52 protein-coding genes (2 of these 52 running past the window's edge) are annotated in these 56,114 nt (G+C 72.8%); 36 read left to right on the forward strand and 16 right to left on the reverse strand.

The annotated features are described in order from the left end of the window. Positions 1-734, reverse strand: the beginning of a protein-coding gene (locus ACIRBX_RS31715) for a helicase C-terminal domain-containing protein (RefSeq protein WP_402302310.1). 1,789 nt of this gene lie to the left of the window's left edge; 734 of the gene's 2,523 nt are visible here — the first part of the coding sequence; the start codon lies at positions 732-734; its stop codon lies off the left edge, out of view. A gap of 395 nt (positions 735-1,129) precedes the next feature. Here ACIRBX_RS31715 and ACIRBX_RS31720 point away from each other — a divergent pair, with 395 nt between their 5' ends. After that, a complete protein-coding gene (locus ACIRBX_RS31720; protein ID WP_402302312.1) occupies positions 1,130-1,771 on the forward strand; it encodes a hypothetical protein in 642 nt (213 codons plus the stop codon). On the opposite strand, the gene ACIRBX_RS31725 is transcribed toward ACIRBX_RS31720, so the two are convergent. Further along, the gene (locus ACIRBX_RS31725; RefSeq protein WP_402302314.1) at positions 1,768-2,724 is read right to left on the reverse strand and encodes an ABC transporter substrate-binding protein; all 957 of its coding nucleotides are present in this window, start codon (positions 2,722-2,724) and stop codon (positions 1,768-1,770) included. The two genes, ACIRBX_RS31720 and ACIRBX_RS31725, sit on opposite strands and share 4 nt — an antisense overlap. Positions 2,725-2,856: 132 nt before the next feature. On the opposite strand from ACIRBX_RS31725, the gene ACIRBX_RS31730 reads away from it, so the two are divergent. After that, positions 2,857-3,462, forward strand: coding sequence for an HAD family hydrolase (locus ACIRBX_RS31730; RefSeq protein WP_402302316.1), 606 nt, complete (start codon positions 2,857-2,859; stop codon positions 3,460-3,462). 40 nt (positions 3,463-3,502) lie between these two features. Here ACIRBX_RS31730 and ACIRBX_RS31735 read toward each other — a convergent pair whose 3' ends face one another. After that, on the reverse strand, positions 3,503-3,736 hold the full coding sequence (locus ACIRBX_RS31735) for a hypothetical protein (RefSeq protein WP_402302318.1): 234 nt from the start codon (positions 3,734-3,736) through the stop codon (positions 3,503-3,505). Positions 3,737-4,180: 444 nt separating this feature from the next. On the opposite strand from ACIRBX_RS31735, the gene ACIRBX_RS31740 reads away from it, so the two are divergent. Beyond that, positions 4,181-4,564, forward strand: coding sequence for a cold-shock protein (locus tag ACIRBX_RS31740; RefSeq protein ID WP_402302321.1), 384 nt, complete (start codon positions 4,181-4,183; stop codon positions 4,562-4,564). Between the two features lie 7 nt (positions 4,565-4,571). On the opposite strand, the gene ACIRBX_RS31745 is transcribed toward ACIRBX_RS31740, so the two are convergent. The 4 genes from ACIRBX_RS31745 to ACIRBX_RS31760 form a co-directional block, all read right to left on the reverse strand. Next, a complete protein-coding gene (locus ACIRBX_RS31745; protein ID WP_402302322.1) occupies positions 4,572-5,414 on the reverse strand; it encodes a menaquinone biosynthesis family protein in 843 nt (280 codons plus the stop codon). After that, complete coding sequence (locus ACIRBX_RS31750) at positions 5,411-6,166, reverse strand: futalosine hydrolase (protein ID WP_402302325.1); 756 nt, start codon at positions 6,164-6,166, stop codon at positions 5,411-5,413. Before ACIRBX_RS31750 ends, ACIRBX_RS31745 begins: the two co-directional genes overlap by 4 nt. After that, positions 6,163-6,732, reverse strand: coding sequence for a hypothetical protein (locus ACIRBX_RS31755; RefSeq protein WP_402302327.1), 570 nt, complete (start codon positions 6,730-6,732; stop codon positions 6,163-6,165). Before ACIRBX_RS31755 ends, ACIRBX_RS31750 begins: the two co-directional genes overlap by 4 nt. Positions 6,733-6,849: 117 nt before the next feature. Beyond that, the gene (locus ACIRBX_RS31760) at positions 6,850-8,280 is read right to left on the reverse strand and encodes an MFS transporter (protein WP_402302330.1); all 1,431 of its coding nucleotides are present in this window, start codon (positions 8,278-8,280) and stop codon (positions 6,850-6,852) included. A gap of 309 nt (positions 8,281-8,589) precedes the next feature. Here ACIRBX_RS31760 and ACIRBX_RS31765 point away from each other — a divergent pair, with 309 nt between their 5' ends. The 3 genes from ACIRBX_RS31765 (at position 8,590) to ACIRBX_RS31775 (ending at position 13,948) form a co-directional block, all read left to right on the forward strand. Continuing rightward, entirely contained in the window at positions 8,590-9,468 is an 879-nt protein-coding gene (locus tag ACIRBX_RS31765; RefSeq protein ID WP_402302332.1) for a DUF3027 domain-containing protein, read from the forward strand. 494 nt (positions 9,469-9,962) lie between these two features. Beyond that, positions 9,963-13,256, forward strand: coding sequence for a sacsin N-terminal ATP-binding-like domain-containing protein (locus tag ACIRBX_RS31770; protein ID WP_402302335.1), 3,294 nt, complete (start codon positions 9,963-9,965; stop codon positions 13,254-13,256). Positions 13,257-13,318: 62 nt separating this feature from the next. Beyond that, entirely contained in the window at positions 13,319-13,948 is a 630-nt protein-coding gene (locus ACIRBX_RS31775) for a glyoxalase (protein WP_402302338.1), read from the forward strand. Here ACIRBX_RS31775 and ACIRBX_RS31780 read toward each other — a convergent pair. Next, positions 13,945-16,422: an HAD-IC family P-type ATPase gene (locus ACIRBX_RS31780; protein WP_402302339.1), complete on the reverse strand. Its 2,478-nt coding sequence runs from the start codon at positions 16,420-16,422 to the stop codon at positions 13,945-13,947. The genes ACIRBX_RS31775 and ACIRBX_RS31780 overlap by 4 nt on opposite strands. A gap of 52 nt (positions 16,423-16,474) precedes the next feature. Continuing rightward, complete coding sequence (locus ACIRBX_RS31785) at positions 16,475-16,768, reverse strand: DUF2530 domain-containing protein (RefSeq protein WP_402302340.1); 294 nt, start codon at positions 16,766-16,768, stop codon at positions 16,475-16,477. Between the two features lie 179 nt (positions 16,769-16,947). Here ACIRBX_RS31785 and ACIRBX_RS31790 point away from each other — a divergent pair, with 179 nt between their 5' ends. Continuing rightward, on the forward strand, positions 16,948-18,405 hold the full coding sequence (locus tag ACIRBX_RS31790) for an NCS2 family permease (RefSeq protein WP_402302342.1): 1,458 nt from the start codon (positions 16,948-16,950) through the stop codon (positions 18,403-18,405). Between the two features lie 54 nt (positions 18,406-18,459). Here the strand turns inward: ACIRBX_RS31790 and ACIRBX_RS31795 are convergent, their stop codons facing one another. Further along, positions 18,460-19,398: a LuxR C-terminal-related transcriptional regulator gene (locus tag ACIRBX_RS31795; protein WP_402302343.1), complete on the reverse strand. Its 939-nt coding sequence runs from the start codon at positions 19,396-19,398 to the stop codon at positions 18,460-18,462. Positions 19,399-19,645: 247 nt separating this feature from the next. After that, the gene (locus ACIRBX_RS31800; protein WP_402302344.1) at positions 19,646-20,578 is read right to left on the reverse strand and encodes a UTP--glucose-1-phosphate uridylyltransferase; all 933 of its coding nucleotides are present in this window, start codon (positions 20,576-20,578) and stop codon (positions 19,646-19,648) included. A 514-nt stretch (positions 20,579-21,092) separates the two neighbouring features. Between ACIRBX_RS31800 and ACIRBX_RS31805 the strand changes: the two genes are divergently transcribed. From ACIRBX_RS31805 to ACIRBX_RS31835, 7 genes are all read left to right on the forward strand, one after another. Beyond that, entirely contained in the window at positions 21,093-22,331 is a 1,239-nt protein-coding gene (locus tag ACIRBX_RS31805; RefSeq protein ID WP_402302347.1) for an IS701 family transposase, read from the forward strand. A 128-nt stretch (positions 22,332-22,459) separates the two neighbouring features. Next, complete coding sequence (locus ACIRBX_RS31810; protein ID WP_402302349.1) at positions 22,460-23,389, forward strand: NAD(P)/FAD-dependent oxidoreductase; 930 nt, start codon at positions 22,460-22,462, stop codon at positions 23,387-23,389. Between the two features lie 102 nt (positions 23,390-23,491). Further along, entirely contained in the window at positions 23,492-23,812 is a 321-nt protein-coding gene (locus ACIRBX_RS31815; RefSeq protein WP_402302351.1) for a UBP-type zinc finger domain-containing protein, read from the forward strand. Further along, positions 23,809-25,176, forward strand: a complete 1,368-nt coding sequence (locus ACIRBX_RS31820) for a peroxidase family protein (protein WP_402302353.1) — start codon at positions 23,809-23,811, stop codon at positions 25,174-25,176. The genes ACIRBX_RS31815 and ACIRBX_RS31820 overlap by 4 nt, the downstream gene beginning before the upstream one ends. A gap of 148 nt (positions 25,177-25,324) precedes the next feature. Continuing rightward, positions 25,325-27,127, forward strand: coding sequence for an AGE family epimerase/isomerase (locus ACIRBX_RS31825; RefSeq protein WP_402302355.1), 1,803 nt, complete (start codon positions 25,325-25,327; stop codon positions 27,125-27,127). Between the two features lie 201 nt (positions 27,128-27,328). Beyond that, positions 27,329-29,458, forward strand: a complete 2,130-nt coding sequence (gene glgX / locus ACIRBX_RS31830) for a glycogen debranching protein GlgX (RefSeq protein WP_402302357.1) — start codon at positions 27,329-27,331, stop codon at positions 29,456-29,458. Between the two features lie 29 nt (positions 29,459-29,487). Beyond that, positions 29,488-29,862 carry an STAS domain-containing protein gene (locus ACIRBX_RS31835; RefSeq protein WP_402302359.1) on the forward strand — a complete coding sequence of 125 codons (375 nt, stop codon included), beginning with the start codon at positions 29,488-29,490 and terminating at the stop codon, positions 29,860-29,862. Between the two features lie 154 nt (positions 29,863-30,016). Here ACIRBX_RS31835 and ACIRBX_RS31840 read toward each other — a convergent pair whose 3' ends face one another. Together ACIRBX_RS31840 and glgB are read right to left on the reverse strand one after the other, a co-directional pair. Continuing rightward, the gene (locus ACIRBX_RS31840) at positions 30,017-30,790 is read right to left on the reverse strand and encodes an SDR family NAD(P)-dependent oxidoreductase (protein WP_402302361.1); all 774 of its coding nucleotides are present in this window, start codon (positions 30,788-30,790) and stop codon (positions 30,017-30,019) included. A gap of 105 nt (positions 30,791-30,895) precedes the next feature. Beyond that, the gene (glgB, locus tag ACIRBX_RS31845; RefSeq protein ID WP_402302364.1) at positions 30,896-32,815 is read right to left on the reverse strand and encodes a 1,4-alpha-glucan branching protein GlgB; all 1,920 of its coding nucleotides are present in this window, start codon (positions 32,813-32,815) and stop codon (positions 30,896-30,898) included. Between the two features lie 230 nt (positions 32,816-33,045). Here glgB and ACIRBX_RS31850 point away from each other — a divergent pair, with 230 nt between their 5' ends. The 18 genes from ACIRBX_RS31850 to ACIRBX_RS31935 all read left to right on the forward strand — a co-directional run bounded on the left by ACIRBX_RS31850 (position 33,046) and on the right by ACIRBX_RS31935 (position 49,563). After that, positions 33,046-33,873: a type 1 glutamine amidotransferase domain-containing protein gene (locus ACIRBX_RS31850; RefSeq protein WP_402302366.1), complete on the forward strand. Its 828-nt coding sequence runs from the start codon at positions 33,046-33,048 to the stop codon at positions 33,871-33,873. A gap of 10 nt (positions 33,874-33,883) precedes the next feature. Next, entirely contained in the window at positions 33,884-35,524 is a 1,641-nt protein-coding gene (locus ACIRBX_RS31855; RefSeq protein ID WP_402302368.1) for a thiamine pyrophosphate-binding protein, read from the forward strand. A gap of 43 nt (positions 35,525-35,567) precedes the next feature. Then, positions 35,568-35,999, forward strand: a complete 432-nt coding sequence (locus ACIRBX_RS31860) for a nuclear transport factor 2 family protein (RefSeq protein ID WP_402302371.1) — start codon at positions 35,568-35,570, stop codon at positions 35,997-35,999. A gap of 55 nt (positions 36,000-36,054) precedes the next feature. After that, positions 36,055-36,477 carry a nuclear transport factor 2 family protein gene (locus ACIRBX_RS31865; RefSeq protein ID WP_402302373.1) on the forward strand — a complete coding sequence of 141 codons (423 nt, stop codon included), beginning with the start codon at positions 36,055-36,057 and terminating at the stop codon, positions 36,475-36,477. A 3-nt stretch (positions 36,478-36,480) separates the two neighbouring features. Further along, a complete protein-coding gene (locus ACIRBX_RS31870) occupies positions 36,481-36,933 on the forward strand; it encodes a nuclear transport factor 2 family protein (protein ID WP_402302374.1) in 453 nt (150 codons plus the stop codon). A 37-nt stretch (positions 36,934-36,970) separates the two neighbouring features. Then, positions 36,971-37,375 (forward strand): nuclear transport factor 2 family protein, encoded by a 405-nt coding sequence (locus tag ACIRBX_RS31875; RefSeq protein ID WP_402302376.1) that lies wholly within the window; start codon positions 36,971-36,973, stop codon positions 37,373-37,375. Further along, on the forward strand, positions 37,372-38,925 hold the full coding sequence (locus ACIRBX_RS31880; RefSeq protein ID WP_402302378.1) for a GMC family oxidoreductase: 1,554 nt from the start codon (positions 37,372-37,374) through the stop codon (positions 38,923-38,925). The genes ACIRBX_RS31875 and ACIRBX_RS31880 overlap by 4 nt, the downstream gene beginning before the upstream one ends. Next, positions 38,918-39,526 (forward strand): DJ-1/PfpI family protein, encoded by a 609-nt coding sequence (locus ACIRBX_RS31885; protein ID WP_402302379.1) that lies wholly within the window; start codon positions 38,918-38,920, stop codon positions 39,524-39,526. Before ACIRBX_RS31880 ends, ACIRBX_RS31885 begins: the two co-directional genes overlap by 8 nt. Then, entirely contained in the window at positions 39,523-39,963 is a 441-nt protein-coding gene (locus ACIRBX_RS31890) for a VOC family protein (protein WP_402302381.1), read from the forward strand. Before ACIRBX_RS31885 ends, ACIRBX_RS31890 begins: the two co-directional genes overlap by 4 nt. Before the next feature lie 40 nt (positions 39,964-40,003). Continuing rightward, entirely contained in the window at positions 40,004-41,059 is a 1,056-nt protein-coding gene (locus ACIRBX_RS31895; RefSeq protein WP_402302384.1) for an aldo/keto reductase, read from the forward strand. Continuing rightward, positions 41,056-42,246 (forward strand): low temperature requirement protein A, encoded by a 1,191-nt coding sequence (locus tag ACIRBX_RS31900; protein ID WP_402302387.1) that lies wholly within the window; start codon positions 41,056-41,058, stop codon positions 42,244-42,246. The genes ACIRBX_RS31895 and ACIRBX_RS31900 overlap by 4 nt, the downstream gene beginning before the upstream one ends. A gap of 222 nt (positions 42,247-42,468) precedes the next feature. Continuing rightward, positions 42,469-42,843 carry an STAS domain-containing protein gene (locus tag ACIRBX_RS31905; protein ID WP_402302389.1) on the forward strand — a complete coding sequence of 125 codons (375 nt, stop codon included), beginning with the start codon at positions 42,469-42,471 and terminating at the stop codon, positions 42,841-42,843. Then, positions 42,840-43,160: an STAS domain-containing protein gene (locus tag ACIRBX_RS31910; RefSeq protein WP_402302390.1), complete on the forward strand. Its 321-nt coding sequence runs from the start codon at positions 42,840-42,842 to the stop codon at positions 43,158-43,160. The genes ACIRBX_RS31905 and ACIRBX_RS31910 overlap by 4 nt, the downstream gene beginning before the upstream one ends. A gap of 7 nt (positions 43,161-43,167) precedes the next feature. Beyond that, a complete protein-coding gene (locus ACIRBX_RS31915) occupies positions 43,168-43,755 on the forward strand; it encodes an ATP-binding protein (RefSeq protein ID WP_402302393.1) in 588 nt (195 codons plus the stop codon). Continuing rightward, the gene (locus ACIRBX_RS31920; protein WP_402302394.1) at positions 43,655-44,869 is read left to right on the forward strand and encodes a PP2C family protein-serine/threonine phosphatase; all 1,215 of its coding nucleotides are present in this window, start codon (positions 43,655-43,657) and stop codon (positions 44,867-44,869) included. The genes ACIRBX_RS31915 and ACIRBX_RS31920 overlap by 101 nt, the downstream gene beginning before the upstream one ends. Then, positions 44,866-46,128 (forward strand): glycosyltransferase family 4 protein, encoded by a 1,263-nt coding sequence (locus ACIRBX_RS31925; protein ID WP_402302397.1) that lies wholly within the window; start codon positions 44,866-44,868, stop codon positions 46,126-46,128. Before ACIRBX_RS31920 ends, ACIRBX_RS31925 begins: the two co-directional genes overlap by 4 nt. 250 nt (positions 46,129-46,378) lie before the next feature. Beyond that, positions 46,379-47,743 carry a cation:proton antiporter gene (locus ACIRBX_RS31930; protein WP_402302399.1) on the forward strand — a complete coding sequence of 455 codons (1,365 nt, stop codon included), beginning with the start codon at positions 46,379-46,381 and terminating at the stop codon, positions 47,741-47,743. 134 nt (positions 47,744-47,877) lie between these two features. After that, positions 47,878-49,563, forward strand: a complete 1,686-nt coding sequence (locus ACIRBX_RS31935) for a hydrogenase maturation protein (RefSeq protein WP_402302400.1) — start codon at positions 47,878-47,880, stop codon at positions 49,561-49,563. Positions 49,564-49,703: 140 nt separating this feature from the next. On the opposite strand, the gene ACIRBX_RS31940 is transcribed toward ACIRBX_RS31935, so the two are convergent. Continuing rightward, positions 49,704-50,444 carry an MHYT domain-containing protein gene (locus ACIRBX_RS31940; RefSeq protein ID WP_402302401.1) on the reverse strand — a complete coding sequence of 247 codons (741 nt, stop codon included), beginning with the start codon at positions 50,442-50,444 and terminating at the stop codon, positions 49,704-49,706. Between the two features lie 389 nt (positions 50,445-50,833). Here ACIRBX_RS31940 and ACIRBX_RS31945 point away from each other — a divergent pair, with 389 nt between their 5' ends. Both ACIRBX_RS31945 and ACIRBX_RS31950 read left to right on the forward strand, forming a co-directional pair. Beyond that, positions 50,834-51,268 (forward strand): MarR family winged helix-turn-helix transcriptional regulator, encoded by a 435-nt coding sequence (locus tag ACIRBX_RS31945; protein WP_402302403.1) that lies wholly within the window; start codon positions 50,834-50,836, stop codon positions 51,266-51,268. Positions 51,269-51,401: 133 nt separating this feature from the next. Further along, positions 51,402-52,910, forward strand: a complete 1,509-nt coding sequence (locus tag ACIRBX_RS31950) for an MFS transporter (protein ID WP_402302405.1) — start codon at positions 51,402-51,404, stop codon at positions 52,908-52,910. 126 nt (positions 52,911-53,036) lie between these two features. On the opposite strand, the gene ACIRBX_RS31955 is transcribed toward ACIRBX_RS31950, so the two are convergent. Beyond that, a complete protein-coding gene (locus ACIRBX_RS31955) occupies positions 53,037-53,555 on the reverse strand; it encodes a GNAT family N-acetyltransferase (protein ID WP_402302408.1) in 519 nt (172 codons plus the stop codon). A 47-nt stretch (positions 53,556-53,602) separates the two neighbouring features. Here ACIRBX_RS31955 and thpR point away from each other — a divergent pair, with 47 nt between their 5' ends. Further along, the gene (thpR, locus tag ACIRBX_RS31960) at positions 53,603-54,193 is read left to right on the forward strand and encodes an RNA 2',3'-cyclic phosphodiesterase (protein ID WP_402302411.1); all 591 of its coding nucleotides are present in this window, start codon (positions 53,603-53,605) and stop codon (positions 54,191-54,193) included. A gap of 44 nt (positions 54,194-54,237) precedes the next feature. Next, positions 54,238-55,260 carry a LysR family transcriptional regulator gene (locus ACIRBX_RS31965; protein ID WP_402302412.1) on the forward strand — a complete coding sequence of 341 codons (1,023 nt, stop codon included), beginning with the start codon at positions 54,238-54,240 and terminating at the stop codon, positions 55,258-55,260. A 168-nt stretch (positions 55,261-55,428) separates the two neighbouring features. On the opposite strand, the gene ACIRBX_RS31970 is transcribed toward ACIRBX_RS31965, so the two are convergent. Next, a protein-coding gene (locus ACIRBX_RS31970) for a beta-galactosidase family protein (protein WP_402302414.1) crosses the window boundary here: on the reverse strand, positions 55,429-56,114 show its 3' end. 1,066 nt of this gene lie beyond the right edge of the window; 686 of the gene's 1,752 nt are visible here — the last part of the coding sequence; its start codon lies off the right edge, out of view; its stop codon occupies positions 55,429-55,431.

Raw genomic sequence — 56,114 nt, forward strand, 5'->3', positions numbered from 1 at the left:
GGGCTGCGGGCCTCCTCGGCGGTGACCTGCCGGGCGGCGTCCGGCACGGTGCCGGTGGGCGGGCCCCAGAGCAGCTTCTCCAGCAGGGCGAGGGCGGGCGGCGGGGCCTGCTCCAGCAGGGCGGCGCAGCGCTTGCGGTCCTGGAGCAGCGCGGTCAGCGCGGCCACGGCGGTGACCGGGTCCGGGGTGGCCGGCAGGCCCGCGCCGTGCAGCAGCTGCTGGAGCCGGGCCGGGGACATCCCGGTGGTGGCCTCGGCCAGGGTCGGCCCGAGGCCGGTCCGGCCCGGATTGGCGGCGGACGGGGCGAGCGCCTCGCGGACCGCCATCACCAGGCGGAGCCCCGAGTCGGGGCCCCAGAGCAGGGCCTGGGCGCGGAGCGTGGCGAGGGCGCCGGGCAGCGCGGCGGTGATCGCGGGGCGGTCGGCCGGGGCGGCGGCCGGATGCGGTTTCACCCGGGCCGGGCCGGCCAGCAGTTGACGGAGGGTCGCCTCCGGGCAGCCGTCGGGGGCGGCGGCCAGTGCCTCGGCGGTCTGCAGGGTGAAGCGGTCCAGGCGCTCCAGCGCGCGCAGTGCGGAGGCCCGGGAGGAGAGCCGGGCGGAGAGCTGGGTGAGGTCGGTGGGCACCGGGTTGAGCAGGTCCGGGCGGGCGTGCAGCAGCGTGGCGAGGTCCTCGTCGCTGCGGGCGCGCAGTTCCTCGGCGAGGGTGCGGGGCGCCTTGCTCTGCTGTCCGGTCATCCGACCCAGATTAGTCGGCCGGGGGTGAAGAGGACAGAAACGGCGGGGAGACAGAGGCTCGGTCGGTGGCCCGGCGCGCGGGTGCGGACGGCGCTCGCCGCCACCTGAACCGCCGTCAGCCGGATCACCTGCCGCCGCGCCCCCCGGGCGCCCGCCCCGCCGGGTGGTCCGGGTCGGTTGTCCACAGGGTGGGGACAATCCGGCCCGAGGGGCCGACTCGCTGACTGATCGGTGGTGCCGGGGGTACGGTCTGCCCTGTGGCGGATGGTGAGTGGTGGCGGGTGGACGGGCCCTGGCGGGTGCTCGGGAAGCAGCGCCCGGGGAAGTCCGCGGCAGCGGGGTCGGCGGGGTCGGCGGGGCCGGCGGGGGCCGGGTCTGACGGGGAGTCGGATTCGGTGTACGCGCCCGGGACACCGGCCGCGCCCCGAGCCGGTGGGTCCGCGCCGGGACAGGCGGCCTGGCTGATCGCGCCGGCCGCGCACGCCAGGCCCCCGCTCACCCCGGCGGACTTCCCCGGCTGGGACAGCGTGGAGTTCGACTTCCCGGAGCCCGCCCCTGCCCCCGTTCCTGCCCCGGCCCCGGCCCCGCTCCTCCCCGGGCAGCGGGCGGCGGCGGAGCCGGACGCGCCGCCGGTGCCGGCCGGGCAGCCCGCGCCCCGGCGCTCGTTCCTGACGGGCCGTCGGCCCTCGCCGCTGGTGCTGCTGGCCGCCGCGGTGCTGGTCGCGGGGGCGGTGACCGGTCAGCTGCTGGCCCTGCTCGCGGGGTGGGGGCTGGCGTACATCGCGCCCCGGCTCGGGCCGCTGACCAGGAAGTTCGCCGCCCTGGTCATCCCGCTGGGCACCATGACGGCGGCCACCGTCTGGCAGTGGGGCCGCACGCAGGGGCGGTGGGGCACCCCGGCTCCGGCCGAGGAGCTCGGCCGTGCCGTCTGGGCCGACGCCCCGGGGGCGCTGCGGACGGCCGGCGTGCTGACCGCGGTCTTCCTCCTGGTGGTGACCATGCGCCGCCGCAAGGCGGTGGCGGAGCAGGCCGGCTAGCCGGTCAGCACGCGCTGGAGTTCGGCGACGACCAGGTTGGCGCCGGTGTAGCCGATGCCCTGGTACCAGAGCTGGTCGTCGACCGGGAAGGCCCGGTGGGTGCGGACGGCGGTGAGGGCGTGCCAGGCGGGGGAGGCGAGGACGGCTTCGGCGGTGGCCGGGTCGCCGTAGGTCGAGTGGAACAGGAAGTCGCCGTCCGCCTGGCCGATCTGCTCGGGCGTCACCTCCACCTCGGCGGCGTCCACGTCCTGCGGGCCGGGGCGGGCCAGCCGGAGGTCGGTGAGCAGGCTGCCGGGGAAGCTGCGCCGCCCGTACAGGCGGATGGTGGGCGAGCCACCGACGAAGCGGACCAGGCTGATCCGGCTGCCGCCATGGCCGGCCGCTCCGATCGCCTCGGTGGCGGTGCCGAGGTGGCGGCCGTAGGCGGTGGCCACCGCCTCGGCCTGCTGGAGGCGGCCGAGGGCCCGGGCGTGCACCTGGAAGTCGTCCTTCCAGGAGGCGCCGGTGGTGGCGGTGAACACGGTGGGGGCGATGGCCCGGAGCTGCTCGTAGTGGGCGCCGTCCCGGGTCTGGTTGCCGAGCACCAGCTCGGGGCGGAGCGCCCTGATCGCGGGGTAGTCGGGGGCACCGACGGTGCCGGCCGAGCCGACCTGCGCCAGCCAGTCGGCCGGGAAGTAGTCCGGCAGCCCGGGGTCGGCGGGGGCCCGGGAGGCGGCCAGCGGCGGGACACCGAGGGTGAAGGCGGAGTCCAGCACGTCGGTGTCCAGCACCACCACCCGGGTCGGGGCGCCGGGCACCCGGACCGGGCCGTTCGGGGTGTCCACGGTGACCGGTGGGACGGGGGAGGGCGTGACGTCGAGCGGGGCGTCGGGCCGCTCCTCGGTGGTGCAGCCCGTCAGCAGCACCGCGCCCAGTCCGGCGAGGGCGGCGCGGCGGGAGAACTGGCGGGGCATCGGGGCACCTCGGCACGGTCGGCGGCGGGGCTCGTAGCCGATTATGTCGGACATGTCGGGATGTCCGGCGGTGCACGGCCGTCCGTCGGAAACCCCTGCGGCCCGGGGGCCCGGCCCGCCTAGGGTGAGGGCATGGCTCTCACCGTGGGGTTCGACCTCGACATGACGCTGCTGGACACCCGCCCCGGGATCAAGGCGACCTTCGACGCCCTGTCCGCCCTGACCGGGGTGCCGATCGACAGCGAGCTGGCGATCTCCCGGCTCGGCCCGCCGCTGGCGCACGAGATCGCCCACTGGTTCCCCGCCGACGCGGTGGCCGGGACGGCGGACCTCTACCGTGGCCTGTACCTGGAGCACGCGCTGCCCGGCACCCTGGTGCTGCCCGGCGCGGTCGAGTCGCTGGCCGCGGTCCGGGCGGCGGGCGGCCGGGTCGCGGTGGTCACCGGCAAGTACGAGCGCAACGCCCGGGTCCAGCTGGCCCACGTCGGCCTGGCGGTGGACGTGCTGGTGGGCGACACCTGGGCCGAGTCCAAGGGCGACGCGCTGCGCGAGCACGGCGCGAGCGTCTACGTCGGCGACCACCTCGGCGACGTCCGGGGCGCCCGGGCGGGCGGCGCGGTGGCGGTGGCGGTGGCCACCGGCCCGTACACGGCGGCGGAGCTGCGCGGGGCGGGGGCCGACGTGGTGCTGGACGACCTGACGGCCTTCCCGGACTGGCTGGCCGCCCACCTCGGCTAGGAGCCGTCTCCTCGGTGGGGCCGGCTCGCGCGGTCGGCCGTCACGAGTCCCGCGGGGCCTTCTTCGCACGGGCCTCGCGGAACATGCCGGCCAGCGCGGCGGCCAGGCCGAGCGGCATCAGCATGGAGATCCAGTAGGCCGCCGTCGGCAGCGGCGTGAGGTCGAGGAAGAGCGGCACGAAGGTGGCCAGGGTGGCCGCCGCGCCGATCAGGAAGACGATCGCGCCGGCCTTGACCAGGGCGCCGCTCCGGTCGGTGGTGGTGCTGCTGCTCACGGGGGCTCCTCGACGGGTGCGGCCGGTCCTGGTCGGCCGGGGGACCCTCCCAGTGTGGCAGCCGCCGGAGCGGGCGGGACGACGGTCCGTGATCTGACGGCCCGTCACCCAGCGGAGTTCCTCGGGGACGGAGTGTTTCGGGCCGCTGGTCGGCCGGGTATGCAGGAGTCGCACGGGGCCGGTTCGGCGCCCCGACCGTCCCGACCGGGGGTGTTCAGCCAGTGGAGAGCGCACGGTCGCGCCCTGGCCCCGCCAGGCCGGGCGGTGTCCGCACCGTCAGAGCCGCGTACCGGAAACCGGCTGCGCGCCGCTGAACAGCTGACGGATCATTAGCATGCTGACCGGGCACGCCTGACGCGTTCCGCACGGTCGGCCCCGCCATCCACCCCTTGGGAACCCGGCTCGCGCCGGGGCTTCCCCGTACCCACACGAGGACTTTTCGAGATGCCCACCGGCCAGGTGAAGTGGTTCAACGAGACGAAGGGCTTCGGCTTCCTGTCGCGCGACGACGGCGGGGACGTGTTCGTGCACACCAAGGCGCTCCCCGCCGGGGTGACCGCGCTCCGGCCGGGGCAGCGGGTCGAGTTCGGCGTGGTGGCCGGTCACCGGGGTGACCAGGCCATGTCGGTGCAGCTGCTGGAGGCACTGCCCTCGGTGGCCGCCGCCCAGCGCAAGAGCCCGGACGACATGGCCCCGATCGTGCAGGACCTGATCACCACCCTGGACGGGGTGCTGCCCGGCCTCCAGCACGGCCGCTACCCGGCCAAGCCGACCGGCCAGAAGCTGGCGGTGCTGCTGCGTGCGGTGGCCGACCAGTTCGACGTGTAAGGGTCCGTCAGAAGTCGAGCGCACCCGGGCCGATGGCGGGCACCAGCCCCTCGGCGGCGGCCCGGGTGAGCAGGCCGCGCACGGCGGCGTACCCGGCCTCGCCCAGGTCGGCGGTGAACTCGTTGACGTACAGCCCGATGTGCTGGTCCGCCACCGCCGGGTCCATCTCCTGGGCGTGCGCCAGCACGTACTCCCGGGAGGCCCCCGGGTCGTCCCAGGCCATCCGGACCGAGCTGCGGATCTGCTCCGCCAGCTCCGCCAGCCGCTCCCGGCCGAGCGAGCGGCGGGCCACGATGGCGCCCAGCGGGATCGGCAGGCCGGTGGCCAGCTCCCACGCCTCGCCCATGTCGGCCAGCCTGTGCAGCCCGTACCGCTGGTAGGTGAACCGGGCCTCGTGGATCACCAGGCCGGCGTCCACCTTGCCGTCCCGGACGGCCGGCATGATCTCGTGGAACGGCAGCACCACGATCTCGCCGAAGCCGCCCGGCACCGCCTGCGCCGCCCACAGCCGGAACAGCAGGTAGGCGGTCGAGCGCTCGCTCGGCACCGCCACCGTACGGCCCGTCAGCTGCTCCGGCGTCAGCTCGCCGGCGGTCAGCACCAGCGGGCCGCAGCCCCGGCCCAGCGCACCGCCGCAGGGCAGCAGGGCGTACTCGTCCAGTACCCAGGGCAGCTGGCCGTAGCTGATCTTCAGCAGGTCCAGCTCCCCGCGCTCGGCCATCCCGTTGGTCACGTCGATGTCGGCGAAGGTCACCTCGGGCGCCTCGGCGCCCGGCACCAGGCCGTGCGCCCAGGCGTGGAAGACGAAGGTGTCGTTCGGGCAGGGCGAGTACGCGACGCGCAGGGTCACCGGTGGGCCTCCTCGATCAGGGCGCGGTACGGCAGCAGCAGGAAGGCCCGCTCCAGGGCACCGAGCGCCTCGCCGATCCGCCAGGCGTCGCGGTCCCGGGGGCCGACCGTGTTGGAGACGGTGCGCAGCTCCAGCACCGGCACGCCGTACCGGGCAGCCGCCTCGGCCACACCGTGGCCCTCCATCGCCTCGGCCACCGCGTGCGGGTGACGGGCCGTCAGGGCGGCCGCCCGCTCGGCGGTGCCGGTCACGGTGGAGACGGTCAGCACGGTGCCGGTGGCGGCGTCCAGGGCGTCGGCGGCCAGCCGGACGGCGCCCGCCGGGGGCAGGTGCCGGACGGCGCCGAAGCCCAGCTCGGCCACACTGCGGAAGCCCTCCGGCGTCTCGGCGCCCAGATCGCCCGCGACGATCTCCTCGGCCAGCACGACCGAGCCGATCGGGGCCCGGGGCGCGAAGCCGCCGGCGATGCCGGCCGAGACCACCAGGTCGTAGGGGTGCGCGGCGAGCACGGCGGCCACCGAGACGGCCGCCGCGACCGGGCCGACCCCGGCCACCAGCACGTCCACCTCGGTGCCGCTCGCGTGCTCGCTGCGGCGCAGCTCGCCGGCCGCCGCCGGGCCGTCCAGCGGCACCGGCCGGGCCCCGTCGCGCAGCCCGCGCAGCACCGCCTCGGCCTCCGCCGCAACGGCGACGGCGACCAGCAGCCGGGGAGTCCCCGGCCGCGGGCCGCCGTCCTGGTGCGGGTGGGTCACTGCTCGGTGCCGGCCCCGGAGCCCTGCTGCGGCTCGGGCAGGCCGGCCGCGGCCTTGTTCTTCAGCTGGAAGTACCAGACGCCCAGGATGTCGCCGGTCTTCTCGTCCGCCTGGACCACGGTGACGTTGGTCTTCTCGCCGGCGGCCAGCAGGCCGATGGCCGGCAGCGAGCCCGAGTAGGTGGAGTCGGTGCGGGTCGCCGAGATGGTGGCGCGCTGCTGCTGGCCGCCGTCGGTGAAGGCGAACCAGCCCTTCTCGGCCACCTTCGGGTCGACGCCGACGCCGATCTTGTCGGACACCGTCACGTCGGAGGTCGGGAGCTTGCCCTCCAGCTGGGCCTTCCGGGCCTCCTTCTGGCAGCTCGTCTGGGCGGCCTCGTCCAGCGGCTTGCCGTCGTTGTAGCAGAACGGCTCGGCGTCCAGCGAGGAGCGTCCGACCACCAGGGTGGCCTTCGGCCCGGAGGGGTCGTCCTTGCCGGAGGCGACGGCGATCGAACCGCCGACCGTGCCGGCGCCGATCACGACGACGGCGCCGAGGGCGGCGATGACACGGGTGCTGAGGCTCATGCGCCGAAGACTACCGGCCGCACCCGTCCGGCAAACGTCCGGGTCGCCCGAACGGCGAGCACAACATCAGGAACCGGTACGGCCGAACGGGGTGGTTCCCGGCCCGCTGTCGCCCCGTCAGCTCACCGACCGGGGGCGGGCGGCCGGCCCCGGCCGGGAGCCGCCGAGCCGCACCAGCGACCAGAGCGTCCAGAGCAGCGAGACGGTCAGCAGCCCGGCCGCCACCCCCAGCCCGAGCGAGCCGTCCAGCGGAAGGGTGATGCCCAGCCCGCCACCCGCCACCCAGCTGAGCTGGAGCAGGGTCTCCGACCGCGCGAAGGCCGAGGTGCGCACCGCCTCCGGCACGTCCCGCTGGATCAGCGCGTCCAGCGCCAGCTTGCCCAGCGAGGCGGCCGCCCCGGCGGTGGCCGCGACCAGGGCCACCGTGAGCAGCCCGTACCAGAGGGCCGCCGCGACGGCCGCCGCGGTGGCCAGCAGCAGGGCGGTGGCGACGATCGCCTCCGAACGCCGGGTGCGCAGCCAGGAGCCGAGCGCCGAACCGATCGCGTTGCCCGCCCCGGCGCAGGCCGCCACCACCCCGATCGCCACCGTCGGCTGCAGCCCGGCCACCGGATCGCTGCGCAGCAGGAAGGCCAGGAACATCACCAGGAAGCCGACCAGCGCCCGGAGCGAGGCCACCGCGCGCAGCGCCAGCAGCACCGAGGGCCCGACCGAGCGCAGCCGGGCCTTCCGCGGGGTGTGCTCGGTGGTGTGCAGCACGGCCCGTTCCTCGCCCTTGGCCGAGTCCACCTGGTGCGGCAGGTGAAAGGCCATCAGGGTGCCCGCCACGAACACCAGGAAGGCCCCGCGCAGCGGCCAGGCCGGCCCGAGCAGGTGCAGCAGCCCGCCCACCCCGGCGGCCACCATGCCGGCCATCAGCCCGGCCAGGGTGACCCGGGAGTTGGCCTTCACCAGCGACAGGCCCGGTGGCTGGAGCCGGGGCACCACCACGCTGCGCACCACCCCGTACGCCTTGGAGGCGACCAGCACCCCGAGCGCGGCGGGGTAGAGGGTGAGGCTGCCGCTGATCACGGGCCCGGCCATGGTCCAGGCGAGCACCGCCCGGGCCAGCATCGACATCGCCATCGCGGACCGGCGCCCGTGCGGCATCCGGTCCAGCAGCGGGCCGATCACCGGGGCCAGCAGGGCGAACGGGGCCATGGTGACCAGCAGGTAGAGGGCCACCCGGCCGCGGGCCTCGCCGGTCGGCACCGAGAAGAACACGGTGGAGGCCAGCGCGATGGTGATCAGCATGTCGCCGAAGGAGTTCAGCGCGTGCAGCTCGATCAGCTTGGCCAGGCCCGACTCGCCCGCGCCCTCGGCGGAGGTGGCCCGGCGGATCCGCCGCCCGGTGCCGTGCACCACCTTGCCGGTGCGCGCACCGGCGGCCGACGCGCCGCGTACGAGCAGTCCGCGCCTGGGCGGCTTCGACCCGCCCTCCGGTGACGACCCGTGGTCGCTGGCCGGCGGGGCGGGTATCGGTGGGGTCTCGTCCGCCACACAGCCCATCCTGCCCGAGATTCCCGCCGGTGACGCCGGACGCCACGAAGATCCACGGCGTTCCGTCGGGTCCGGTCGGGGAACCGGACTGTCCCGGGTGGCCGACCGACGGGTAGCCTGCACTACGCGCGTGCACTGCCCGCCGGGCGGCGCGGCCGGTCAACGGACGGGCACGGGTCACGCAGAATAAGCGTGACGGTGCCCGGTGGGGCCGGGTGCCCCGGTGGACCGCCCGCCCCGGGGCGGTGCCGACAGACCGTGGGCAAATGGGCCGCAGGCTACAGAACTTGGGAGAGAATCGACGCCGTGAGTGCTGCGATGCGAAGCCGTACCCCCGACCGGCTCTGTGCCGAGGCCGTCGAACTCGCCCGCCAGTCCGCCGTCGAGACGGTCGGCCAGGAGAGCGTCGGTGCCCACCTGGGGGCCCGCGCCGACGGCGAACGGGTCGTCACCCACACCTTCGAGTGCCTGGACGCGGCCTACCGCGGCTGGCACTGGGCCGTGACGGTGGCCCGCGCCCCGCGCGCCAAGAACGTGACGCTGGACGAGACCGTGCTGCTGCCCGGCCCCGGAGCGGTGCTCGCGCCGCAGTGGGTGCCGTGGAGCGAGCGGCTGCGGCCCGGCGACATGGGGCCGGGCGACCTGCTGCCCACCGACGCCGACGACCTCCGACTGGAGCCGGGCTGGACCGGGGAGGACGAGCCGGCCCCCAACTCGGTGGCCGCGCTGGCCGCCGAGGAGCTCGTGATCAGCGCCACCGAGCCGGTGGTCACCCCGGCCCGGGCCACCATCGGCGCGCTCGCCGAGGAGCTCGGCCTCGGCCGGCCCCGGGTGCTCTCCCGGCTCGGCCTGCACCAGGCCGCCGACCGCTGGGAGACCGCCCACGGCCCGCAGTCCCCGATGGCCCAGGCGGCCCCGGCCAACTGCACCAGCTGCGGCTTCCTGGTCCCGATCGGTGGCTCGCTCGGGCAGGCGTTCGGCATCTGCGGCAACGAGTTCGGTCCGGCCGACGGCCAGGTCGTCTCGCTCGCCTACGGCTGCGGCGGCCACTCCGAGGCCGCCGTCATCCCGGCCCCGCCCGCCCCGGCCGAGCTGATCCTCGACGAGCTCCAGGTCGAGCCCCTCCAGCTCCACCCCGACCGCACCAGCGGCTCCGTCGAGCCCGACGCCCCCACCGAGGAGCTCGGCCACTCCTGAGCGGCACCCGCACGGCCGTCCCGGGCACCGTGAGCGATGCATCTGGCTGAGCGGGGGCGCGAGCGATGTACTTGGCTGAGCCGGGGCGCGAGGTTCAGTTGCACCGACCCAGGGGCGCGAGCGATGCATCTGGCTCAGCCGAGGCGCGAGCGATGTACTTGGCTGAGCCGGGGCGCGAGGTTCAGGTGCAGCGACCCAGGGGCGCGAGGAACTGCGCGCGGGGGAACGACAGCACGTGCAACTGGCTGACGGCGGGTCAGTTGCCGGTGGGCCGCCTTCCGTACTCGCGCAGTTCCTCGCGCCCCTGAGCGCTTGCCCTTCCGGGCCTTGCGTGTTCGGTGCGCCCCTGAGCGCTTGCCCTTCCGGGCGTCGCGGGTTCCGGCGCGCCGATGCGCTTGCCCTGCCGGGCGTCGTCCGTGCCCCTGGCGTCGGGAGCCCCGTGCGGAGGGGGAGAATGCGTTCCCTACAGCAGTCCAGGGGAAGGCGGCAGTGCAGTGGAGCCTCGGATCATCGGCAGCGGCAGTGACGGGCAGGCGGCCGATCCCTTCGACACGGCCACCCTGCGGCGCCGGGTGCTGGACGCCTGGACGGACGCCCCGGCCCGGTTCCGGGAGGACGCCAACGCGGAGGAGGAGCTGGCGCTCGGCGGCTACCGGGACCGGCTGATCGTGGAGTTGGCGCAGAACGCGGCCGACGCGGCGGCCCGCTCCGGCCACGGCCCCGGCCGCCTCCGGCTGACGCTGCGGGACGGGGTGCTGGCCGCGGCCAACACCGGGGCGCCGCTGGACGCCGCCGCCGTGGAGTCGCTGTCCACCCTGCGGGCCTCGTCCAAGCGCTCGGACGAGACGCCGACCGTCGGCCGGTTCGGGGTCGGCTTCTCGGCCGTGCTGGCCGTCACCGACGAGCCGGCCGTGCTGGGTTCGCACGGCGGCGTCCGCTGGTCGCTCACCGAGGCGCGGGAGCTCGCCGGGGCCCGGCCGGAGCTGGCGGAGGAGCTGCGCCGCCGCGAGGGGCACGTGCCGCTGCTGCGGCTGCCGTTCCCGGCCGAGGGCGTGGCGCCGGAGGGGTACGACACGGTGGTGGTGCTGCCGCTGCGCGATGCGGCGGCCGAGGACCTGACCCGGCGTCTGCTGGCCGGGATCGACGACGCGTTGCTGCTCACCCTGCCCGGTCTGGCCGAGGTCACGGTGGAGACGCCGGAGGGTGTGCGGCAGCTGACCCGGAGCACGCCCGGGGAGCAGCAGGCGGAGGGGCTGGGCACCGTCACCCTGACCGACGGGAGCCGGGCCACCACCTGGCAGACCGTCACCCTCTCGGGGACGATCGCCCCCGAGCTGCTGACGGACCGTCCGACCGAGGAGCGGGCCCGCCCGTTCTGGACGGTGACCTGGGCGGTGCCGGTGGACGCCGCCGGGGCGCCGCAGACGCCGGCCACCGCGCCGGTGGTGCACGCGCCGACCCCGAGTGACGAGCCGATGGGCGTCCCGGCCCTGCTGATCGCCGGGTACCCGCTGGACTCGACCCGCCGGCACGTGGCGCCCGGCCCGCTCACCGACTTCCTCACCGAGCGGGCTGCCGACGCCTACGCAGACCTGTTGCGGGCGCGCGGCGGCGACCTCGGCTCGCTCGGGCTGGTGCCGGGCCCGCTCGGGCAGGGCGCGCTGGACAACGGGCTGCGCACGGCGATCCTGAGCCGGCTGCCCGGTACGCCGTTCCTGCCGCACCCGGCCCCGGTGGAGGAGGGCACCCCGGCGCTGCGCCCGCGGGACGCGACGGTGCTGGAGGGCGCCGACCGCAGTGTGGTGGAGGCGTTGGCACCGATCTTCCCCGGCCTGCTGCCGGCCGGGCTGGAGCGTCGCTCCGAGCTGCGGGTGCTGGAGGTGCGCCGGGTGCCGCTGGCCGAGGTGGTGGACCAGCTCGGCGGGCTGGACCGGGAGCCGGCCTGGTGGCGCAACCTGTACGCGGCACTCGGCGGGGCCGATCCGGAGGCGCTCGGGGCGCTGCCGGTGCCGCTGGCGGACGGCCGGACGGTGACCGGGCCGCGCCGGGTGCTGCTGCCCTCGGACGCGGCCGACTGGGCGGGCTACGAGGGGTACCCGGAGGCGCTGGCCGAGGCGCTCGGCCTGCTGGACCTGCGGCTCGCCCACCCGGAGGCCGCGCACCCGCTGCTGGCCAAGCTGGGCGCGGGCACGGCCACCCCGGCCGGGGTGTTGGACACCCCGGAGGTGCGGGCCGCCGTGGCCCGTTCGCTGGAGCTGGCCGAGGAGGACTTCGAGGCGGCGGTCGACCTGGCCGACGCGGTGCTGGCCCTGGTGAAGGCGGCCGGGGCCACCCCGGGCGAGCACCCGTGGCTGGCCCGGCTGGCGCTGCCGGACGACGAGGGCGAGCTGACCCGGGCCGGTGAGCTGATCCTGCCGGACTCCCCGCTGGCCGAGCTGGCCCGGGAGGACGACGCCGGGTACGTGGACGAGGACCTGCTGGACCGATGGGGCCCCGAAGTGCTGGCCGCCGCAGGCGCGTTGAGCAGCTTCGTGCTGGTCCGCGCGGAGGACGTGGTGCTCGACCCGGACGACCTGGAGCGGCTGGACCCGACCGCCCCGGCCGACCGGGCGGCGGGCGGCCGGCCGACCGGTCTGCTGGACGAGGCGCCGGACGGCCTGGCCGAGTGGTGCGAGGACGTCCTGGAGACCCTGGACGCCGACGGCACCGGGGAGTTGGGCGTCCCGCCGGTGGCCGCCGAGCTGCTCGCGGTGCGCGATCTGGACCTGGTGGACGACGCGGCCTGGCCGCAGGCGCTGGCCCTGCTGGCCCGGCCCCCGTACCGGGACGCGGTGGTGGCCCCGGTGCGCACCCTGCTGCCGGACGGCCGGTACGTGGACCTGCCGCCGTACACCGCCTGGTGGCTGCGCGACCACCCGGTGCTGGACGGCCGGGAGCCGGCCGGGCTGCGGGCGGCCGGGGCCGATCCGCTGCTGCGCGGCCTCTACGACGAGGCCCGCACCACGCTGGACGAGACCTTCCTGCACGCGCTCGGGGTGCGCACCACGCTGGCCGCGCTGCTGGCCGAGCCGCACGGCCCGGACGAGCTGCTGGACCGGCTGACCGATCCGGCCTCCTCCGTGAGCCACCGCCAACTGCACGGCATCCACAGCGCGTTGGCCGCGGTCCCGGCCGAGCGGATCGAGGCGCTGGACAGCGTCCGGGCCGTCCCGCCGCTCGACCCGGAGACCGGCCGCCGCCCGGACGGGACGGTGCTGGTGGACGCCACCGAGGCGGTGGTGGCGGACGCCCCGGACCTGGTGGAGCTGCTGCACGACCACCCGCTGCTGCCGGTGGAGCCTTCGCTGGCACCGGAGTTGGCCGAGCGGCTGCACGTCTCGCTGGCCAGCGAGGTGGCCGGCGGCCGGGTGCTCTCGGAGGGCGCGCTGCACCGGACCCCGGCGGTGGTGCGGGAGTTGCTGCCCGGCTGCCCGGCGGTCTACGAGGAGCACGAGGAACTCCTGGTGGTCGGCCCGGACGGCGGCGAGGCGGCGGTGGCCTGGCGGTGGGACGGCGCCGGGCAGGCCCCGGAGCTGCCGTACGACCCGGAGGAGGCCGAATCCGGGGACGAGGACGACGAGTTCGAGGTCCCGCCGGTGCCCGGCCTGCTGCACGCCGCCACCCCCGAGGGCCTGGCGGCCGGGCTGGCCTGGTCGGTCGGCCAGTGGCACCGGCGCTTCGAGGTGCTGGCCGCGCTGACCGAGCCGGACCGGGCGTACGAGCTGCTGGCGGCGCGCGACTACGAGTGACGGCGCTGCGCACACGAACCTCCATGTGCGCCGAGGGGGACGGTTCGGCTAGTTTCGCGGGCATGACGAGCGCGAACGAGACGACCGTCCCCCTGCTCCCCTGTGCCGCCGTCGAGGAGACGGTGGAGTTCCTGACCGCCCTGGGCTTCGAGCTGACGTACCGCCAGACCCGCCCCTACCTCTACCTGGCCTTCGGGCGGGGCGGCATCCAGCTGCACTACTCCCGGCCGCCGGAGGGCCACGACCCGGCCGCCGAGGGCGGCGGCTGCCTGGTCTTCGTCGACGAAGTGGCGCCCTACCACGCCGAGTTCAAGGCGGGGCTGAAGGCACACTACGGCCGGGTGCCGTCCTCGGGGCGGCCCCGGATCACCCGCTACCGGGAGGGCGCCAGCCGCTTCACCCTGGTCGACCCGTCCGGCAACTCGCTGATCGTCATCCAGCGGGACGAGCCGATGGAGCTGGAGTACGGCGGCTCCCCGGCGCTCACCGGCCTGGCCAGGGCCCTGGACAACGCCCGGATCCTGGTCGAGTTCAAGAACGACGACCGGGCCGCCTTCCGGGCGCTGTGCTCCGGCTACCGCCGGCACGCGGCCGGGGCCGACGCCGCGGTGCGGGCCGCAGCGGTGGCCGAACTCACCGACCTGGCAGGCCGGTTGGGGGAGCAGGAGAAGCTCGCGGCGCTGCTGGCCTAGGACTCCTCGCCGATCCGGCGGACGATCACCCGCCAGACCACCTCCAGCAGCAGCCCGGCGGCCACCGCGATGGCGACGCCGGTCCACGGGTCACGGGTGCCGGCCAGCGAGAGCTGGAAGAAGTCGGAGAGCCAGGGCACCACCAGCACCAGGGCGAAGGCCCCGCCCATGGTGCCGATCAGGGCGAGGCGCCACCAGGTGTAGGGGCGGGCGACGATCGCCAGCACCCAGATGGCGACCAGGAAGAGGGTCAGGGTGGCCACGCTGGTGTCGGCCTTGAGGTCGGTGGCGTGGTTGGCCCGGGCCAGCATGTAGGCGGTGAAGGTGGCCGTGCCGGCGATCGCCCCGCCCGGGACGGCCAGGCGCAGCACCCGGCGGACGAAGCCGGTCCTGGCCCGCTCGTTGTTGGGGGCCAGCGCCAGGAAGAAGGCCGGGATGCCGATGGTCAGCGAGGAGAGCACGGTGGAGTGCCGGGGCAGGAACGGGTACGGCACGTGGGTGAAGACCACCAGCAGGGCGAGCAGCACCGAGTAGACCGTCTTCACCAGGAAGAGATTGGCGACCCGTTCGATGTTCCCGATCACCCGGCGGCCCTCGGCCACCACCGAGGGCAGGGTGGCGAAGGAGTCGTTCAGCAGCACGATCTGGGCCACCGCCCGGGTCGCCTCGCTGCCGGAGCCCATCGCCACGCCGATGTCGGCGTCCTTGAGCGCCAGCACGTCGTTCACCCCGTCGCCGGTCATCGCCACGGTGCGGCCCCGGGACTGCATGGCGCCGACCAGCTCGCGCTTCTGCTGCGGTGTCACCCGGCCGTACACGGTGGTGCGTTCGGCGACCTCGGCCAGCTCCTCGGGGTCGGTCGGCAGCGTCCGGGCGTCCAGCGGCCGCTCGGCGCCCGGGAGTCCGAGCGAGGCGGCGACGGCGCCGACCGAGACGGCGCTGTCGCCGGAGATGACCTTGGCCTCGACCTTCTGGCTCTCGAAGTACCGCAGGGTGTCGGCGGCGTCGCCGCGCAGCCGCTGTTGGAGCACCACCAGGCCGAGCGGCTCCAGGGTGGCGGCCGGGTCGTCCTCCAGGGCTGCCTCGCTGCGGCCGAGCAGCAGCACCCGAAGGCCGCGCGAGCCCAGCTCGTCCACCTCGGTCAGCGCCGGGTGCCCGGCGGGCAGCAGCACGTCCGGGGCGCCGAGCAGCCAGCTGGCCTCGCTGCCGGCCGGCTCCAGCATCCGGGCGCCGCTCCACTTGCGGGCCGAGGAGAACGGCATCACCTCCAGCACTCGCCAGCGCTCACCCGCGCCGTTGCCGTAGGCGTCGATCACCGCCTGCATGCTGGGGTTGGGCCGGGCGTCCGCGCCGCCCATCGCGCCCAGTGCCTGCTTCAGCAGCGCCGGGTCGTCCAGCAGGTGGTTGGCCAGCGGCGCCTCGGGGCTCAGGTGCGGGGCGGCGTCGTCCAGCACCCGCAGCTCGACCACGTCCATGCCGCCCTCGGTGAGGGTGCCGGTCTTGTCCAGGCAGACGGTGTCGACCCGGGCCAGGCCCTCGATCGCGGGCAGCTCCTGCACCAGGCACTGCTTGCGGCCGAGCCGGATCACCCCGATCGCGAAGGCCACCGAGGTGAGCAGCACCAGGCCCTCGGGCACCATCGGCACGATGCCGGCCACCATCCGGCGGACCGCCTCGCGCCAGTCGTTCTTCTCCACCGCGAGCTGACTGACGATCAGGCCGATCGCGGTCGGCACCAGCAGCCAGGTGATGAACTTGAGGATCGAGTCGATGCCGCTGCGCAGCTCCGACTTGACCAGGGTGAACCGGCTGGCCTCCTCGGCCAGCTGGGCCGCGTACGCCTGGCGGCCGACCTTGGTGGCGGTGAAGGCGCCGGCCCCGGCCACCACGAAGCTCCCGGACATCACCTGGGCGCCGGGCTGCTTGAGCACCGGGTCCGGCTCGCCGGTGAGCAGCGACTCGTCGATCTCCAGACCGTCCGCCTCGGTGACCACGCCGTCCACGATCACCTTGTCGCCGATGCCCAGCAGCACGGTGTCGTCCAGCACGATCTCCGCCACCGCGACCTGCACGGCGGCGCCGTCCCGCCGGACCTGCGGCTTGGCCTCGCCGATCAGCGCCAGTCCGTCCAGGGTCTTCTTGGCGCGCAGCTCCTGGATGATGCCGATCGCCGTGTTCGCCACGATCACCAGGCCGAACAGGCCGTCCTGGAGCGGGCCGACCACCAGGATGATGCCGAACATGATCCCGATGATGGCGTTGAACCGGGTGAAGACGTTGGCCCGGACGATCTCCTTGACGGACCGGCTGGAGCGCACCGGCACGTCGTTGACCTGGCCGAGGGCCACCCGCTCGGCGACCTCGGCGGAGCTCAGGCCGCCCCGGCGGACCGGGCCGGCGCCGATCGCTGACGCACCTTCAGGCCGGGCTTCCCCGTCGGGGGCGGTCGCCGTGTTCTCCGCGGGATGAGTCATGGGACCGACTCTAGGGGGGCGTTATGTCCGGTGCGCCCTACTGAGGTGCTATTCAGTCCGTCCGAGTGGCGGGGTCCTCGGCGGCCGCCCCGGCCGCCGCCTCCGCCGCCCGGGCCCGGCGGATCGCGTCCCGGCGGGCCCGGCAGTACCAGAGGCCGATCAGGCCGAGGCCGGCGCCGGCCAGGCAGATCCACGGCCAGCGGCCGTGACCGCTCTCCTCCAGCGAGGAGTGGAAGGGGATCAGCACCAGGAAGGCGAGGAACCAGAGCGCCGTGCCGCCGCCGACGATCGCGACGTCGTTGGCTTCCAGGGGCGGCGGAGAGGGGCGGACAGCGGTCTTCGGCATGCGGCCCAGGGTAAGGGCTACGCTCCGCCGGGAGCCCGCGGCTGGAGGAAGCTCCAAGCGGAAGCTGTCGCAGCGTGCTCGTAATGGTCGTTTTCTACGCGCGGAGATGGCGCGTGCACGACCGGGAAACACATACTTGTGCCCTCCTCACCTCCCCCACTTCCGACGAGGACCCCCACATGTCTCCGCAGGCCCAGCCGACCTCCGCGTCGCCCGAGCCGTCCACCAAGCCGCAGCCCGGCGGCCCGCTGGACGGCTTCTTCAAGATCTCCGAGCGGGGCTCCACGCTCGCCCGCGAGGTCCGCGGCGGTGTCGCCACCTTCTTCACCATGGCGTACATCCTGGTGCTGAACCCGATCATCCTGGCCAACGCCGTGGACATGAACGGGACCCACCTGAGCAGTGCCCAGCTGGTCACCGCCACCGCGCTCACCGCCGGCCTCACCACCCTGCTGATGGGCGTGATCGGCAACGTGCCGATCGGCCTGGCGGCCGGCCTCGGGGTGAACACCATCGTGGCGCTCCAGCTGGCCCCCCGGATGACCTGGCCGGACGCCATGGGCATGGTGGTGCTGGCGGGCTTCGCGATCATGCTGCTGGTCGCCACCGGGCTGCGCGAGCGGGTGATGAACGCGGTGCCGCTCGGCCTGCGCAAGGCCATCGCGATCGGCATCGGCCTGTTCATCGCGCTGGTCGGCCTGGTCGACGCCGGCTTCGTCAGCCGGATCCCGGACGCCGCGCACACCACCGTCCCGCTCCAGCTGGGCGGCGACGGACACCTCAACGGCTGGCCGGTGCTGGTCTTCATCCTCGGCCTGCTGCTCACCCTGGTGCTGGTGGTCCGCAAGGTGCCGGGTGCCATCCTGATCTCCATCGCGGTGATGACCGGCGTGGCCCTGGTCATCAACGAGGCCGCCACCATCGCCCCGCAGCACTGGGGCCTGACGGTGCCGAGCTGGCCGGGCAATCCGGTGGCCGCTCCGGACTTCGGGCTGGTCGGCGAGGTCAGCCTGTTCGGCGGCTTCTCCAAGGTCGGGGTGCTGACGGGCTGTCTGTTCGTCTTCACCGTGCTGATGTCCTGCTTCTTCGACGCGATGGGCACCATCCTCGGCGTGGCCGACGAGGCCCACCTGCTGGACGAGAAGGGCGACCTGCCCGGCATCAACAAGGTGCTGATGGTGGACGGCATCGCCACCGCGGCCGGCGGCGCGACCTCCTCCTCCGCCAACACCTGCTTCGTCGAGTCCACGGCCGGCGTCGGCGAGGGCGCCCGGACCGGCTTCGCCTCGATCGTCACCGGTGCGCTCTTCCTGGTGGCGCTCTTCCTCACCCCGCTGGCCACCATGGTCCCGGCCCAGGCGGCCACCCCCGCGCTGGTCACGGTCGGCTTCCTGATCCTGGCCAACTCGATCCGGGACATCGACTGGTCGGACTACACCATCGCGATCCCGGCCTTCCTGACCATGGTCATGATGCCGTTCACCTACAGCATCACCAACGGCATCGGCTTCGGGTTCATCACCTTCTGCCTGCTGCGCGCGGCCACCGGCCGGGGCCGCGAGGTGCCGGTCGCGCTCTACGCGGTGGCCGCGGTCTTCGCCTTCTACTACCTGATGCCGGCCCTCGGCCTGAACTGACGCCCGGTCAGGCCCCGCAGCAGGGCCCCGCAGCAGGACGCCGCCCGGCCGGCCTCAGTGGATGAGGCCGAGCCGGGCGGCGATCATTCCGGCCTGGAAGCGGCTGTCCGCGCCGATCGCCTTCATGATCCGGCAGACCACCCGGTTGACGGTGCGCAGCGAGACGGTGAGGTTGCGGGCGATGGTCTCGTCGGTGGCGCCGGTGGCGAGCATCCGGAGCACCGCCTGCTCCTGCGGGCCGAGACTGAGCTCGGCCTCGATGGTGCCGGAGCCCTCGTAGCTGGAGTGCTGCCAGCAGTACTCGAAGACCGAGATCAGCGCCCGGACCAGGGCCTCGCCCTCGATGGCCATGGCGCCGGCCTTGCCGTTGTTGGGGTCGATCGGGATGATCACCCGGCGGCGGTCGAAGATGATCATCCGGAACGGCACGGTCGGCGAGAGCCGGACCTCGTAGCCGCTCAGCCGGACCTCGTCCAGGTGCTTGGCGATCCGCGGCACGCTGGCCAGGCTCTGCTGGTAGATGGTGCGCAGGTCGAGGTTGCGGTCCACCAGGGCCCTGGTCCGGTCCGCCGACTCGGCCGTCTGCGGCGGGGCGGGCGCGGGTGCGGGGTGCATGGTGAGGATCTGTTCGCGGGCCAGCTCGGTGGCTTTGTTGAGATAGACGCCGACGCTGCGCAGATCGGTCAGCATCTCCACCGCGACCGGGCCGGGTGACCAGAAGTTCAGCGGCATGAAGCTGCTGAGAATCTCGGCCAGCCCCGCCCGGGCGGTGGCCATCTGTTCCAGGTTGGCGGCCAGTTCCCGTTCGGCCTCGTTGATCAGCCGCATGGCGGCGACCTGCGAGCCGAGCAGCACGAACTCGGGGGAGTCGGCCACCGGGAATTCCACCAGCCCGAGCGCGGCCAGGTAGTCGATCCCGCGGCTCGCGTCCTCCGGGTCCAGACCGACCGCCTCGGCCGCCTGGCCGATCTGCCAGGAGCCGCGCTGCTCCATGGCGCCGTAAATGCTGGCGGCGATTTCCTTGTCGGTTCTGGCGGTGCGCTGGACCCTGCTGCTCTTCTCCCTGACCGGCTCCGTATTCACTGTTCCCCCAGTCCGTAACGTCCTCCCGCCGGTCAGGATAGCGCGACGTAGAGTGTCCGAGGGATATGCCTAGGTGACCGGAATGGGCCTCCGCGGCCTTATGGCGCCGTGAGGTGCCGCAAAAGCGCCAGGGTGCTCGGAATGCGCTCTTCTGGGGCTAAACCGGGACGGTGTCGTCCGCGTAGAAGGGCAGCGAGGCGGTCACGTACTCCTGCAGCCAGCGGCGGAACGGATCACCCAAGTCATCGCGCTCGCAGGCCAGTTGGACCACCGCCCGGAGGTACTCCAGGCGGTCGCCGGTGTCGTAGCGGCGGCCCCGGAAGACCACCCCGTGCACCGGGCCGCCGATCGAGGGGTCGGCGGCCAGCCGCTGGAGGGCGTCGGTCAGCTGGACCTCGCCGCCCCGGCCCGGCTCGGTCCGGGCCAGCACGTCGAAGACCGCCGGATCGAGCACGTAGCGGCCGATCACCGCGTAGGTGCTGGGGGCCTCGCCGGGGGCCGGCTTCTCCACCAGGCCGTCCACCCGGAGCAGGTCGGCCTCGCCGGTGGCGCGGACCGCGGCGCAGCCGTAGAGGCCGATCTGCGCCTCGTCCACCTCCATCAGGGCCACCACGCTGCCGCCGTGCTCGGCCTGGACCTCGATCATCCGGCTGAGCAGCGGGTCGCGCGGGTCGATCAGGTCGTCGCCGAGCAGCACCGCGAAGGGCTCGTCCCCCACGTGCGGGGCGGCGCAGAGCACCGCGTGGCCGAGGCCGCGCGGGTCGCCCTGGCGGACGTAGTGGATGGCGGCGGGGGAGGTGGCGCGCTGCACCTGGGCGAGCCGGCCGAGGTCGCCCTTGCGGCGGAGCGCCTCCTCCAGCTCCCAGTTGCGGTCGAAGTGGTCCTCCAGCGGACGCTTGTTCCGGCCGGTGATCATCAGGACGTCGTGGATGCCGGCGTCCACCACCTCCTCCACCACGTACTGGATGGCCGGCCGGTCCACGACCGGCAGCATCTCCTTGGGGGTGGCCTTGGTGGCGGGCAGGAAGCGGGTGCCGAGCCCGGCGGCGGGGATGACCGCCTTGCTGATTCCTCTGCGGGGTGTGGTCATGGCCGGGACGCTAGCCGGGCGGAGCCCGGACGTACCCGGCTCGCGGGCTGCGGCGGCGTACTCGTCCATCTGTGGGGGTGGACCCGGTGAAGTGGGAAGAAGCATTGACGAGCCACCGTCATTTTACTATTCCATGGGAATTTCCCGAAACTCTCTTCACTCAATCGATGATCGTATTAAGCTTTGACCGTGCTCCGGCGAGGACCCCGCCGCCCTTCGTGTCGTCTTTGCGACAGGGCGTGATCATGTCCCCGGGTTTCGTTGCCTCCGTGTGACCGGGGGCGGCACCATTGAATCTGACAGAGAACGGACGCTGGTTCGTCACATTCAGGGGGATGGCAATGGCTCGCATAGGTATTCGCATCACTACGCTCATTTGTATGCTGACGATTGTCATCGGGGGAACCGTGAGCATTTCCTCGGACGTTCTCGAAGGTCGCGCCCCGGCATTCCTGGCAGGCCCCGGCGACCCGCAGTGCTGCTGACCTGAAGAACCCGGACGGGGGATGGACCAATGGCACAGGAACGAATCGTCGACCCGGACTGCGCGGGTCTGCCGGACTTCTGCTCGGAGGCTTTCGCCTCGCTCGGCCGCGCGGACCAGCGGAACGCGGCCGAAACCTACGTCCGCGGTCTGCTGAACTGCGACGGACGGAAGACCATCCCGCGTCTCGCGGTGGCTTCGCCGGGCCGGAGCGAGCAGTCGCTCCAGCAGTTCATCAACCAGAGTCCGTGGGAGCACGGACCGGTCCGGAAATGGCTCGCCGAGCGGCTCGTCCGCGAGTACCGGCCGGAGGCCTGGGTGGTCGGCGAGTTGGCCTTCCCCAAGCACGGCCGGTACTCGGCGGCGGTCGAGCGGCAGTACGTCCACTCGCACGGCCGGGTCCGGAACTGCCAGTTGGCCATCATGGTCGGCATGCAGGTGGACGGCGTCACGGTGCCGGTGAACTGGAGCCTGACCATCCCCGAGCAGTGGGGCCAGGACGACGAGCGCCGCTCCCGGGCCAAGGTCCCGGAGTGCGAACTCCCGCGACCCTACTGGCAATACCACGTCGAGCTGCTCGACGACATGGCCCTGGACTGGGGCGTTCCCGAGGCGCCGATCCTGCTGGACGCCCGGCACCGCCCGCTGGAGTGGTACCTGGCCGCCCTGGAGATGCGGGCCCAGACCTACCTCGCCCAGGTGAGCCCGAACGAGCTGGTGCAGCCGGCCGACGCCAACTGGTCGCGCGGCAGCGGACGGATCGTCAACGGGCAGGGCGCCCGGGCCCGGGCCCGCACGGTGGCCGACATCGCGGCCGGGGTCGGCAACGTGACCCCGGAGACGCTGTACTGGCGGGACGCCGCCGGCCACACCCTGCGTTCTCAATTCCTGGTCATTCCGGTCCAGGTACTGGTCAGTAGCGGCCGGCCGGCCGGGAGCAAGGCCCTGCTCGCCAATAGGCTGCTCATCGTGGAATGGCCGCTGGGCAAGCCGAGCCCGCGCGGCTACTGGCTCACCAACATCCGGGGCGCCTCGCTGCGGGAATTGGTGAAGTTGGCCAAGCAGGTGGCCCAGGCGACCCCGCAGGCGGCCGAACTGGCGTCCGGTTACGGCCTCTTCGACTACGAGGGCCGGACGTTCAACGGCTGGCACCACCACGCCACCATGGTGAGCGCCGCGCTGGATTACGACATTCTCAACGGTGCCCACCTGGGGCGGCCCGAATTCGACCCGGGCCAGGCCCAGGAGTTGACCGAACTCGCCCGTTGACCCGACGTAGTACGCCGGGCGGCCGTTCGGCCCCGCACCGGCTCCATGCGGGCTGACTAGCCTCGCTCTGGAAAAGCCGCATTTCGACTGGGACGGCGCGCGGAGCCGTGCCCCACGGGAGGTTTCACATGACAGGTCCCGCGCACAGCGCCGATGCCATCGTGGTCGGCGGAGGTCCGGCCGGGCTCTCGGCCGCGCTCTACCTGGCCCGGTACAACCGCTCGGTGCTGGTCTTCGACAGCGGCCACGGCCGGTCCACCCACCACCAGACCAACCGCAACTACCTCGGCTTCCCGAGCGGCATCGCCACCGTGGAGCTGCGTGAGCTGGCGCGCCGTCAGCTGGAGCCGTACGAGCAGGTGCGGATCGTCCACCACACCATCAACGAGGTGTCCGGCGACGGCGACATCGGCTTCACCGTCAAGGCGCAGGGCGGCAGTTGGCACGGCAAGGTGATCGTGCTGGCGACCGGCGTGCTGGACCACTTCCCGCACTTCGAGGGCTGGCAGGAGTACGTCGGCCGGTCGATGTTCTGGTGCATCACCTGCGACGGCTACGAGAACCGCGGCAAGCGGATCCTGGTGGTCGGGCACACCGACGCGGCGGCCGGCGAGGCGATGCAGCTGCACGGGCTCACCGACCGGGTGCAGCTGCTGCTCAACTCCCACAGCAACGACATCAGTCCGAAGTTCGCGGCCCGGCTGGCGGCGGCCGGCATCCCGGTGGTCGACGACCGGATCGACAAGGTCGAGGGTGCGGACGGGCAGATGACCGCCGTCTACACCAAGGGCGGCCTGCGGCTGCCGCTGGACGCGCTGTTCTCCATCCAGGGCGCCAACCCGGAGACCAAGTTGGCCCACCAGCTCGGCATCGACTTCGCCCCCAGCGGCTACATCGCGGTGGACACCGAGCAGAAGACCTCGGTGGCCGGGGTCTACGCGGCCGGTGACGTCACCGCGCTGCACTCGCACCAGGTGACCGCCGCCGTGCACGAGGGCGCCCAGGCGGCCTCGGCGGCCAACTACTTCCTGTACCCGCCGGAGCTGAAGGCGGACTGACGGTCGGTCAGCGACCGGGGGCCGCCGGCCGGACGGGCCGGGGCCCCGCACCGGCCGTCCGGATCCGGGCGGCCGGCCCGAGTGATCTGGAAGGAAACCGAGATGACCGACTGGACCGTGGTGGGGGACACCAACGGCTACCCCACCACCGCCACCTGCGGGCACCTGGGCGAGGCGGCCGACGTCAAGCCCTCGACCCTGGAGGGCTGTGAGGACTGCCTGCGCGAGGGCACCCGCTGGCTGCACCTGCGCGAGTGCCTGGTCTGCGGGCACGTCGGCTGCTGCGACCAGTCGCCGCGCCGGCACGCCACCGCGCACTGGCACGCCACCAAGCACCCGCTGGTCCGCTCGTTCCAGCCGGACGAGGACTGGGCCTGGTGCTACCCCGACTCGCTCTTCCTGCTCCCCGCCGAGCTGGCATGAGCAGGCACCAGGTGGTCCGGGACCACTGCCTCGCCCCCGGCCGGCCGGTGGACGCGCCGCCCAGCGGCGCCCGGTACAGCCGGATGCTGCCGGACCTGCCGGCCCTGGACTCGCGTCCGGAGGAGCTGTTCAAGGCCGGATCACCGGGCGGCGTCTGCGACGCCGCCCGGTTCCCGCTGCGTGCGGGGGTGGACGACGCGGCGGGCGCGGCCGGCTGGCCGTTCTTCGGCCAGTTCATCGCGCACGACATCACCGCCGACCGCTCGCCGATCGCGGCCCAGGCCGACGTGGCGGCGCTGCGCAACGTCCGCTCGCCCAAGCTCAACCTCGAACTCGTGCACGCGGACGGCCCGGTGGGCTCGCCGTTCCTCTACGACGCCACCGACCCGGCCAAGCTGATCACCTCCCAGGACGGCACCGACGTGCCGCGCAACTGGCAGGGCACCGCGCTGATCGGCGACCCGCGCAACGACGTGCACCGCTTCGCCGCCCAGCTCCACCTGGCCTTCCTGAACGCGCACAACGGACTGGTGGACCGGCTCCGCGAGGACGGGGTGCCGGAGGCCGAGCTGTTCGACGAGGCCCGCCGCGCGCTCACCTGGCACTACCAGTGGATCGTGGTGCACGACTACCTGCCCCGGCTGATCGGCCCGGAGCTGACGGCCCAGATCCTGGACGGCGGGCCGAAGTTCTTCGCGCCCGCGCCCGGCGAGGCGTTCATCCCGCTGGAGTTCGCCGACGCCGCGTTCCGCTACGGGCACGGCCAGATCCGGCACCGCTACCGGATGACCCGGGACGGGCTCCAGTACCCGCTGTTCCCGCACCTGTTCGGCCACGGGCCGATCCCGCCGGAGCACGTGGTGGACTGGGCGATGCTGTTCGACGTCCCCGGCGAGCCGCCGGCCCAGCGGGCCAAGCGGATCGACGGCGGTCTGCCGACCAGCCTGATCTCGCTGCCGGAGGACATCACCGGCGAGGTGGACCAGGCCGAGCTGCGCTCGCTGGCCGTCCGCGACCTGCTGCGCGGCCAGGCCACCGCGCTGCCCTCCGGGGAGTCGGTGGCCGAGCGCTTCGACGCGGCCGTGCTCGCCCCGGACGAGGTCGGGCCGGAGTGGGCCGGCGGCACGCCGCTCTGGCTCTACATCCTCAAGGAGGCCCAGGTCCGGCACCAGGGCGACAGCCTGGGCGAGGTGGGCGGCCGGATCGTCGGCGAGGTGCTGATCGGCCTGCTGCGCGCCGACGGCGAGTCCTACCTGGCGGCCGACCCGGGCTGGCAGCCGACGCTGCCCTCCGTCGGGGACGGCTTCACCCTGGTCGATCTGCTCCGGTTCGCCGGAGCCACCGGAGTCCGCGACGCGACTTGACGGACATTCACGGGCGAGTCCCGGGTGAATTCCCGGGGCTCGCTCCGTGATTGACCGAACAGAATTCCGGTGGCGATGATGAATTCGTCAAGCTGCCCGCCGGAATCCCGGTGCATCGACATGGAGGTCGCACGTGAAGTCCGAGGTCATGCGTTTCACGTTCATGGACGCCATCGCCGGACGAGTGGTGGAATTCCGTCCGGAGGACCGGGTCTTCGGCCTGAAGACCATCGACGGCCGTGATTTCGACGTCAAGCTCAGTGACGGGATGTCGGCGGAGCTCCTGCGGAACCTCGACGAGCCCTACGCGGACGCCGGCGGCCACGTGGACGACCTGCTCCAGCCCGGCCAGCAGGTCTTCGTCTACGGGGTCTTCTACCCGGAGGGCGGCGCCTACTCCTTCGAGGCCAAGAAGCTGACCTTCGTCGGCCGCGGCCCGGAGGACTACAACTACGAGAAGGCCAACTGGTGGATCAACCAGATCGACTCGCTGGCCCGGTTCTACCGGCGCGCGCAGTTCGGTGACGGCGAGATCGACTACAAGGACTACCGGACCAACATCCGGCTCGGCGGCGACAAGGCGGCCAGCCACGTCCAGGAGACCGACACCATCTCCCGGATGGTCTACGGCATGGCCTCGGCCTACATGCTGACCGGCAACGAGGACTACCTCGAGGTGGCCGAGCGCGGCACCAAGTACCTGCGCGACCACATGCGCTTCGTGGACCGCGAGTCCAACGTCGTGTACTGGTACCACGGCATCAAGGTCGAGGGCGACTACGAGAAGAAGCTGCTCACCTCGGAGTTCGACGACGACTACGACGCCATTCCGATGTACGAGCAGATCTACGCGCTGGCCGGCCCGACCCAGACCTTCCGGGTCACCGGTGACCGCCGGATCGCCTCCGACATCGACTCCACCATGCGGCTGTTCGAGCAGTACTACCGCGACTACGAGGGCGGCGGCTACTTCTCGCACATCGACCCGGTGCTGCTCTCCCCCCACCACGACTCGCTGAAGTTCAACAAGTCGCGGAAGAACTGGAACTCGGTCGGCGACCACGCCCCGGCGTACCTGATCAACCTGCTGCTGGCCACCGGTGACGAGCGCCACGCGGAGATGCTGGAGCGCACCTTCGACACCATCGTCGAGCACTTCCCGGACTACCAGGCCAGCCCGTTCGTCAACGAGCGGTTCAACACCGACTGGTCGCAGGACCTCGGCCACACCTGGCAGCAGGACCGCGCGGTGGTCGGGCACAACCTGAAGATCGCCTGGAACCTGATGCGGATGAACTCCTACAAGGAGAAGGACTCCTACAAGGAGCTGGCCGAGAAGATCGGGCAGATCATGCCGGCGGTCGGCAGCGACCAGCAGCGCGGCGGCTGGTACGACGTGGTCGAGCGCAAGCTGGCGGACGGCCAGGAGTTCCACCGCTTCGCCTGGCACGACCGCAAGGCGTGGTGGCAGCAGGAGCAGGCGATCCTGGCCTACCTGATCCTCGGCGGCACGGTCGGCGGTGACGCCTACCGCGAGGAGGCCCGCCAGGCGACCGGCTTCTACAACACCAACTTCCTCGACCACGACGAGGGCGCGGTCTACTTCAACGTGCTGGCCAGCGGCCTGCCCTACCTGCTCGGCACCGAGCGGCTCAAGGGCAGCCACTCGATGAGCATGTACCACTCGGCGGAGCTCTGCTACCTCGCCGCGGTGTACACCAACCTGCTCAACACCGGTCAGCCGCTGAACCTCTGGTTCAAGCCGCGGGCCGACGCCGACCGCACCCTGCGGGTCTCGCCGGACCTGCTGCCGGCCGGCCGGGTCGAGCTGACCCGGGTCGAGATCGAGGGCAAGGAGTGGGACCGGTTCGACGCCAAGAACCTCACCGTCGAACTGCCCGACTCGGCCTACGCGCTCACGGTGAAGGTGGAGCTGACCCCGGTCGGCTGAGTACTCGTCAGGGGCTGTCGTCCCCGGGGCATGCGGGCCCCGGGAACGACAGCCCCTGACGCCTTCCTCGGCACATTTCGGCGAGCACACGACAAACCGGCACACGACAAACCGGCACGCGACGAGCGGGCACGCGACGGGCGGGCACTCGACCGCGGGCACACAACGGCGGGCACACAACGGCTCTGGGAGGAACCGGACGTGGACACGGATCACAGAGGCAAGGCGGCGGCGGAGTTCGCCACCGACCGGATAGCGGGCTACGACGTACGGCCGGGCGCCCCCTACCCGTTCGGGGCGACCTACGTGCCGGGCGGGGTGAACTTCTCGGTCTACTCCAGCCGGGCGGACGACGTCTCGCTGGTGCTCTTCAAGCCGGGCGAGGTCACGCCGGTCGCCGAGATCCCGATCCCGGACGAGTACCGGGTCGGCGGGGTCTGGGCGATCACCGTGCTGGGCATCGGCGAGGGCGACGTGGACTACGGCTACCGGGTCTTCGGGCCGACCCGGCCGGCCCCCGGCGATCGCTTCGACCCGGCGGCGGTGCTGCTCGACCCGTACGCCAAGGCCGTCACCGGCCGGGACGTCTGGGGCGAGGAGCCGGACTGGAACAACCAGAACCAGTACCGGGCCAGGCTGACCGCCGACCACTTCGACTGGCAGGGCGACCACCCGCTCCGGCTGCCCGCCGAGGACCTGGTGGTCTACGAGCTGCACGTGCGCGGCTTCACCCGGCACGAGTCGGCCGGGGTGGCCGAGCCGGGCACCTTCGCCGGGCTGCGCGAGAAGATCCCCTACCTCAGGGAACTCGGGGTCAACTGCGTCGAGTTGATGCCGGTCTTCGAGTTCGACGAGTTCGAGAACAGCCGGACCAGCCCGACCACCGGTGACCTGCTGCTGAACTACTGGGGCTACTCCACGGTGGGCTTCTTCGCCCCCAAGGCCGGCTACGCGGCCGGCGGCGCGGCCGGCCGGCAGCGCGAGGAGTTCAAGGAGCTGGTCCGGGACCTGCACGCCAACGGCATCCAGGTGATCCTGGACGTGGTCTTCAACCACACCGCCGAGGGCAACGAGCACGGCCCGACCATCCACTTCCGGGGCCTGGACAACAGCACCTACTACCAGCTCACCCCGGACGGCTACTACCAGAACTTCAGCGGCACCGGGAACACCTTCAACTGCAACAACCCGGTGGTCCGCGACTACATCCTCTCCTGCCTGCGGTACTGGGCCAGCGAGTACCACGTGGACGGCTTCCGCTTCGACCTGGCCTCCATCCTGGACCGGGGCGAGGACGGCACCCCGCTGGAGAACCCGCCGCTGCTGGAGGCGCTCTCCTACGACCCGCTGCTCAAGGACTGCGTGCTGATCGCCGAGGCCTGGGACGCCGGCGGCCTCTACCAGGTCGGCGCGTTCCCGAACTACGGCCGCTGGGCCGAGTGGAACGGCAAGTACCGGGACGTGCTGCGGCGCTTCCTCAAGGGCGAGCCCGGCACCGTCGGCGAGCTGGCCACCCGGCTGGTCGGCTCGCCCGACCTCTACGGCACCCGGGGCACCACCGCCTCGGTCAACTTCGTCACCTGCCACGACGGCTTCACCCTCACCGACCTGTTCTCGTACAACGAGCGGCACAACGAGGCGAACGGCGAGTACAACCGGGACGGCAACTCCGACAACGACTCGTGGAACTGCGGCGCCGAGGGGCCGACCGAGGACCACGAGGTGCTGGCGCTGCGGCGGCGGCAGGCCAAGAACGCCATGGTGCTGCTGCTCACCAGCCAGGGCATCCCGATGATCCTGGCCGGCGACGAGTTCGGGAACACCCAGGGCGGCAACAACAACGCCTACTGCCAGGACGGCGAGATCTCCTGGCTGACCTGGCCGCAGAGCGACGAGGCGGACGGCCTGCGGCGCTTCACCACCCAGCTGATCCGGCTGCGGCAGGAGCACGCGGTGCTCCGCCGGGCCACCCACCCGACCGGCACCGACGCCATCCCCGGCTACCCGGACGTGAGCTGGCACGGCACCCGCGCCTGGCAGCCGGACTGGTCGGAGGGCGACCGGGTGCTCGCGGTGATGCGCTGCGGTGAGCACGAGGACGGCTCGGCCGACTTCGTCTACGTCGCGGCCAACGCGCACTGGGAGGGCCTGGAGCTCGAACTCCCGGACCTGCCGGGCGACATGCGCTGGCACCGGGCGGCCGACACCTCGGCCGAGGAGCCCGAGGACATCAGCGCACCGGGGGCCGAGCCGGCCCTGGAGGACCAGCTGCGCTACCCGATCGGTCCGCGCTCGGCGGTGGTCCTGGTCGGCCGCCGCAACGACGGCTGACCGGGCCAGGGGGGAGAAGGGGGACGACCATGACGACCACGGACACCACGGGCGGTGCGGCGGAGCCGGGCCCGAGACGGCACGGCGGCAGCACGGTGCGGATCAGGGTCGGCGGCGAGCTGGACGCGCTGGGCACGCCCGGCTTCCGCCGCCAGCTGGACAGCCTGGCCCAACGCCGGGAGATCGGACGGCTGGTGGTCGACCTGTCGACCGTGCGCTACCTCTCCTCGGCCGGGCTGCGCTCGCTGCTCTACCTGCGCCAGCGCTTCCCGGAGCCGGTCTCCATCGCGCTCGCGGGCGTGCAGGAGCCGGTCGGGCGCACGCTCCGGCTGGCCGGCTTCCAGCGCGGTCTGGAGCTGACCGGCGACGGCTACGGCGGGGACGACGGCCGGGCGGCGGCCTGACGGACGGCGGTCCGACGCGGTGACGGTCCGAGGCGGTGACGGTCGGAGGCGGTGACGGTCCGACGCGGTGACGGTCTGACGCGGTGACAGGGAAGGGCCCCGGTACCAGGGTTGGTACCGGGGCCCTTCGCCGTGCCACGGGCACGACAGGGGCTCAGGAGAGCCGGATGCCGCTCAGCTCCGCGCAGGCGGCGAGCAGGGCCTCCTGCACCTCCGGGTCCCGGGTCTGCGGCAGCGCCTCGTCCAGGAACCGCATGTGCCGCAGGTAGCTCCCGCTGACCTGCGCGGCCGGGTCGTCCGAGCCGGCCAGCCAGACCTGGGTGGCCGCTCCGGTGGCCAGGTCGGTGGGCGCCGAGCTGCCGCCCATCCGGGAGCGCACCCAGCCGGGGCAGACCGCGTTGCTCTGCACCTCGGGGTGGCGGCGGGCCACCGCGAAGGCCAGCGCCAGGTCGGCCAGCTTGGAGTCGCAGTAGGCGCCGGTGCCGTCCCAGCGGCGGCGGGTGCGCTGGAGGTCGGTGAGGTCGATGGTGCCGCCCTCGGACATCCCGGAGGAGAGGTAGACCAGCCGCTGCGGCAGCGGGATCAGCGCGGTGAGCACGTACGGCGCCAGCACGTTGACCTGGAAGGTGGTCTCCAGGCCGTCCTCGGAGACCTGGCGCGGGCTGCCGGTGCGGGAGATCCCGGCGTTGTGCACGACGGCGTCGTACGGGCCCACCGCGGTGGCCTGCTTGGCGAGTTCGACGGTCTGGCTGAGCGAGGCGAGGTCGCCGACCACCACGTCCACCGCGTCCGGGACGGCCCGGCGGGCGTCCTCGGCGCGCTGGGCGTTGCGGGCGTGCAGCACCACGGCGTGGCCCTGGGCGGCGAGCATGGTGGCGGTCTGCCGGCCGATGCCGTCGGCGGAGCCGGTGACGAGGATGCGCTTCATGTGCGTTCACTCCTTGAGTGGTCGGTGATGCCGGGGGAGCGGGGAACTGCTGCCGTTCCGCTGCGCGCAGTTCCTCGCGCCGCTGGGTGCCTGCCCGTCCGGGCGTTACCCGGGGACCAGCCAGCAGGTGCTGAGGGCCGGGAGGTGCAGCTCCGCGGACCAGGGTTGGGCGTGGTGCGGGGTGGCGGTGGCGCGGAGGTCGGCGGGGCGGGTGCCGGTGCCGGTGTAGGGGGCGGCGTCGGTGTCCAGCAGGACCTGCCAGCGGCCGGGGCGGGGGAGGCCGGTCCGGTGGGCGGGCCAGGCGGTGCCGGACAGGTTGGCGACGCAGACCAGCGGGGTGCCGTCGGGGGCGCGGCGCAGGAAGGCGTAGACGTTGTGCCCGGCGTCGTCGGCGTCCAGCCAGCGGAAGCCCTCCGGGGCCGGGTCCTGGGCCCAGAGGGCGGGGGAGTCGCGGTAGGCCCGGTTCAGGTCGGCGACCAGCCGCCGGACGCCGAGCCGGCCGGTCTCCTCCGGGCCGGGCCACGGGAGGCCGTAGGGCTCGCTCCACTCGCCCGGGTCGCCGTTCTCCCCGCCCATGAACAGCAGGTTCTTCCCCGGCAGGGCCCACATCAGGCCGAACATCGCCCGTAGGTTGGCGAGTTGGGCGGCCTCGTCGCCGGGCATCCGGCCGCGCAGCGAGCCCTTGCCGTGCACCACCTCGTCGTGGCTGAGTGGCAGGACGAAGTTCTCCGTCCAGGCGTAGGTGGTGGAGAAGGTGATGCCGTGGTGGTGGTGCTCGCGGTACACCGGGTCCTGCCGGAAGTAGTCCAGCGTGTCGTGCATCCAGCCGAGGTTCCACTTGAAGTCGAAGCCCAGGCCGCCGTCCCGCAGCGGGGCGGTGACGCCGGGCCAGGTGGTGGACTCCTCGGCGATGGTGAGCACGCCGGGGAAGCGGCCGTGCACCGTCTCGTTGAGCGCGCGGAGGAAGGCGACCGCCTCCAGGTCCTCCCGGCCGCCCTCCCGGTTGGGCTCCCAGGTGCCGGGCGGGCGGGAGTAGTCCAGGTAGAGCATCGAGGCCACCGCGTCCACCCGCAGGCCGTCGACGTGGAACTCCTCGCACCAGTAGAGGGCGTTGGCGATCAGGAAGTTGGCCACCTCGGGGCGGCCGTAGTCGAAGACCAGGGTGCCCCAGTCGGGGTGCTCGCCCCGGCGCGGGTCGGGGTGCTCGTAGAGCGGGTGGCCGTCGAAGCGGCCGAGCGCGAAGTCGTCCCGGGGGAAGTGGGCGGGCACCCAGTCGAGGATCACGCCGATGCCGGCCCGGTGCAGCGAGTCGACCAGGTACCGGAAGTCGTCGGGGGAGCCGAAGCGGGAGCTCGGGGCGTAGAAGCCGGTGACCTGGTAGCCCCAGGAGCCGCCGTAGGGGTGCTCCATCACCGGCAGCAGCTCGACGTGGGTGAAGCCCTGCTCGCGGACGTAGGAGGTGAGCTGGGCGGCCAGCTGACGGTAGGTCAGGCCGGGGCGCCAGGAGCCGAGGTGGACCTCGTAGACGCTCAGCGGCCGGCGGCGCGGGTCGGCGGCGGCCCGGCGGATCATCCACTCCCGGTCGCTCCAGCGGTACCGCGAGGCGTACACCACGCTGTCCGGGCCGGGCGGCAGCGGGGCGGAGCGGGCGCACGGGTCGGCCTTGGCCCGGTGCACGCCGTCGGCGCCGAGCAGTTCGAAGCGGTAGCGCTGGCCGGCCTCGGCGCCGGGCAGGAAGGCGGTCCAGTAGTCGGTGGTGCCGATCCGGTGCAGCGGCACCGGGGCGCGGCCGCCGGTCACCTGCCCCGTCACCTCGCCCGCCACCGCGACCCGGTGGGCGCGTGGCGCCCAGAGGGTGAAGGAGACGCCGGGGCGGCCGTCCGGGCCGGTGCCGGGATGGGCGCCGAGCACCTCCCAGAGCCGTTGGTGGGTGCCCTCGGCGAGCAGGTGCAGGTCGAGCGGCCCGGGCCCGGTGGCCGACGGTTCGTCAGCTGCCCGGCCGGGCCCGGCGATTGACTGGGCCACGGCAATTCCTTCGGTCGGGGACACCGTGGAATTCTCGCAGCCCAGGGCATTCCATGGGGGATTTCCGGGCGGAAAATGTGCACTCCGACATTGCCCGGCAAGGGACTTGACGTAATGTGCCAGGCCATTTCGCGGTGAGTGCCGACCGGCCCGGATGGCCGTTGACCCGGGTCGGGGGCTGTCCCAGGATTTGAGGGCAGGCAGTGCCAAGCCTCGAAATCGGAGTAGCCATGACGAAGAAAGTTCTCGTACTCCTGTCGGAGTACGGCTATTGGGGCGAGGAACTCGTCGGCCCGCTGTACGCATTCGACAAGCAGGGTTACGAGGTGACCTTCGCGACCCCCACCGGCAAGCGGGCGCACGCCCTGCCGCCGAGCATGGACCCGGGTTTCGTCGACCCGCCGCTCGGCCGCAGCGTGGTCTCCGCCGAGGTGGCCAAGGTGGTCGTGGACCTGGAGGCGTCGGACCGGCTGGACAGCCCGGAGGACCTCTCCTCCTGGATCCCGACCCGCCCGTACACCAGCGACGAGGGCTACCTCCGCAAGCTGGAGGCGTACAACAACGCGGTCAACGACGGTCTGACCGAGCGGCTGGCCGAGTACGACGCCCTGCTGATCGTCGGCGGCAGCGGTCCGATCGTCGACCTGGCCAACAACGGCCGGGTGCACGACGTGATCCTGAACTTCCTGCACGCGGACAAGCCGATCGGCGCCGAGTGCTACGGCGTGGCCTGCCTGGCCTTCGCCCGTGACTGGGAGGACCGGAAGAGCATCATCTCCGGCAAGCACGTCACCGGGCACTGCAAGGAGTACGACTACAAGGACGGCACCGGCTTCCTGGGCACCGACTTCGTGATGGGCCCGCCGCCGTACCCGCTGGAGTACATCCTGCGCGACGCCACCGCCCCCGAGGGCCGCTACCACGGCAACTTCGGCAAGGAGATCTCGGTGATCGTCGACTACCCGTTCATCACGGGCCGTTCGACCCCGGACTCCTACCGCACCGGCGAGAAGATGGTCGAGGTCCTGGAAGACGGCCTGACCCGCTACGGCTGGTAAGGGAGCTTCTGTGACCAGGCTCGGCAAGAACGCCATCATCGAGCAGCTGCTCGCCGACGGCATCACCCACATGTTCGGCAACCCGGGCACGGTGGAGCAGGGCTTCCTGGACGCCCTGGAGGAGTACCCGGACTTCCACTACGTGCTGACCCTGCAGGAGACGGTGGCGGCCGGCATCGCGGACGGCTTCGCCCGGGCCACCGGTGGCCCCGCGCTGCTCCAGCTGCACAGCGGCGTCGGCCTCGGCAACGGCATCGGCATGATGTACCAGTCCAAGCGCGGGCACGCGCCGCTGGTGGTCATCGCCGGCGAGTCCGGCATCGAGTACGACGCGATGGACGCCCAGATGGCCGCCGACCTGGTCGCGATGGCCCGGCCGGTGACCAAGTGGGCCACCCGGGTGGTCGATCCGCGCTCGCTGCTGCGGGTGCTGCGCCGCGCGGTGAAGACCGCGATGACCGAGCCGCGCGGCCCGGTGTTCGTGGCGCTGCCGATGGACATCCTGGACGCGCCCAACGACGAGCCGGTCGTCCCGACGGTCATCCCCGACCGCCGGACGCTGCCGGCCCCGGCCCTGGTGGCCGAGGCGGCGGCGCTGCTGGCGCCGGCCAAGAAGCCGGTGCTGCTGGTCGGCGACGGCATCTCCGTCTCCGGAGCCGAGCCCGAACTGCTGCGCGTGGCCGAGAAGTTGGGCGCCGACGTGTGGTTCGTGGACTCCTCCGAGGCGCACCTGCCGGCTGACCACCCGCTGGCCCGTGGCGCGATCGGCCACATGTTCGGCATGGTCAGCCGGGCGGCGGTGCGCGAGGCGGACGCGGTGCTGATCGTGGGGACCTACGTGTTCCCCGAGGTCTTCCCCGACCTGGTCACCCCGTTCGCCGAGGGCGCCCCGGTGGTGCACGTCGACCTCGACGACTACGAGATCGCCAAGAACCACCCCGTCACGCTGGGCCTGGTCGCCGACCCGAAGCTCACCCTGGACGCCCTGGCCACCGCGCTGGACGGGCTGCGCACGCCCGAACAGGACGCCGCGGCCCGGGAGTTCATCGAGCAGCGGCGCACCGAGCAGGCCGCCAAGGCGCAGGCGCCGGACGACACCCTGATCGGTGCCTTCCTGGCGAAGCTGGGCCAGGAGGCCCCGGAGGACCTGATGGTCTTCGACGAGGCACTCACCGCCTCGCCGTACATCATCCGGTACCTCAACCCCCGGCTGCCCGGGCACTACTTCGCCACCCGGGGCGGCTCGCTGGGCGTCGGCATCCCGGGCGCGGTGGGCATGAAGATCGCCCACCCGGAGAAGACCGTGGTCGGCTTCACCGGCGACGGCGGCTCGATGTACACCTACCAGGCGCTGTGGACCGCCGTCCGGCACGAGGTGCCGGCCGTCTTCGTGGTCTGCAACAACCACCGGTACGAGCTGCTGAACAAGAACATCGACCAGTACTGGGTCGAGCGGGACATCGCCAAGCACGAGTTCCCGCACTCCTTCGACCTCTCCCACCCGGAGATCGACTTCGTCGGCCTGGCCCGCTCGCTGGGCGCCGACGCCGTCCGGCTTGACAAGCCGGACCAGATCGACGACGTGGTGGAGCGGATGCTGACCACCCGTCGGCCGCTGCTGGTCGAGCTGCTCACCGACGACACCCGCTGACCGGCAGCCCCCGGCTGACCGGCAGTCCATCGCAGGAGATCACATGGCACTGACCGAGACGGCGATCAAGACCATGGTCGCCGACTGGTACCGCGCGCTGGACCAGCACGTGCCGCTGGAGACCGCGCTGACCTACCTGGTCGACGAGGGCCTGGAGATGCGCTTCCCGGAGACCACCTCCCGGGGCCACGCCGGCTTCGCCGACTGGTACAAGGCCGTCACCAACCGCTTCTTCGACGAGGTGCACACCGTCACCTCGACCGAGGTGAGCAACCTGACCGAGACCACCGCCGACGTCAAGGTGGTCGTCAACTGGCAGGCGAAGATCTGGGACGCGCCCGGCCCGAAGAGCGCCTGGCTCGGCTTCGACGCCTACCAGACCTGGGTGGTGGCGGCCGGCCCGGACGGCGCCCCGCAGATCCAGATCTACATCGTGGACTCCCTCGACCCGATGCCGGGCTCGGCCTCGCTCTGAGAGTCCTTCCGCACGTCAACTCACCCACCGCAGCAACGAACCGAGAGGCACTCACATGTCCAACACCGACATCATCCTGAAGATGTACGAGTACTTCGGCACCGGCGACATGGACAAGATCAAGAGCGACCTCTTCCACGAGGAGATCGTCTGGAACATGCCGGGCCACCACCCGCTGTCCGGCTCGATGAAGGGCGCGGACGAGGTCATCGCCTTCTTCGCGGACCTCTTCCAGGCCGGCATCTCGGTCGACAACGTGCACTTCGGCGAGCTGGACAACGGCACCGTCGTCGAGAAGCACAGCGGCCACGGCGAGTCCGAGGGCGTCCAGTACCTCTTCCCGACCTGCACCACCTACGGCATCGAGGACGGCAAGATCCGCGAGGTCCAGGTGCACACCGCCGACCAGCACGGCGTGGACCGCTACATGTGGAGCCGCTTCCAGCTCAAGGGCATCGCCGCCCGTCTGGCGGGCTGACCCATGGCCGAGGACGTCACTCCCGAGCTGGTCAACGCCGCCTACGAGGCGCTCGCCACCGGCGACCGGGGCCAGATCGAGAAGTACTGGGACGAGTCCATGCGCTGGCTGGTCCCCGGCAACCACCAGCTGGCCGGCTGGTGGGAGGGCCTGGACGGGTTCTTCGACTTCATGACCCGGGTCGGCGAGCTCTCCGGCGGCAGCTTCGTGATGACCCGCAGCGCGATCTGCACCGCCGACGGCTGGTCGGCCGACGTCTCCTACAACCTGGGCACCCGGGTCACCGCGGAGGAGGGGAGCATCTCCCCGTACGACCGCCTGGAGATCGACGTCGTCCACGTCCTCAAGTGGGAGAACGGCAAGGTCGTCGAGGGTCGCGGCGCGATATTCGGCGACGGCACCACCCAGTTCAACCAGTTCTGGTCGCAGCTCGCGACCAACGCCGTGCGCGTCTGAGCGCCGGGTAGTACCAGCCCGGTTCGGGCTCACACAGATGCGGAAGGGCACCGTGGTGGACACCAGGGAAGTAGTGACCTCGTACTACCAGCTCGCCAACGCCGGGGACTGGGACGCCTGGTGCGACCTGTTCGCGGTCGACCAGGTGATGGACGAGCAGCTCGCCGGGCACGTCGAGGGGCGGGAGACGCTCCGGGGGATGATGAAGGGCTTCCCGGAGATGTACGCGTCGTTCCAGAACGTGCCGGCCCACTTCGTGGTGGACGGCGAGCAGGCGGCCGTGGTCTCGAAGATCACCGCCGAGACGCCGGCCGGCGGCCGGGTCGAGGCGAACGTCGTGAACTACTTCCGGGTGGTGGACGGCCTGATCAGCTACATGGCCAACTTCCACGACACGGTGCCCTTCCGCGCCGTCCTCGGCACGCCGGACGGTGCGTCATGAGCGCTCCGGCCGAGTACGACTACATCGTGGTCGGCGGTGGCACCGCCGGGTCGGTGGTCGCCAACCGGCTGTCCGAGGACCCGGACGTCAAGGTCCTGGTGCTGGAGGCCGGCGGCGCGTTCGTCCCGGCCAACGTGGACGCCGCACCACTGTGGTACACACTGCTCGGGTCCTCGGTGGACTGGGGCTACCAGACCGTGCCACAGGCCGGGTTGAACGGCCGGACGGTCTACGAGCCGCGCGGCAAGCTGCCCGGCGGCTCCAGCAACCTCTACATCATGATGCACATCGAGGGTCACCCCTCGGACTTCGACAACTGGGCCTACCAGGGTGCGGCCGGCTGGTCCTACGCGGACCTGAAGCCCTACTTCGCCAAGCTCCGCGAGCTGCAGACCGTCACCTCGGCGGCCGACGGCGACCCGCACCCGCTGTCCCGCACCTTCATCGACGCCGCCAAGGGACTCGGCCACCGCGAGGTGGACGACTTCAACGGCCCGGAGATGATCGGGGCCGGCTGGCACCACATCGACGTCGAGAACGGCCGCCGCAAGGGCGCCCTGCAGTCCTTCCTGGAGCCGGCCCTGCCCCGGCCCAACCTGACCCTGCGCACCTCGGCCACCGCCACCAAGCTGGTCTTCGAGGGCAACCGCTGCGTCGGCGTGACGTACCGTCAGGAGGCCGAGACCATCCCCGAGGGGGACGGCCGGCTGCTGTCCGCCGCCACCCAGGCGGAGCCCGGCGTGCACACCGTGCGGGCCGCCCGTGAGGTGATCGTCTGCCAGGGCGCGATCGAGTCGCCCAAGCTGCTCCAGCTCTCCGGGCTCGGCCCGGCCAAGCTGCTGGCCGAGCACGGCATCCCGGTGGTCGCCGACCTGCCCGGCGTGGGCGAGAACTTCCACAACCACGTGCTCACCGGCCTGATCGCCGAGACCACGGCCCCGCCCCGGGAGGGGCACCAGAACCTCTCCGAGTCCGCGCTGTTCGCGGTCTCGCAGCCCGGCATGATCGCGCCGGACCTGCAACTCGCCTTCGTGCACGTGTCGTTCGACATCATCGTGGGCGCCGGCCACCCGAACGCGGTCTCCATCCTGCCCGGCGTGGTCCGTCCCACCTCGCGCGGCTCGATCCGGCTCGCCAGCGACGACCCGTTCGCCAAGCCGCTGGTCGACCCGAACTACTTCGGCGACCAGTCGGACGTGGACCGGATGGTCCAGGGCTTCAAGCTGGCCCGCGACATCTTCGCCGCGCCGGAGTTCAAGGGCCACCTCAAGGGCGAGCTGCTGCCCGGCCCGGAGGTGCGCACCGACAAGGAGATCGAGCAGTTCGTCCGGGACCGCGCGGACTGCTACCACCACCAGGCCGGCTCCTGCCGGATGGGCATCGACGACCTGGCCGTGGTCGACCCGCAGCTGCGGGTGCGCGGCGTCGAGGGCGTCCGGGTGGTGGACGCCAGCGTGATGCCGGCCGTCCCGTCCGGCAACTGCCACAGCGCGATCGTCGCCATCGCCGAGCGCGCGTCCGACCTGATCAAGGAGGCGCGCCGTGGGTGACCTGGTGCTGCGCGAGGGCCCGCTGACCGGCACGAAGATCGCCGTGCTGATCGAGAGCGACTACTTCGAGCCGGAGATCCACTACTACCAGCGCCGGTTCGCCGAGGAGGGCGCCGAGGTCCACTTCCTCACCCGGCTCTGGGGCCAGGACGCGATCACCTTCACCGGCCACGAGTGGCGGACGCCGTTCACCGCGACCGAGTCCTTCGAGGGCCTGAGCGACGAGGAGCTGCGCTCCTACGCCGCCGTCATCGTGCCCTCCGGGATGGTCTCGGACCGGCTGCGCTACACCGAGGACGTGGACGTGCTGGCCCCGGCGGCCGAGTTCGTCAAGCGCGCCTTCGACGAGCCCTCGGTGCTCAAGGGCATCATCTGCCACGGCTTCTGGCTGCTCGCCACCGTCCCGGAGACCATCCGGGGCCGCAAGGTGGTCTGCCACAACAACCTGGTCGGCGACGTCCGGAACATGGGCGCCGAGTACGTGGACTCCGACGTGGTGCTGGACGGCGACGACCTGGTGACCGGCCGGACCGGACAGCACGCGCACCTGTTCGCCCGTCAGATCATCGACATCCTGGCCGCCCGCCGGAGTGCGGCATGAGCGCGGAGGGCGGCCTGCGCTGGTCGCACGCCGCGCTCAACTGCACCGACCAGAAGGTGACCGAGGAGTTCTACCACCGCTGGTTCGGCTTCGAGCGGGCCCGCACGGTGGACCTGGGCGACCAGCAGATCGTCTTCCTGAAGCAGGGTCAGGTCTACCTCGAACTGTTCGCGGCGGGAGCCGGCGAGCGGCCCGACGTAACGAAGGACGGCCCTTCTACGGCCGGAACGGTGCGACACCTCGCCTTCCAGACCGCAGACCTGACAGAGTTCTTGTCCGGGCTGGACGAGGACGTGCCGGTCTCCCTGGGCCCGCTCTCCTTCGACGACTTCATCCCCGGGTGGCGCAGCATCTGGCTGACCGACCCGGACGGTGTGGTGGTCGAGGTCAGCGAGGGCTACCGGGACGACCCGTCGGCCCACGCGCACGCGCACTGACCCGGCCGCGACGGGCCATCAGCAGGGGAGGGATTACCAGATGCGTTACCGACTTCTGGGACGCAGTGGTCTGAGGGTGTCCGAGCTGTTCCTCGGCACCATGACCTTCGGCGAGGACTGGGGCTTCGGTGCCTCCGTCGAGGAGAGCCGCAAGCTCTTCGAGGCGTACGCCGAGGCCGGCGGGAACGTGATCGACACCGCCAACCGGTACACCGAGGGCAGCAGCGAGAAGATCCTCGGCGAGCTGCTCGGCGCGGACCGCGACCGCTTCGTGCTGGCCACCAAGTACACCCTGACCGATGACGGCACCGACCCGAACGCCTCGGGCAACCACCGCAAGAACCTGGTCCGTTCGCTGGACCAGAGCCTCAAGCGGCTGAACACCGACCGGATCGACCTGCTCTGGGTGCACATCTGGGACCCGGCCACGCCGATCGAGGAGACCATGCGGGCCCTGGACGACCAGGTCCGGGCCGGCAAGGTGCAGTACATCGGCATCTCGGACTCCCCGGGCTGGGTGGTGGCCCGCGCCAACACCCTGGCCGAATGGCGTGGTTGGACCCCCTTCGTGGGCGTCCAGGTGCCGTTCAGCCTGGTCAAGCGGGACGCCGACCGGGAGATCATGCCGATGGCGGAGGCGATGGGCGTCTCGGTGGCGGCCTGGTCGCCGCTCTCCGGCGGGCTGCTCTCCGGCAAGTTCAGCCGGGGCGAGGTCACCGGCCACACCCGGGTGAACCAGCGGGACATCTCGCCCCGCGACCTCGCGGTGGCCCGGGAGGTGGACGCCGTCGCGGACGAACTCGGCGTCTCCTCCTCCCAGGTGGCGCTGGCCTGGATCCTGCGGCACGGCAGCCACGTCCACCCGGTGGTGGGCGCCCGCAAGCTCTCCCAGCTCCAGGACAACCTGGCCGCCGTCGACGTCCGGCTGCCGGACGAGGCGGTGGACCGGCTGAACCGGGCCAGCGAGGTGCCGCTGGGCTTCCCGGCCGACTTCATCAAGTCGATGAAGGGCTTCGTCTACGGCGAGGTCGGCCACCGCACCGACGGCATCGAGGTCGCCGCCCACCGCCACATCGAGGGCGGGGACGGCGCATGAGCACGGAGACCACGGGGGCCGCTGCGGCCACCGAGGCGGCGGACTCGCAGGAACAGCGGGTCACCTGGGCCGAGTTGTTCTTCGACCTGGTCTGGGTGTTCGCCATCACCCAGATCTCGGTGCTGCTCGCCCACTCGCACTCGCCGGTGGACGCCGCCGCCGCGATCCTGCTCTTCCTGCCGCTCTGGATGGGCTGGGTGGGCGCGGCGCTGCTGGGCAACACCAGCGGTGCCAACCTGGACGGCGTGCACGGCCGGCTGCTGGTCTTCGCGCTGGCCGCCTGCGGCCTGGGCATGGCGGTGGCGGTGCCGGACGCGTTCGGCGACAGCGGTCCGCTGTACGGCGTCTGCTACGTGCTGCTGCGGCTGATCCTGTGGCAGCGGATGCGCCGCTGGCCGAGCTTCGGCGGGCTGCGGATCGAGCCGTTCTCGGTCAGCCTGCTGGCCAGCGGTCCGCTGTTCCTGGTCGGCAGCTTCCTGGACAGCGAGCCGCGCCACCTGCTCTGGGCGGCCGGCGCGGTGATCGAGGTGTTGGGCACCGCCGTGCTCGGCAAGAAGCTGGACCAGGCCCGGTTCGAGACCTCCCACCTGCCCGAGCGCTTCGGCCTGTTCGTCATCATGGCGCTCGGCGAGACGGTGATCGCGGCCGGCAGCCACATCACCGGCCACGTGATGGACGCGCTCACCCTGAGCACGCTCGGCCTGGCCTTCGTGCTGATCGTGCTGCTCTGGTGGGCGTACTTCCACTACGGGGCGCCCGCGGCCCGGCACAGCCTGGGCAGCGATCCGGTGCAGGCCCGGATCGTCCGCGACGTGTTCAGCTACGCCCACCTGCTGTACGCGGTCGCCATCATCCTGATGGCGGTCGGACTGGAGGAGCTGATCGCCCATCCGACCCAGGTGCCGCACGAGCTGCCGCAGTTGATGCTGGCGCCCGGGGCCGCGCTCTACCTGCTCGGGTTCTGCTACGCCCGCTGGCGGATGTTCGGCGCCGCCGCGGTGCCCCGGTTCTCCGGGGCGGTGGCGCTGCTCGTGCTGTCCGGGCTGGCCCCGCTGCTGCCCCAACTGGTCACCGCCGTGGTGGTGGTGCTGGTGCTCGGCGCGGTCAACGGCGCCGAGGCGTTCATCGTGGAGACGCACCGCTCGCTGCCGCTGGTGCGGCTGCGGAAGGCGCGCGCCACCGCATAGCCGTACCCGCTCCGAGCCGACGGCCGGTCCCGCTTCCCCGGGGCCGGCCGTCGGCGTTTCCGCGTCCCGCCGCCGACCTGACATGCGGACTTGACGGATAGCGCTCCGTGACTCGAACGTGGATTCCCCTCGGCGCACAATTGATTGACGCTCCGTCAGTGCCCCCCGGAAAATAACAAGGGAAAGGGAATCTGGAGCATTTCTCGACCGAGGGGCCCGGCAATGGAGGTCGTCACGCGCATGGCCGACGGCGTCACCTGCGTCGAACTGACCGGTGACCTGGACGCCAGATCCGCGCAGGGCGTGTTCAGCGGGATCGTGGACGTCATGCCGCAGGGAACGCCGCTGCTGCTGGACCTCTCCGGGGTCCCGTTCATCTCCAGCGCCGGTCTGCGGGTGCTGCTCATGGTGCACCGGCGGGCCCAGGGGGCCGGGGTCGAAGTGGCCCTGGCCGGGCTCTCCTCGCACCTTCGGAATGCGCTCCGGGTGACCGGATTCCTCCGCCTCTTCCACATTGTCGAGAGGTGTTCCGACGGTGTCGCAATGCTCATTCGGCAACGCGCCGCCGAGGCTACTGACCAGGAGTGGACCAAATGAGTTTTGACGTCTCAGTGGATTTCCGCGGCACCACGGCGGTCGTGACCATCGGCGGTGACCTCGACGCGGCCACCGCACCGTCCTTCCAGAAGGCCGCCGAGGCGGTCATCGAGGGCCGGCCCAAGGAGCTGGTGCTGGAGATGAGCAAGGTGGACTACATCTCCTCGGCGGGCCTGCGCCAGATCGTCTACACCCGCCAGAAGATGGACGACGACGTGCGCGTGGTCCTGGTGGGCGTCAACAGCGCCGTGGAGCAGACCATCCGGCTCGTCGGCTTCGACCAGAGCGTCACCTTCGCAGACTCGATCCCGGCGTAGGCATGCCATGAAGAAGATCGACGTGTCGGCGGACGTCAGCTCCCTGGAGCTGGTCAACTCCCTGGTGGAGGACCTCGCGGCCGAGGCCGGGCTGACCCCGGGCCGGGCCCACCTGCTCCGCTTGGCGACCGAGGAACTGGTCGTCAACATCGTGGTGCACGGGTACGCCGGCTCCGGACGGGGCCGGATCGGACTCGAAGGGGTGGTCACCGACACGGAGGTCTCGATCCGCCTGACGGACACCGCACCACCGTTCAACCCGTTCACGGCCCGGCCACCGCGTGGTCTCGACCTGCCCCTGCACCAGCGCGAGCCCGGCTCGCTGGGGCTGCACCTGGTCAACCACGCGGTGGACAGGTCGTCTCACGAGTACGTGCACGGTGCGAACCACACCACGATCGCCATGCGGCGGATCGCACCGGAATACGATGGGCGGGTCGAGAGTGTCCGAGAAAGCGCTGATCGTCAGTCAACCCAGCCCGAGCGCGGCTGCGTTGGAGCTGTGGCAGACGCTGGCGGAGCTGGGCGTCCCGGCGACGGTGTCGAACCCCTCCTCGGTGCTGGCGGAGCGCTGGCCGGACACCCCCGGCTGTGACCTGCTGCTGGTGGACGCCGCGCTGGAGGTCGAGACGGTCCGCCGGCTGATCGGCGTCCTCAGGCACCGGACCGGCCGCCCCCCGGCCGTGGTGGCGTTCAGCAGCGGCGACGTGAGCCTGATCGAGCCGCACCTGAAGGAGGGGCTGGACTACCTGGCCGAGCCCTTCCTGCCCTACCTGGTCCGCAAGCGCCTGGACATGTGCCGGCAGAACCGCGACCTGGCCTACGTGCTGGACGAGATGCACTCGGCGGTGGACGAGAGCCGCTTCGAGCGGGAGCTCCAGATCGGCCGGGAGATCCAGCGCGGCTTCCTGCCGGAGAACCTGCCGGAGCTGGACGAGTGGGACATCGCGGCCTACTTCGAGCCGGCCCGGGAGGTCAGCGGCGACTTCTACGACGCCTACGACGTGATCAACGGCGACTTCCTGGCGTTCGCCATCGCGGACGTCTGCGACAAGGGCATCGGGGCCGCGCTGTTCATGGCCCTGATCCGCAGCCTGCTCCGGCAGGCGGCGGTGGCCGACGAGGGCCTGCCCACCGTCCCCGAGCCGGTCGGCTCGGCCGGCCGGCCGCTCCCCGGGGCGGCGCTGGCCCTGCGCGCCGTCCGCACCACCAACGACTACCTGACCACCAATCACCTGCACCAGGCGTACTTCGCCACCCTGTTCTTCGGGGTGGTGGACACCCGGACCGGTGAGCTGATCTACATCAACTGCGGCCACAACGCCCCGGTGGTCCAGCGGGCCGGCGGCGACCAGCTCTCCCTGCTGCCCACCGGCCCGGCCCTCGGGCTGATGCGGGACGCCCACTTCGACCTCGGCTTCGCCACCCTCGGACGGGGGGACCTGCTCTACCTCTACACCGACGGCGTGCCGGAGGCGCGCAACCCGGCCGGCGAGTTCCTGGGGGAGGGCCGGATGCTGGCCATGCTGGCCGACCCCGGCCGGGCGGCCACCGTGATCGAGCGGATGCGCAAGGCGGTGGCCGAACACGCCGGTGTGGGTGAGCAGTTCGACGACATCACGATGCTCGGTCTGCTCCGGCACCCCGCCGGTCCCGGCGAGTACCAACGCACCACCGAACCGAGAGACGACGGGGGAGACGGTCCATGAAGATCCTGATGCTGTCCTGGGAGTATCCGCCGGTGCTGGTGGGTGGCTTGGGGCGGCACGTGCACGCCCTGGCCACCTCGCTGGTCCGGGAGGGCCACGAGGTCACCGTGGTCACCAGGTACGCGCCCGGCCACCCGCTGGAGGAGTGGCAGGAGGGCGTCCGGGTGGTGCACGCGATGGAGGACCCGCCGCTCTTCGCCGAGTCCCAGGACAGCTTCCTGGCCTGGACGATGGCCTTCAACCACACCCTCACCCGGGCCGCCCTGCGGGCCTCGGCGGGCCACGAGTTCGACGTGGTGCACGCCCACGACTGGCTGGTCGCGCACGCCGCCGTCACGCTCAAGGAGCAGCTGGACGTCCCGCTGATCGCCACCATCCACGCCACCGAGGCCGGCCGCCACCAGGGCTGGCTGCCGGAGAACATGAACAAGTCGATCCACTCGGTGGAGTGGTGGCTGGCGCACGAGGCGTGCCGGCTGGTGGTCTGCTCCCAGTACATGGCCTGGGAGGTCAACCGCCTGATGAGCGTGCCTTACCGGCGGATGGAGGTGGTGGCCAACGGCGTCGAGCCGCACCGCTGGGAGACCGACCCGGAGCAGGTGCGGAACTTCCGCCGCCGCCACCACGCGGACGGCCCGCTGGTCGGCTTCGCCGGCCGGCTGGTCTACGAGAAGGGCGTGCAGGACCTGATCATGGCGGTGCCGGAGCTCTCCGCCCGGCACCCCGGGATCAGGGTGATGATCGCCGGGGACGGCCCCTACCGGACCGAACTGGAGTCGCTGACCCGGGACTTGGGCGTCACCGACCGGGTGGAGTTCACCGGCTTCCTGGACCGCGAGCTGGCCACCATGATCGCCGCCTGTGACGTGATGGCGCTGCCCTCGCGGTACGAGCCGTTCGGCATGATCGCCCTGGAGGTGGCCGCCGCCGGGACGCCCGTCGCGGTGGCCTCGACCGGCGGCATGATGGAGATCATCCGCCCCGGCCGCACCGGTGCCACCTTCAACGCGGGCGACCCGCGCTCGCTCGCCGAGGCGGTGTCCGGCCTGCTGGCCGACCGGCCGAACGCGCTGGAGATGGCGGAGCGGGCCCGGGAGATGGTGATCCGCGACTACAGCTGGAAGGCGATCGCCCGGCAGACCGCCGAGAACTACCGGATCGCCACCGTGGAGGGCCCGGTGTTCGCTGAGCGGCAGGCCGCCAAGGCGCTCAGCCAGGGCAGGCCCCGGATCGTGGTTCCCGAGGGCAACCTGCTCTGATCGTCGGTGCCGGGGAGGCGCCTCTGGGGGCGGTCTCCCGGGTGGGGCCGGGCGGTCGCCGCCGGAGCCCGTGCCCACCTGGCCCACCCACGGGCCGGAGGATCCCTTCCACGGCGCCCGCCCACGCGGCGGAGCCATGTTGGTGGCACAGCCGTTCCGACCGGGCAGACAGCCCCCGGCCGCCCCGGCGGTGCGTCCCCCTCCCGCGCCCTCCTGCGGTGCGCGGCCCGGCAGTCCGAGGAGTCCGGTGGTGTCCGTCAGCGAGATCGAACGGGAGGCGGCCACCGCCGCTTCCACCGGGACGGCGCGCCGGCGGCCGGTGCTCGGGACGGCGGCGGTCGCCGCCCTCGCGGTGGTCGGCGTGCTGGCCTGGCGTCGGGGCGGGGTGACGGATCCGCTGGCCCGCTTCCTGGTCGCGGCGGCCGTGGTGGTGCTGACGGCCCATCTGCTCGGCGCGCTGTTCCGGCGCTTCGGCCAGCCCCAGGTGGTCGGCGAGGTGGTCGGCGGGCTGCTGCTCGGTCCGTCCGCGCTCGGCCTGCTCTGGCCGGCCGGCCAGCAGTGGCTGTTCACCGCCCCGGTCCGGCAGGGCTTGGGCTCGGCCGCCGATCTGGGGCTGGTGGTCTTCATGTTCCTGGTCGGCTGCCGGATCCGCCCCGAGGAGCTCAGGGTCCGGGGCGGCGCCCTGCTCGGCCTCGGCGTGGGCAGCCTGCTGCTGCCCTTCCTCGGTGGGGTGGGCCTGGCCCTGCTGCTCGGCGATCGGCTGGCCGACGGCACCCGCTCGGCCGCCGAGACGCTCTTCCTGGGCCTGGCCCTCTCCGTCACCGCCCTGCCGGTGCTGGCCCGGATCCTCGCCGAGCTCCGCCTCACCGACCACCCGCACGGTCAACTCGCGCTCGGCGCAGCCGCGTTGGGTGACGCCATCGGCTGGGGCGCGCTCACCGTGCTGCTCGCGGTGCTCGGCGGCGGCCCGGCCCAGGGGGCCGCCCTCACGGTGGCCGCCCTGCTCGCCCTGCTGCCGGCCGTGCACTACGGGCTGCGCCCCGCACTGGCCGCCCTGGTCGACTGGGCCGAGCGCGAACCCTCCTCCCGCACCGGCCAGTTGCTGGCCGGACTGCTGGCCGGCCTGCTCGCGCTGGCGGCGCTCACCCAGTGGTTCGGGCTGCACCCGGTGGTCGGCGCGCTGCTGTTCGGCGCGGCCACCCCGGGTGGGCACCCGGCGGTGCGGCGGATCTGCGGACAGCTGGAGGGCTTCACCTCGGCGGTGCTGCTGCCGCTGTTCTTCGTCGGAGTCGGGCTGCGGACCTCGGCCGGGGCGGTGCTCGGCGACCCGGGCGGCTGGCTGCTGCTGCTCGCGGTGCTCGCGGTGGCGGTCGGCGGCAAGCTGCTCGGGGCGGTGCTCGGCACCTCGGTGGCCGGAGTGCCGGCCGGCGACGGCCTGCGGCTCGGGGTGCTGATGAACTGCCGGGGCGTCACCGAACTGGTGGTGATCACCATCGGCCACCAGGCCGGGCTGGTGAACGACCTCGGGGCGACCGTGCTGGTGCTGATGGCGGTGCTCACCACGGCGGCCACCGCTCCGGCGTACCGGCTGCTGGAGCGCCGGGCGGCGGGCTGATCAGGAGGTTTGGTCGGGGCCCGGCGCAGGGTCGGTGAGGGTCGTGCGGTGGTCCTTCTGGCGTGTGCATGGCGGTGTTTGGATGGCCCCTGTCCACGGGGGGCACCGAACAGAACACGCCGTCGGAGGGCACCTTGCGCGTACTGCTGGTCGCCAGCGCTTTCAACAGTCTGACCCAGCGGGTCCACGTGGAGCTGCGCGAGCGCGGCCACCACGTCGGGGTCGAACTCGCCCTGGGCGACGATGCCCTGAGGGCCGGAGCGGCCCGGTTCCGGCCCGACCTGATCGTCGCGCCGATGCTCACCCGGAAGGTCCCCGAGGACGTCTGGCGGAGCCACCCCGTCCTGATCGTGCACCCCGGCCCGGCCGGCGACCGGGGCCCGTCCTCGCTGGACTGGGCGATCCACGACGGCGCGGCCGAGTGGGGCGTGACGGTGCTCCAGGCGGTGGCCGAGCTGGACGCCGGGCCGGTCTGGGCCAGCGTCCCGTTCCCGGTCCGGGCCGGCGGCAAGAGCGAGACCTACCGCAACGAGGTGGCCGACGCCGCCGTCGAGGCGGTGCTCCAGGCGGTCGAGCGGTTCGCCGGCGGCTGGTACGCGCCCGACCTGGCAGCCGGCCGGCTCGGCCGCGAACGCCCGTACCATGCCCAGGAGTTCCGCCGGATCGACTGGGCGGTGGACTCCACCGCGACGGTGCTGCGCAGGCTCCGGGCGGCGGACAGCCAGCCGGGCGTGCTGGACGAGCTGTACGGCCGCGCGTACTACCTGCACGGCGGCTGCGCCGAGGACCGGCTGCGCGGCCGGCCCGGCGAGCTGATCGCCAGCCGGGACGGCGCGATCTGCCGGGCCACGGTGGACGGGGCGGTCTGGATACCGCAGTTGAGGCCCCGTCGGACACCCGGCGGCCCGGCCACCTACAAGCTGCCCGCCGCCACCGTGCTGGGCCCTCAGCTCACCCTGGCCGGGGTGCCCGAAGTGCCGGTCTCCCCGCAGGAGGCGGCCCACCGGGAGACCTGGTCGGAGATCCGCTACCGCGAGCACGGCGAGGTCGGGTACCTGGAGTTCGCCTTCCCCGGCGGGGCGATGAGCACCGCCCAGTGCCGCCGTCTGCTCCGCGCCTACCGCGCGGCGGCGGCCCGGCCGGTCCCCGTGCTGGTGCTCGGGCCGCCCCGGGACTTCTTCTCCAACGGCATCCACCTCAACGTGATCGAGGCCGCCGCCGACCCGGCCGCCGAGTCCTGGGCCAACATCAACGCGATGGACGACCTGGTCGAGGCGATCCTCACCACCACCGACACCTACGTGGTCTCGGCGCTGGCCGGGAACGCGGCGGCCGGCGGCCTGATGCTGGCCCTCGCGGCGGACGAGGTCTGGTGCCGGGCCTCCTCGGTGCTCAATCCGCACTACCGGCTGATGGGCCTGTACGGCTCCGAGTACTGGACCTACACCCTGCCCAGGCGGGTCGGCGTGGAGCAGGCGGGGCGGCTCACCTCGGCCGCCCTTCCGCTCGGTGCCCGGGAGGCGCTCGGCCTCGGTCTGGTGGACCGGGTGGCCGGGGGCGATGCGGCCGGCTTCCGCCGCTGGGTCGCCGGGGAGGCCGAGGAGCTGGCCCGCTCGGCGGAGATGGGGGCGTGGCTGACGCAGAAGAAGCGGCGCCGCGCCGCCGACGAGTGCGTCAAGCCGCTGGCGGCCTACCGGGCCGAGGAGTTGACCCGGATGCGGCACAACTTCCTCGACCCCGGCGAGCCCTACCACCCCCTCCGCCGCGCCTTCGTGCACAAGACCTGCCCGACCGAGACCCCGGCCCACCTCCGGGGCTGAGCCCCGGGGCCGCGCGGGGGAACGGACGGCACCGGCAACCGACTGATGCGCGGTCGGTTGCCGGTGCTGATGCCGGTGCCGGTTGCCGGTGGACATCGGCGGGGGCCGCACGTCCCGGCGGGGCACCTCCGTGCGCCCGGTCAGGCCGGACGGACCGTGACCTTGTCCGGGGCGACGGCGAAGGCGAGGGCGCTGGAGAAGACGTAGCAGCCGAGGCCGACCGCGAGCGGGAAGACGAACTGGAGGGCCACCACCCCCGGCGGGGTGGTGCGGACGCCGGAGAGCTCGACCTGGACGGCGGCCATGCCGGTGTAGTGCATCGCGCAGACCGCCACCCCCATCACCGGCGCCGCGACCAGCACCGCCCCGGTGGCCCGGACATTGAGCGCCGCCCAGAGCGCGGCGGTGGCCGCGAACACCGCGATGCCGACCGAGACGGCCACCGTCGCGCGGTCGTAGACCAGCGCCCCGTTGATCCGCATCGCGGCCATCCCCAGGTAGTGCATGGCCGCCACCCCGAGCCCGGTGGCCACCCCGCCGGCCAGCAGCGCGGCGCGCGGGCTGCGGCGGCTGTGGCCGACGGTGAAGATGCCGACCCCGACCACCACGATGGCGACCACCAGGCTGACCACGGTGAGCGGCACGTTGTACCTGATCTCGGCGCCCCGGACGGCGAAGCCGAGCATGGCGATGAAGTGCATGCTCCAGATGCCGAGGCCGAGCGAGACCGAGGCGAAGAACAGCCAGTTCCGCCGGGTGCGCCCCTCGGTGAGCAGGGCCCAGCGGGTGGAGCGGAGTGCGAGCAGGGCGCCCAGGCAGGCGGCCAGGTAGGAGATCGCCGGGGTGATCCAGCCGTGGACGGTGTGGTCGATGTGCCCCAAGAAGTGTCTCCTAGGCATGCTGTGTTCCTGACAACAGTGCACCGACCCAACCACCCCCGGCGGAACGTGGGCAACCACGGTGTTTTCTGTGAAGTACCAGGCCAGCGTGGGTCCTTCACGGGTGCGACAAGGAGTGGTCACCAACCCCTGACGGGATGTCCAGGCTTCCTGACGCCCCGTCGGCCGGAGAGGGCTGATCGGGTCGGGCGGTTCGGGGCGGCAGTCCGCGCCGCTCCCGCTCCCCTTCCGCCGCTCCCGTCCTCCGTTCCGGTCCCTCTGGTCCCTCCGGCCCCGCTTCGCACTCCGTCGGCGCCGTCCTCGGGCCCGACAGCGACCCCGGGTGGGGAAAGTGATTTTTGTTAGGGAGAGTAATGAGATAGGCTAAGAACATGCCCGAGATGTCCGAGGACGACCTCGCTGCCGTGAGTCAGCTCAGGTCGGCCGCGATGCGCCTTGCCCGCCGGTTGCGACACCAGCGGGTCGAGGAGTCGCTGAGCCCCACCGAGATCGGGGTGCTCGGCACCCTGGCCCGGTGTGGCAAGGCCACGCCTGGCGAGCTCGCCAGGAAGGAACACGTCCAGCCGCCGTCGATGACCAGGATCATCGCGATGCTGGAGGAGAAGGGGTTGGTACGGCGCGAGCCGCACCCCGAGGACCGCCGGCAGGTGGTGGTCAGCTCCACCGAGGAGGCCGAGGCCATCCTCGACGAGAGCCGCCGCCGCCGGAACGTCTGGCTGGCCGAACTGGCCGAAGGACTGACCGAGGAGGAGTGGACGCAGCTGAAGGAGGCCGCTCCGGTCCTCTACAAGCTGGCCCACCTGTAGGACCCGACCCGACGACCCGTCAGCGCATCCGAGGCATCGACAGAGGGAGCACCACATCACCGCAGGACCGATACGACACACCAGCAGCGCGACCCGGGGAACCACCACGGTCGCGCCAGGAGGGGAGCCCACCTTGACACCGCCGGCCGCCGTCAGCGCCGCCATCCGTACCGACGACTCCACCACCGAGACCGCAGCGCCCGGCGCTGCCGCCGTCGAGAGCCCCGAGCCCGCCCCCGTGGGCCTGCCGGGCACCGGCGACGACGACCCCGACGAACGCACCGCGGCGGAGCTCCCCGCCGCATCCGCCCCGCCCCGCGGGGACGGCCCCACCGGGGCCCGCTTCACCCGGCCCGGCGGGATGTTCTCCTCGCTGCGGATCCGCAACTACCGCTACTACTTCGCCGGACAGGTCGTCAGCAACACCGGCACCTGGATGCAGCGGATCGCCCAGGACTGGCTGGTGCTCAGCCTCACCGGCAGCCCGCTCGCGGTCGGCATCACCACCGCGATGCAGTTCCTCCCGATGCTGCTGCTCGGCCTCTGGGGCGGCGTGCTGGCCGACCGCCTGCCCAAGCGCCGGCTGCTGATCGCCACCCAGGGTGTGATGGGCCTGCTGGCCGCCGGCCTCGCGGTGCTCACGGTCACCGGGGCCGCCACCGCCGGCTTCGTGTACGTCTTCGCGCTGCTGCTCGGCCTGGTGACGGTGGTCGACAACCCGACCCGGCAGGCGTTCGTCAGCGAGATGGTGCCGGCCAAGGACCTGGCCAACGCGGTCAGCCTGAACGCGGCCAACTTCCAGACCGCCCGGCTGGTCGGCCCGGCCGTCGCCGGTCTGCTGATCGCGGCGGTGGGCAGCGGCTGGGCCTTCGCGGTCAACGCGCTCTCCTTCGTGGCGGTGATCGGCGGGCTGCTGGCGATGCGCGCGAGCGAGCTGCGCCCGATCGAGCCGAGGCCCCGGGAGAAGGGGCAGCTCCGCGAGGGGCTCCGGTACGTGAAGGAGCGCCCCGAGCTGCTCTGGCCGATGGTGCTGGCCGGCTTCATCGGCACCTTCGGCTTCAACTTCCCGACCCTGCTGGCCGGATTCGCCCACGACACCTTCCACGTCGGGGCCGGTCAGTACGGTCTGCTGAACACCGCGATGGCCGTCGGCTCACTGGCCGGTGCGCTGATCGCCGCCCGGCGCGGGGCACCGCGCCTGCGGCGGCTGGTCGGCGCGGCGCTGGCCTTCGGCGCGCTCCAGGTGCTGGCCGCCTTCGCGCCCGGCTACTGGAGCTTCGCCGCCCTGCTGACGGTGATCGGGATGTTCGGCCTGACCTTCAACACCTCGGTCAACTCGGCCGTCCAGCTGGCCACCGACCCCGCCCTGCGGGGGCGGGTGTCGGGCCTGCTGGTGCTGGTGATGACCGGCGGCACGCCGCTCGGCGCCCCGGTGGTCGGCTGGGTCACCGCCGCCTACGGTCCCCGGGTGGGGCTGCTGGCCTGTGGCCTGGTCTCCGCCGCGGCGGCCGTGACGGTCGGCCTGGTGCTGGCCCGGGTCGCCGACCTCAAGGTCCGCCTGGACCTGCACCGGGGCAGCCGGGTGGTCGCGCTGGTGCCGCGCACCCCGGTGCGGGTGCGGGAGTTGGCGACCGCCTGCTGATCCCGGGAGTCGGCGGCCGCCTGCTGATCCCGGCGGCCGGCGGTCGTTCGCTGGTCCCGGGAGTCGGCGGCCGCTCGCTGGTCCGTGAGGTCGGCGCCCGCTCGCCGATCCCGGCGGCCGGCCCGGTCAGAGCCTGATCTCCAGGAACTGGCCGGGCCAGGTGCTGCCGTCGGCCCGCTCGACCCCGAAGGTCCCGCACGGGGTGAAGCCGAGCTTGAGGTACTGGCCCACCAGCCGCCGGTCGTCGCCGCCGAAGCAGTCCACCCGCAGGACCGGCAGCCCCCGCCGCCGGGTCTCGGCGACCGCGTCGGCCACCAGGGCCGCGCCGACCCCGCTGCCGCTCGCGGACCGCTCGGTGGCGAGGAACCGCAGGTACAGCTCCGGCCCGGGGGCGGGCCGTGCGTAGTCCGGCCCCTCCTCGTTCAGCACGCAGACGCCCAGCAGCTCCCCGCCCTCGCCGACCGCCACCCGGGCGTGCATGGTGCCCAGGTAGCGGTCGATCCGCTCCACCAGCTCCGGTCGCGCGCTCCACGGCTGGTCGCCCCACTGCCCGGTCCGCCCCTGGGCGGTCAGCCAGGCCATGGTGCGGTCGAGCAGGGCGACGATCGCCGGGGCGTCGGCGGTGGTTCCGGTACGCATCTCCATGGATGACGTTCTATCAAAGCCCCGCCGGGAGCGTGGATCATGGATCCATGAGGCTCTTCGTGGCGGTGAACCCGCCGGTGGCGGCGGTGCAGGAACTGGTGGACGCGGTGGCGCCGTTGCGTGCGGCACCGGAGGCCGAGCGGTTGCGGTGGAGCGAGGTGGCCGGATGGCACCTCACGCTGGCCTTCCTGGGGGAGGTACCCGTCACCGGGCTGCCGGAGCTGGAGGCGGCACTGGGACGGGTGGCGCAGGAGCACGGGGCGCACCGGCTGCGGCTGGCCGGGGGCGGGTGCTTCGGCGACCGGGTGCTGTGGGCGGGGGTGGACGGTGAGGTCTGGGCGCTGCGCCGGCTGGCCGAGGGAGTCCGTGACGCGGTCGGTCAACTCGCCGGAGAGAGTGACCAGTTCGCCTTCCATCCGCATCTGACCCTGGCGCGGGCCGGCTCCTCGCACGGCCGCCGCCGGGCGGCCCGCCGGACCGACGCGGGCGACCTCCGGGGTCTGGCCGCCGGGCTGGAGGGCTTCCGGGGTGCGGACTGGCAGGCCTCCGAACTCTGCCTGATGCGCAGCGAGTTGGACTTCGGTCCGGCCCGGTACACGGTGCTGCACCGATGGGAACTGGCCAACTGGAGCCGGTGACTCTCTCTTGTGGAGAAACCGTCTGCGCCCGTACGTTCGTGGCCATGGAGTTGGAGCTGCGCCACCTGCGGACAGTCCGGGCCATCGCCGAGGCGGGCAGCCTGACCAAGGCGTCGGTCGCCCTGGGGCTGGCGCAGCCCGCGCTGAGCACCCAACTCAAGCGGATAGAGCGCCTGTTGGGCGGGGCACTGTTCGAGCGCGGGCGGACCGGGGTGCTGCCGACCCCGCTCGGTGAGCTGGTGCTGGACCGGGCCCGGGTGCTGCTGCCGGCCGCCCAGGAGCTCCAGGAGGCGGCGGTCCGGTTCGCCCATGCGCACGGTGGACGCCGCCGGTTCCGGCTGGGCGCCACCCACGGGCCGCTGCTCGGGGCACTGGTGGACCGGCTGGTGGCCGAGTACCCGGGGGCGGCGGTGACCACCGCGACCTCCTGGTCGACCCAGGAGCTGACCGGTCGGGTGGCGGGCGGGCGGCTGGACTTCGCACTGGTCGGGGTGTGCGGGCAGAGCCGTCCGGCGGGGGCGGCCCAGCTGGCCTGGCGGGAGGTGGGCACCGACCCGGTGTTCGCCATGCTGGGGGAGCGCCATCCGCTCGCCGGGCGGCCGGAGTTGGGGCTGGCGGAGCTGGCGCCGGAGCAGTGGGCGGTGGTGCCGGGGGAGGGCTGCTTCGCCGACTGCTTCTCGGCCGCCTGCAGCCGGGCCGGCTTCACCCCGGAGGCGATGTACGAGACCGACACCGCCTCCTGCGTCCACCTGGTGCAGGTCGGCCGGGCGGTCGGCCTGGCCCGGGCCACCTTCCCGCCGACCGCCGGGGTGGTGACGGTGCCGCTGGCCGGTGATCCGCTGGTCTGGCGTCACCTGCTGGGCTGGCACCCGGAGTCCCCGGAGGCGGCCACCGCCGCCGAGGTCACCGAGTACGCCCGCCAGGCGCACGCCGAGGCGGCCGGCCGCAGCCCGTCCTACACCGCCTGGCGGGTCCGCCGGGCCGCCGAGCGCGAGCTGCGGCCCCAGCCCTGCCCCGAACCCCGGCCCGGGGTGCCGCCCGGGCCGGGAGCGGTGGCCCGGGGCTGAACGGGCGCTCCGTGCCGGGTGCTGCGCCGTGCCGGGCGCTGCGCCGCCCCTCACTCAGCCCACGGCGTACGGCAGCCGCCGGGCATCGGGCATCGGGCATCGGGCGAGGAGGGGCCGGCGTGGCGGCCGGTGGCGAGCCTCCCCGCCCGGTGGCGGAGGTGGGGGCCGTCAGCCCAGCGCCGGGGCGTCCAGCAGCTCGATCGACTCCGGTGCGCCGTCGCCGAGTTCGAGCAGCACCAGCTCGTTGGCGCCCTCCCGCAGCAGCGGCTGCGGGCAGAACAGCGCCGTCTGCGGGCCGCGCGCGTCGTAGCGGCCGAGCAGGAAGCCGTTCACCCAGAGGTAGCCGTGCCGGCCGCCCGGGACGGCCAGCCAGCCGTCGCCGGTGGCGTCCAGGTCGAACGCGCCCCGGGCGAACGGGCCCTCGCCCGTGAACGCGAGCTCCGGCAGCGGGGCCTGGACGTCGAAGGCGGCCACCGTGCAGCCGTGCAGGTACTGCCGCTCGTGCCGTACCCCGCCCGTGATGCCCTTCGAATCCCCGGTCTGCGGGCCGTAGTTGACCCGGCCGAGCGAGCTCACCAGCAGCTCCAGCGTCACCCCGCCCGGCACCGCGACCGGCTCGGTCTCGGCGCCCCGGTGCAGCTCGGCCACCCGCTTGCCGTCCACCCGCAGCTCCGCCCGGTCGTGCAGGCCCTCGACGGTGAGCGGGAGTTCGGGCCGTCCCTCGGGCATCCGGAAGGCGTAGCTGACCACCCCGTGCTCCAGCCCGAGCTCCTCGAAGCTCGGCGGCACCGGGTGCTCGGCGGCCGGGCCGAACGGGATCGCCGCCCGTCCGGTCAGCGCCACCGTGCGCGGGG

The sequence above is a fragment of the Kitasatospora sp. NPDC096147 genome, assembly GCF_044763225.1.
In the GTDB taxonomy this organism is placed as follows: Bacteria; Actinomycetota; Actinomycetes; order Streptomycetales; family Streptomycetaceae; genus Kitasatospora.

Excerpts from the sequence above, each read along its gene's own strand:
- ACIRBX_RS31840 (WP_402302361.1), bottom strand. The coding sequence starts at position 30,790 with ATGAAGCGCATCCTCGTCACCGGCTCCGCCGACGGCATCGGCCGGCAG.
- ACIRBX_RS31825 (WP_402302355.1), top strand. The coding sequence starts at position 25,325 with ATGCGTTTCACGTTCATGGACGCCATCGCCGGACGAGTGGTGGAATTC.
- ACIRBX_RS31875 (WP_402302376.1), top strand. The coding sequence starts at position 36,971 with ATGCGGAAGGGCACCGTGGTGGACACCAGGGAAGTAGTGACCTCGTAC.
- ACIRBX_RS31945 (WP_402302403.1), top strand. The coding sequence starts at position 50,834 with ATGCCCGAGATGTCCGAGGACGACCTCGCTGCCGTGAGTCAGCTCAGG.
- ACIRBX_RS31800 (WP_402302344.1), bottom strand. The coding sequence starts at position 20,578 with ATGACCACACCCCGCAGAGGAATCAGCAAGGCGGTCATCCCCGCCGCC.
- ACIRBX_RS31870 (WP_402302374.1), top strand. The coding sequence starts at position 36,481 with ATGGCCGAGGACGTCACTCCCGAGCTGGTCAACGCCGCCTACGAGGCG.
- ACIRBX_RS31910 (WP_402302390.1), top strand. The coding sequence starts at position 42,840 with ATGAGTTTTGACGTCTCAGTGGATTTCCGCGGCACCACGGCGGTCGTG.
- ACIRBX_RS31850 (WP_402302366.1), top strand. The coding sequence starts at position 33,046 with ATGACGAAGAAAGTTCTCGTACTCCTGTCGGAGTACGGCTATTGGGGC.
- ACIRBX_RS31915 (WP_402302393.1), top strand. The coding sequence starts at position 43,168 with ATGAAGAAGATCGACGTGTCGGCGGACGTCAGCTCCCTGGAGCTGGTC.
- ACIRBX_RS31780 (WP_402302339.1), bottom strand. The coding sequence starts at position 16,422 with ATGACTCATCCCGCGGAGAACACGGCGACCGCCCCCGACGGGGAAGCC.
- ACIRBX_RS31725 (WP_402302314.1), bottom strand. The coding sequence starts at position 2,724 with ATGCCCCGCCAGTTCTCCCGCCGCGCCGCCCTCGCCGGACTGGGCGCG.
- ACIRBX_RS31835 (WP_402302359.1), top strand. The coding sequence starts at position 29,488 with ATGACGACCACGGACACCACGGGCGGTGCGGCGGAGCCGGGCCCGAGA.
- ACIRBX_RS31900 (WP_402302387.1), top strand. The coding sequence starts at position 41,056 with ATGAGCACGGAGACCACGGGGGCCGCTGCGGCCACCGAGGCGGCGGAC.
- ACIRBX_RS31775 (WP_402302338.1), top strand. The coding sequence starts at position 13,319 with ATGACGAGCGCGAACGAGACGACCGTCCCCCTGCTCCCCTGTGCCGCC.
- ACIRBX_RS31765 (WP_402302332.1), top strand. The coding sequence starts at position 8,590 with ATGCGAAGCCGTACCCCCGACCGGCTCTGTGCCGAGGCCGTCGAACTC.
- ACIRBX_RS31760 (WP_402302330.1), bottom strand. The coding sequence starts at position 8,280 with ATGGGCTGTGTGGCGGACGAGACCCCACCGATACCCGCCCCGCCGGCC.
- ACIRBX_RS31790 (WP_402302342.1), top strand. The coding sequence starts at position 16,948 with ATGTCTCCGCAGGCCCAGCCGACCTCCGCGTCGCCCGAGCCGTCCACC.
- ACIRBX_RS31755 (WP_402302327.1), bottom strand. The coding sequence starts at position 6,732 with ATGAGCCTCAGCACCCGTGTCATCGCCGCCCTCGGCGCCGTCGTCGTG.
- ACIRBX_RS31805 (WP_402302347.1), top strand. The coding sequence starts at position 21,093 with ATGGCACAGGAACGAATCGTCGACCCGGACTGCGCGGGTCTGCCGGAC.
- ACIRBX_RS31925 (WP_402302397.1), top strand. The coding sequence starts at position 44,866 with ATGAAGATCCTGATGCTGTCCTGGGAGTATCCGCCGGTGCTGGTGGGT.
- ACIRBX_RS31785 (WP_402302340.1), bottom strand. The coding sequence starts at position 16,768 with ATGCCGAAGACCGCTGTCCGCCCCTCTCCGCCGCCCCTGGAAGCCAAC.
- ACIRBX_RS31815 (WP_402302351.1), top strand. The coding sequence starts at position 23,492 with ATGACCGACTGGACCGTGGTGGGGGACACCAACGGCTACCCCACCACC.
- ACIRBX_RS31860 (WP_402302371.1), top strand. The coding sequence starts at position 35,568 with ATGGCACTGACCGAGACGGCGATCAAGACCATGGTCGCCGACTGGTAC.
- ACIRBX_RS31795 (WP_402302343.1), bottom strand. The coding sequence starts at position 19,398 with ATGGAGCAGCGCGGCTCCTGGCAGATCGGCCAGGCGGCCGAGGCGGTC.
- ACIRBX_RS31895 (WP_402302384.1), top strand. The coding sequence starts at position 40,004 with ATGCGTTACCGACTTCTGGGACGCAGTGGTCTGAGGGTGTCCGAGCTG.
- ACIRBX_RS31730 (WP_402302316.1), top strand. The coding sequence starts at position 2,857 with ATGGCTCTCACCGTGGGGTTCGACCTCGACATGACGCTGCTGGACACC.
- ACIRBX_RS31880 (WP_402302378.1), top strand. The coding sequence starts at position 37,372 with ATGAGCGCTCCGGCCGAGTACGACTACATCGTGGTCGGCGGTGGCACC.
- ACIRBX_RS31890 (WP_402302381.1), top strand. The coding sequence starts at position 39,523 with ATGAGCGCGGAGGGCGGCCTGCGCTGGTCGCACGCCGCGCTCAACTGC.
- ACIRBX_RS31965 (WP_402302412.1), top strand. The coding sequence starts at position 54,238 with ATGGAGTTGGAGCTGCGCCACCTGCGGACAGTCCGGGCCATCGCCGAG.
- ACIRBX_RS31955 (WP_402302408.1), bottom strand. The coding sequence starts at position 53,555 with ATGGAGATGCGTACCGGAACCACCGCCGACGCCCCGGCGATCGTCGCC.
- ACIRBX_RS31810 (WP_402302349.1), top strand. The coding sequence starts at position 22,460 with ATGACAGGTCCCGCGCACAGCGCCGATGCCATCGTGGTCGGCGGAGGT.
- thpR (WP_402302411.1), top strand. The coding sequence starts at position 53,603 with ATGAGGCTCTTCGTGGCGGTGAACCCGCCGGTGGCGGCGGTGCAGGAA.
- ACIRBX_RS31865 (WP_402302373.1), top strand. The coding sequence starts at position 36,055 with ATGTCCAACACCGACATCATCCTGAAGATGTACGAGTACTTCGGCACC.
- ACIRBX_RS31905 (WP_402302389.1), top strand. The coding sequence starts at position 42,469 with ATGGAGGTCGTCACGCGCATGGCCGACGGCGTCACCTGCGTCGAACTG.
- ACIRBX_RS31740 (WP_402302321.1), top strand. The coding sequence starts at position 4,181 with ATGCCCACCGGCCAGGTGAAGTGGTTCAACGAGACGAAGGGCTTCGGC.
- ACIRBX_RS31820 (WP_402302353.1), top strand. The coding sequence starts at position 23,809 with ATGAGCAGGCACCAGGTGGTCCGGGACCACTGCCTCGCCCCCGGCCGG.